Below are 57,671 nucleotides of genomic sequence, written 5' to 3'. Positions count from 1 at the left end.
TGCATCTTTACGGATGTTGTATGGGTTTTCACACGGGCCCGATAGCATTTCAAAGCTCATAGCCCCAATTTTCATCAGTGGGCGAAGCGCGAGTGGTAATTTACCTGAGTTGTAAAACTCTAAAACAATATTACCGCTCCAGCCTGGATCTATTCGGTGCGCAGTTACATGCACCATTAAACCTAAACGCGCAAGCGATGAGCGTCCATCTAACCAGCCTACTATGTCTGCTGGCAGAGTTACTTTTTCGTGTGTTATAGCAAGTGCAAGTTCACCTGGGTGTAAAAAGAATGCTTCACCTTCATCAAGCACTATTTCTTCACTCATGATTGATTCCATGGCTTTATTTAGCTGATCTTTTGGACCACTTAAATCGACGTATGCCGCGTTGTGTGCATTAAAAGTTCTGAATTTATTACCTAATCGCAAATCGGCAGTTACGCCTGAAATCATGTCACTTGTTGGCGCAGGCTCAATAACAATGCGACCATCGCTTAGGTATTCATTAATATGTGTGTCTGAAAGTCTCATTATTTACTAATCTTCTGTAATCACAATTTCAATCGCATTGTGATGCTGTTGATAATAAAGCGTGCTGGCTATAAGCCTCGCTGCTGCGCTGTATGTTTTGCTTATTGCCGCGTCGTTATCGTTGGCAATAAGTTTTCCTTGCTCAGAATACTCGCGTATATCTATTGCAAGAGGAATATGACTAAGTACGGGTACGCCGTGCTTGTGCGCAAGTTTTTGTGCGCCGTCTTTACCAAATACGTGGTTAGCTTCGCCGCAATGGCTGCAAATGTAATAACTCATGTTTTCAATTAAGCCCAGCACTGGCACGTTTACTTTATTAAACATGGCAATGCCTTTTTGCGCATCGGCAAGGGCTAAGTCTTGCGGCGTAGTGACAATAACAGTGCCGCTCGCTGGTACTTTTTGGCTCATTGTAAGTTGAATATCACCAGTGCCCGGTGGCATATCTACAATTAAGTAATCAAGCTCGCCCCAATCAGTCTCGTTAAGCAATTGGCTAAGCGCGCCTGAAGCCATTGGCCCGCGCCATACGGTGGCATCATCGCTTGGGACTAAAAAGCCAATTGACTGCGCTTTAATGCCATTGGCATCAAAAGGCTGTAGCTGTTTGTTATCTTTAGTGACGGGCTCTGCGCCCACCAAGCCCAAAAGCATTGGAATCGACGGCCCATAAATATCAGCATCTAAAATACCGACCTTTACGCCTTCATTTTTAAGGGCGCCCGCCAAGTTAACGGCAGTAGTCGACTTACCTACTCCTCCTTTGCCTGAGGCAATAAGTACAATATGTTTAATCGCTTTAAATTTAGCCGCCTCTTTAATGATAACCTTGGCGCTAATTGTTACAGCCACATTTAAGCTTTCACTTACGTGTTGCTCAACTAAAGGCATTTCTGATTGCCCAGCAAATGGTAAGGTTAATTTAATGTGTAGTGATTTATCGTCATTTTGAGTAATAGTATCAATGAAGCTTTCGTCAATACCGACGGCAAAAGCCGCACTACGATATGCCGCTAAGGCAGTAATAATCGGTTGTTTTTGCACCGATTTAGAAGAGAATAGTTTCGACAGTCCAAACATAGCAATTAAATAGCGTTTCTTTGATGAAAAGTGCCACGGAATTATGTAACATTCAGGGCATTAACACCAGTCAATTAATAAAAATCCATAAGCTGTGCGCACTCTAAGCAGATAGCTTGTAGATAAATTAATGATAATTGCCGTTTGTATAATAAAAACGGCGTTTTATCCTCAATTCGGAATGATTATGACGCAGCGAAAGATCCTGATTACCAGCGCATTACCTTATGCAAATGGCCCTACTCACCTAGGTCATTTATTGGAATATATTCAAACTGATATTTGGTCACGTTTTCAAAAACTACAGGGCCACGAAGCTTATTATGTTTGCGCAGACGATGCCCACGGCACGCCAATTATGCTTAATGCGCAAAAGCAAGGGATCACGCCTGAAGAAATGGTAAAACAAGTGAGCATAGAGCGCCAACGCGACTTCGCTGACTTTAATATCAAATTTGATAACTACCACAGCACGCATAGCCAAGAAAACAAAGAATTAAGCGAACTTATTTATAACCGCCTAAACGATGCCGGTCATATTAAAAAGCACACTATTTCGCAATTATTCGATCCAGAAAAAGGTATTTTCTTACCCGATCGTTTTGTAACTGGTACTTGCCCAACGTGTAAATCTGAAAACCAAAACGGCGACAGTTGTGATTCGTGTGGTGCTACATACAGCCCTACCGAACTCATTAATCCGCGTTCTGTAATGTCAGGTGCAGAGCCTGTACTTAAAGATTCTGAACATTACTTTTTTGACCTGCCAGCATTTGAAGGCATGCTAAAAGAGTGGTTACACTCGGGCACTATTCAACAAGAAATGGCTAACAAGCTAGACGAATGGTTTACCGATGGCCTGCAGCAGTGGGATATTAGCCGTGATGCGCCTTACTTTGGTTTTGAAATTCCAAATGCACCGGGCAAATATTTTTACGTTTGGTTAGATGCACCTATTGGTTACATGGCGAGCTTTAAAAACCTATGTGATAAAAAAGGCATCAACTTTGATGAGTTTTGGGCTGAAGGTTCAGACGCTGAGCTTTATCACTTTATTGGTAAAGACATCATTTATTTCCACAGCTTATTTTGGCCAGCAATGTTAGAAGGCGCTAATTTTAGAAAGCCAACTAACGTATTCGCTCATGGTTTTGTTACTGTAAATGGCGAAAAAATGTCTAAATCAAAGGGTACGTTTATTAAAGCGCGTACTTATTTAGATAACTTAAACCCAGAGTACTTACGTTACTACTACGCAGCAAAATTAAGCAGCGGTATTGTTGATCTTGATTTAAACCTAGAAGACTTTGCACAACGCGTAAATTCAGACCTAGTAGGTAAAGTAGTAAACATAGCGAGCCGTTGTGCTGGCTTTATTACTAAAAAGTTTGATGGCAAGCTAAGCAGCACTATTATGCAACCAGAGCTGTTAGCAGAGTTTCAAGCGGCTGCACCTAGCATTACAACACACTATGAGAACCGCGATTACAGCCGCGCAATTCGCGAAATAATGGCGCTTGCCGACAAAGCAAACCAATTTATTGATGGCGCAGCACCTTGGGTATTAATTAAAGACGAAACTAAGCAACAAGAAGCACACGAAGTGTGTTCTCTTGGTCTTAACTTGTTCCGCGTTTTAATTACTTATTTAAAACCAGTGCTACCAGAAATGGCCGACAACGTACAAGCATTTTTAAATGACGACCTTGCATGGGACGACGTTCAAAATGCTCTCGTAAGCCACCCTATCAATAAATTTAAACCGTTAATGCAGCGTGTTGAAATGGATAAAGTAAATAAAATGGTTGAAGAATCTAAAGAAAGCTTAGCGCCAAAAGTAACTATTGACCCTAACAGCCCACTTGCAAAAGAGCCGATTAGCGACGAAATAGAATTTGATGACTTTGCAAAAGTAGACTTACGCGTAGCTAAAATTGCTAAAGCAGAGCACGTAGAAGGCGCTGATAAACTACTTAAGCTAACACTTGATTTAGGCGGCGAAACTCGCCAAGTGTTTGCAGGTATTAAATCAGCTTACGCACCAGAGGATCTCGAAGGTAAGTTAACCGTTATGGTCGCTAACCTTAAGCCTCGTAAAATGCGCTTTGGTATGTCTGAGGGCATGGTATTAGCAGCAGGTCCTGGCGGAAAAGAAATTTATATTCTTAACCCAGATGACGGCTCAGAGCCTGGTATGCGCGTAATGTAATATTACTCATACAATAAAAACCGCTGATACATCAGCGGTTTTTTTATGGGCTTCCCTATTTGCTTTATAAGCATTATTTAAATAATATCAGTGTATTAAAATATTTTTTAGATCAACAACCATGACCAGCAACCTTGATACCCAAAGACTAAATACCAGTGCGCTAATCAAGCAATATAAGTTACTCGCAATCTTACGCTTAAAACAACAAAGCGACGTAGCTCCATTAATTGATTGCTTAGTTAATGCAGGCATAAACGCACTCGAAATCACTTCAAACACGCCTGGCTTTGAGCAAGAAATAACAAAAGCACGCGCAGCTCATAAAAACGCACTTATTGGTGCAGGCACAATAATTAACACCACCCTTGCTCAGCAAGCAATTGATGCAGGCGCGCAGTTTATTGTAACGCCAAATACCAACAAATCGGTTGTCGAACTTGCCCACCAGCACGGGTTGCCGGTATTAATGGGCGCGCTAACACCTACCGATGTAGCAAATGCAATTGAATATAAGGCAGATATTATTAAGGTATTTCCTGCGGGCAGTATGGGCGTTGGTTACTTTAAAGCATTAACAGGTCCATTTTCAGAAGCACAATTAATACCTGTTGGTGGTGTGAATTTAGATAATTTATCACAATGGTTTGAAGCAGGTGCTTGTGGCGCGGCAGTAAGTGGCGATTTTTGTAAGGTATTAAATACCGAACAAGAGCGTAGCCACCTTACCAAGCTTGTAAAAAACTATATAAGTAAACTGCCTAAATAGGCAGTTTATTTTATTTATAAAATAGCCAAATGTGTGCTCATAAAATTTGATTGGGCGCTATACAAAATTAACTATTACTAATTAATTCAGCTTTTTCAATACACGTTCTTTTCTTGGTAGGTAATAATTATCGTAATCAAGTGACACTATAACGCGCTCTGCTTTTCCTAATAACTCATCACGCGGAATTAAACCAATTACACGCGAGTCAGCGCTATTATCGCGGTTGTCGCCCATTGCTAAATAATAATCATCCGGAATGGTGATTGCATCAAACCCCGATAAACGTGAAGGAATATTTGCCACTCTTATCGAATGCTCTAGCCCGTTTAAATTTTCAATTTTATCAAGCGAGTCTATGTTGCTTCGCTGATCTGCATAATTAAGCTTTTTACCATTAATAATGAGCTCGTTGTTTTCTAGCGCAACGGTATCTCCTGGTACACCTATTACACGTTTAATTAAGCGGTTATCGGCAGCTTGTGAGTCAAAAACAATAATATCACCGGTTTGTGGGTCCGCTAGTTTAAGTAATTTTATATGCGTAAATGGTAGACGGATATCGTAAGCCATTTTATCCGTTAAAATTCTGTCGCCTTCTTGAATGGTTGGCTTCATTGAGCCTGTTGGCACTTCGTACCAGTCAGCTACAGCGCTTCTAAATACGCTCATCAGTGCTATAAATACGATAAGAGCGCGGTTGTTTTTCCAAAACCTATAAAGCGGTTTCATATTATTTCCCAGCGTTAATTAAGTATTATTATGACTAACTAAATACAGAGCAGTTCAATGTAGAGTGTAACAAAAAGTGTGAGGTTTACGGCGGGTATAGCAAGGTAGTTGCTTACCTTGCTATATGATCAATCTGAAAATTAGATTATAAATTATTGTTGATTTAGTTTTTCTTTTGCTTCTTTTACTTTTTCAAAATCCAAACCAAGTTCGTCAGTCGCTTCTTTGATCAGATGCGGTTGCGTCATCACGACTGCCATAAGTTGCTGTAGTTTCTCTGGCGGAATACCAAGCTCTTGAACAAGCGCCATTGCCATCATTGGGTTTTGAGTAAACGCTTCAAACAATGCTTTTACTTTTTCATCGCTTACATTGTGCTCTTTAAGTATTGCTAGTATTGGGTTCATTTTTAACCTTGTGTGTTTTGTACGTATTTTATATTACTAAATTATATTAGCTGAGCCATGCATTAACAACGTCAATACACGTCCCAGTGTTACATCTCATGGTTATTCTACAAGTAAAACCACTTTTCCTGCGTTTTCATTACGCTCTAAAATAGCGTGAGCTTCGCTTGCTTCGCCCCATGGTAGTGTTTTATACAGGTTAAAGTCGTACTTTTTAGTAGCAATATCATTGTAAAAACGCGCTACAAAGTCGTCGCGCACCTGGCGTTTAAACTCAATACTACGATTTCTAAGCGTTGATGCATGAAACGAAATACGTTTGCGTAAAAGCGCGGCAAAATCCACTTCTGCAAAACGTCCATCTAAAAATGCAAGCATAACAATTTGGCAATCCATCGCTGCAATAGCGGCATTTTTATTTAAATAACTACCCGAAACAGGATCTACAATTGCATTTGCTGTTAACTCATGTTCTTTCATGTATTCTACAAAGTCGGTAGTTTTGTAGTTAATTGCATGATCGGCACCGAGTTCTTTTGCATGTTGGCATTTATCATCCGTACCGGCAGTAACAACAACGGTAGCACCTGCGCTTTTAGCCATTTGAATTGCAGCACCGCCTACGCCACTCGCACCTGCATGAATAAGTGCTGTTTGTCCTTTTTGCAATTTACCAAGCTCAAATAACGCGCCAAATGCTGTTAGGTACACTTCGCTTATTGCAGCGCCTTCAGCCATTGTTACATCATCGGGTAATTCCATAAGCTGCTTTGCATCAACGGCTACATATTCACTATAAGCGCCGCCTGAGCACAAGGTAAAAACACGTTTATTAAGCCAAACTCTATCAACTTTACCGCCAATATCACTAACTACACCAGCGCATTCTAAACCTAAAATTGGGCTATCTCCCGCAGGAGCCGGGTATTTTCCTTGACGCTGCATGCTATCTGCACGGTTCACACCTATAGCTTCTACTTTTACGAGTACTTCATGGCTCTTTAAAACCGGTTTTTCGGTTTCACTAAATGCAAGATTGCCATCTTCATGAGAAATATATTTCATTGTCGCTCCAAGTTTAAAAACTGTAATTACATATAGATGGGGATGAACACAGATTCAAACAACCTCAAAATCGCCAACTTTGTTTATAAGGATAAACATCGGGTAGATAGCCATTATATATTTGTTGCTGGCAGCCTTCCCAAAATGTCGCTAAAAACAAATGACTGTGCTCGTTATTAAAATAGTTAAACGCAAGTTCGTTAGCACTAAAAAACACCTTAAATTGGCTCGGAAATATATCATTTTCGGCTATATCAAAATACGAGTGGCTACTTAGCTCTTCAAGTGCATTTTGGGTTTGTGGCACCTCTCTAAAGTTGCAATCGGTCAGTGGGCAAATTTCGTCAAAGTCGTAAAATACCACTCGTCCCCATCGCGTTACGCCAAAATTTTTCATTAGCATGTCGCCCGGAAATATATTAGCGCCGGCAAGCTCCTTTATTGCTTTACCGTAATCATGCATCACTCTTTCTAAGGTTTTGTTATCGCATTGGTTAATATACAAATTAAGCGGGGTCATTTTACGCTCAACATAAACGTGCTTTAAAATAAGTGCCTTGCCCGATATAACCATACTGCTACCAATTTGGTTTTTCATCTGCTCGAGCAGTTCGTCGCTAAAACGACTTAAATCAAACGCTAAATATCTAAATTCGTGTGTGTCTACCAAACGACCAACCCTATCTGCTTGTTTTACAAAGTTATATTTTTCTTTCACCTGTGCTTTAGTAGCTGTTTTTGGCGCGCTAAATTTGTCTTTTATTACTTTATATACGTAATCTAGCCCTTCAATAGTAAAGACCAGCATTACCATGCCCGGAGTACCTGGCGCTGTAACATATTTAAAGTTGGCTGGACTATTTTTAGTGGTATCAACTTTGTGCCGATAAAACTCAGTTTTGGCGTGCTTTATAAAACCAATCGCGTTAAATAATTCAAAGCGTTGTTTGTGCGGCATTAACACGCTTAAGTAATCTACATAACGAGCAGGCTGGTCGGTATCAACCATAAAATACGTGCGCGCAAAACCAAATAATAAACTTAATTGATCGGCGCCCATCATTACAGCATCAAGCTTTAGTCCCTCATCGGTATTTAAAATAGCGATAGCAAAAGGCATGTTGTCGCCATTTTTAGCAATGCAGCGCCCAATTAAATAACAGGCTTTGTTTCTAAAAAATAATGAGTTGGCGTATTCAATATAACCGTCGTTTAAATTTATAAGTTCGTACACCTGTTTGCATTGCTGCTTAGCGCCTTGCATTAATGTACTTTGTAACGTGGCTACATCGCTCGCTAACTGACTAAATGGCAATCTAAACACTTGATTAGTAATAAGCGTTTTAACGGCGTTATTAAACCCGTTTTGTAGCGATATCCTGCTCACTAAGCTTTCATAAGAGCGCGGCTCACTACGATACTTTGCTTTTAATACAAACAAATGCACAGTACGAATTTTTTTATCGTCCCAAATTGCGCCAAACGTTGAGTTAAAAAAGGTATGCGCAATAGGTTTATTTTCGTGATTTTGTACCATATCGCCATAAATATTTTTAGCTAGCTGCCACGTTTGCGGGCAAGTAAGTTCAGCGTAAGCAATAACTCGCACTGCTTCACTCACATTTTTTACTTCGCGCTCATACACTTGTAAACGCTCACGCATAGCGCTTTGTACATCATGGTATTTTTGTTGTTCAAAACGGCTTTGTGCACCCAGTGTAATATTTAAAAATTGCGAAAACATAGCCTCAAAACCAGCAAAAATAGATCGTGCAAGCTTACTGGCTACAACGCGTTGTAGCGCATTATTAGATTGATTTGTTAGCCTATTTTGCATAAATACAGCACTTATATTGATGCCAGTTATGGCGGTTATTTTTTATTAATTGTTTACACCTTAGCAAGCAGGCTTTAATTTAGATAATTAATAAAGCATATAATTTAAATTGATCATATGAATATAAGAAACGTCGATCTCAACCTTCTCGTTTATTTAAATGTGTTAATAGATGAAAAAAGTGTGTCTAAAGCTGCAAATAAACTCGCGCTTACGCAACCTGCTATGAGTAACGCATTAAAGCGTCTGCGCGATTTATTTGACGACCCGCTACTTGTGCGTGCCGCTGGCTCAATGACGCCAACAGCTAAAGCACTTGCATTAAAGCCCGAAGTTGAGGCGCTATTAAAAATGGCCGAAGCTATTACGCAGCCTAGTGAGCAATTTAACCCTGCAACGGCTGAAGTTACGTTTAGAATAATGGCAAACGACTACATAGAGTCGACCTTAATAGCCCCTTTTATAACCGCGCAGCTTAGTAAAAACCCCGGTATTAATTTCGATATATTAAGCCCAAGCGACGTAAACCTACAAGACATGGAAAAAGGCACTATCGATTTAGCCATAAACCGCTTTAATGGCCTACCACGCTCGTTTCATCAAGCCAGTGTTTGGCGCGATAACTACTGTTGTTTAACGCATCCTAAAAATACATTTTTACAACGTTCAGGGTTAGACGACTACTTAAAAAAAGAACATATTTGGGTAAACCGTGCAGGTTGGGGGCCAGAGGCTGCTGTTACTAATAAATCGGGAAAGCAAAAATTAGGCTGGGTAGACGAAGCGCTTTGGCAACTCGAACAAACCCGTAAAATACGTGTTTTTACTCGCCACTACATGGTTGCAAGCCTGCTTTGCCAATCAGAGGAACTTATTGCCACCCTACCGCGCAGGCAAGCTAAGTTATTAACTTCTCATACTGATTTAGTAATCAGCCCGGTGCCGTTTCAAATAGTGCCTATTGAGGTAAAAATGATATGGAGCCCACTGCTGCACCATGCCCCTGCGCACCAATGGTTAAGGCGTGAGCTATTAGTGTTTGCTAAAACAATTGCGGACAGATAATTAAGAGTAAGCATTTAATTAGTACTCAAGAGCCTAACGCGAAAGCCAGTGCTATGTACTGAATCATCAGATTTTGAGCTGATAGCTTGGTTAGCATTTTAAATACATTGTGTTAGAAACTACCTAATAAAAGCTGGAAGTCCAGCTCAAATACAATGTTCGCTAAAGAATTGAATCAAAATAGGTACTGCGTTATTCTTAATGAGTAATATAATGCCAATAACTTTAGATACTCGTTATCAAGAACCTACGACATATTAAAAAATGGAATTTTATGTACCAATACTTATATTTAAAATGTTCACTTATAATGAGCAAGGCCACCAAAATTAGCTTTATTCCTTTCTCTAAAGTTGAAACTGATAATTTAAAAACTCTCTTATTTACTGCACGACTTTTTGTTTATATAGCTCTTGCATACTTTTTGAATGGGTTAGGTACTTTTGTATATGATGTTCATGAAGTTGTTAATTTATACAACTTTGAACAAACTTGGAGCGTAATATTTACAAACATTCATCAGACTCTACTATTGAAAAAATTATTATGGGAGATGTTATTTAGCGCTACTATATTAGCGACTGGTGGTGTATTGGCCGCAATAGTTTCGTTCGGGTTTAAGTATGAAAGTAAAAGTGACTAACCTCAAGCCTTTGCTGTACTTTAAAACCTTATGCTATTGAAGCTGAAATGATTAAGGCACTTAACTTTCCTCCTTTGACACATAGCGCTAATAATATAAAAATTCAGACAAAGTATTTTTAATAGGTAATTTATAAATGGATAGTGCATCAATAATTGCGTGGAGTGTTTTGTTTGGCGGCATAGGTATTGGCTACCTTACTTACGGGCGAAGAAAAAAAGCCGTAGTTCCACTTTGTATTGGTTTATCGTTATTGGTGTTTCCGTACTTTATGACCAGTGTTAGCATGCTACTGATTGTAGGCGCTATTTTAGTGGCCATTCCCTACTTTGTTAAAATTTAACATTGTTATTGCTATTGTGACGGCTAAATAAAATACACGCGAAAATAAAAAGCACCATGGTATTCAACTTTGGGAAAATACCGTGGCGCTTTTGGAAATCGTCGATATAGGAATCTACCTACAGTGTATTATTAGCAAGCTTAGTACCAACTTCATAAAATAATTAAAATTCAATAAAAACAATTAACTAAGATTCCTTCTTTATTCCTCAACTCCTCCCTCTGTTCCAGTTTTGTGCACACTTTCACGACTTTGCACCAAATTAATTGGCATTATTTAAGGTTGTTTCCTGCGTTCTATTAACCATTAAATTTTACTATTGATAAAATCAATATCAGTTATTGAAAACAACAATTTCATTAATAATACACTTAGCGCTAGAGTGAAGTTAAGCCAACAAACTAAGAGTAATTATTATGACAACAGCTTCTTTCACACGCCAAGACGGATTATTCATCGATGCTAACTTGCATCAATTCATTGAAGAGCAGTTATGCACTAAAGCTAACACCACTGAAACTTACCAAGCATTAGCTACTTTAGTGGATGAGTTTGGTTGTAAATGCCGTAAAACAAAACATCAACCAGATGACGTATTAGAAGTTGATACATTATTAAACGCATACCAACTTAAAAACCACCCGCTTTGCCATGTTGATGCGCAAACTACGGAAGCCGTTTTAGACGAATATTGCTGCCAGGTTCCTGCAATTATTGTTGTTGCGTTAATGGATACGCTTAGTGGTACGCAGTGCGATGAACCTGAAGCACATGAGATTTACCATCGTGCAGCGCAGTTAACCAACCGCCCTTGTATGCACAGAGTAAAAACTGCCTCAGCAGCTTAATAATGGATGTATTTAAAAGTGCTCGATAACCTTCTTTGCAAAACTAGTACAAGTTAAGGTTGTCGAGTTATGAATACTTGAGTTATCGCTCTGCTCTTGCGCTAAATCAAAGGTTACTTCACCGCTTTTAAATGTTTGCTCTAAGGCATTTTCGATGAGTAATGCAGCCTCTTCCCACCCCATAAATTTAAGCATTAATACTGCACTTAAAATACTGCTACTTGGGTTTGCTTTGTTTTGCCCTGCTATACGCTCAAACGTGCCATGTGTGGGCTCAAAAAATGCGACATCGTTATTTAAATTTGCAGCAGGCATTATGCCAACACCACCAACCTGCGCGCTGAGCATATCCGCTAAAAAGTCGCCGTTTTGGTTAGTAGTTACCACTACATCAAATTGCTCTGGATGCATTAAACATTGCTGCAGCATATTATCGGCTATAACTTCTTTAATAATTAAGGGCGCTTGATGTGCTCGCTCTATTTGCAGCCAACGGCCATTTTCGTGTGCAGTGGCATTAAACTCATTTTGTGCAAGTGCAAAGCCCCAACGTTTAAATGCCCCATCGGTAAATTTAAGTACATTGCCTTTGTGCACTAGCGTTAATGATTCACTATCGTTTTTAAGTGCATAGTTAATGGCATAGCGCATTAGTCGCTCAGAGCCTTCTTTAGATATATTTTTAATACCAATTCCGCACTCTTGTGTAAAACGAAGCCGAGTTACCCCCATTTCCTCACATAAAAAGTCGAGCATTTTTTCACTTTCTACACTGCCCGCTTGCCACTCAATACCTGAGTACACGTCTTCGCTGCTATCACGAAGTACTGTTATATTTGTTAAAAATGGATTTTTTAAAGGAGAAGGGAGCGCACTAAAACCTTTTATAGTGCGCATATTTACAAACAAATCCATTTCTTGCCTGAGTGCGACATTAAGCGATCTAAAACCACCACCCAGTGGTGTGGTTAACGGCCCTTTTATGGCGATTTTACAGGCACGTACCGCGTTAATTGTTTCTTGTGGAAACCAGTCACCGTCATACAGCTTTGCGGCCTGCTCGCCATTATAAACCTGCATCCAATGAATTTTCCGTGCACTTTTATAACAATGATCAATTGCACTATCAACAACATGGCGCATTACCGGCATAACATCTAGGCCCACGCCATCGCCATCAATAAAGGCAATGATAGGTTCTAACGGTATTTGCCAGTGTCCTTGTGCATCAATAGTGATATTTTGGCCGTGCTCAGGAACTTGAATATGCTGATACGTCATGGCTAAAACCTAACTTAAAATAACGATTAATTGATTAAACCATGCTTAGCTAGGAGTGTCTGTATTTGTACTTTTATAGTTGCTATCATTTTAAAAAATAAAGAATTAGGCGTGATTATTTATCCATTTAGTTGGTCTTGTATATTAGAATTTTCGTACCAGTTATTAATTACAGCGGAGCACTTTAATGAAATTATTTTTTGTACTGCTACTATCAATCAGCTCTTTTAACGTATTAGCCGTTGAGGTAGTCATACATAACCTTAGCTCGCTCTCAAGTAATGCTAAAAACACAGTGTCTACATGGGTTAATCAAAGTGTTGAAAAAACACAAAATACTCTGGGGCCTTTAAAACAAACCACATTGCCTATTTACTTAAAACCACAATACGTTGCTTTTGAGCCTGTACCTTGGGCTACAGTTAAGCGCAATAACCCCGATGGGCTTGAGCTACATATAGATCGCTACGCTAGTTTAAATGCATTCACTAAAGATTGGACGCTATACCATGAACTTTCGCATTTATATTTACCGCTGCTTCCTTACTCTGGCTTTTGGCTAAGTGAAGGTTTTGCCAGTTATATGCAAAACGTAATAATGCGTGACAGCGGTATAATTACCCAGCCGCAGTTTGTACAACGTTTAAATGCAGGATTTGACCGTGCCCGCCTGCAAACCAAAACAAAAACACAACCTCTTAATAAGCTCTCTGCCGATATGTGGAAACAACGAGCCCAACAACGTGTTTATTGGACTGGTGCAGCTTTTTTTGCTCAGGCCGATTTGGAGCTACAAAAACAAGGGTTATCGGTCGCGGGTATAATAAAACAGTATCAAATATGCTGTAGAGCCGCTCGCTCAAATGCTAAAACATTTATAAAAGAGTTAGATAAACTATCCGGTAGTAGCGTTTTTACAACACTCTATACAAAATATAATACCCGTACTGACTTTCCTGATATTAGTAAAGAGCAGTTAAACACGCTTTAACGGCTGCCCTGTTTTATATAGTTACTATATTCAACCAGCCCTTGCGCATTAAAATTAGTTGAGTACTCATTCATAAAACCATGCAAAAAATTGGTTTTATAACACTTAACATCCGCTTTGGTGCTTAAAGCTTTAATAACTTCATCAACATTAAAGTGACTCTCACTTGCTGGGAATATGAACTCACAGGGTACTTTTGCGCTTAAATTTAAATTATGCCTAATTTGCGATGGATAAAAGCCAATTAACTTTTTAAGGTGTGTATTGCCTGTTAATAACTGTGCTCGCCATGCCGCACTTGCTCCCGCGCTAAACGCAATACAGATAGTTGGTACGGTTAGGCTCTCAAAGCATTTTTGAACTTTAGCAGTGTATTCATCATGACCACACTTCTGCATAAAGTTATCGTAACTATTTTGTTCATTTTCAATAGGTTGGTAGTTTCCACTGTAGGGGTCTACAATAGTTATATTCGCGCTAATTACTTCTAACAACCTCATTAAAGCAGGGGTTAAACCATAAATATCACTCGCTATTAGGTAATTCATACTTATCCTTTGGTAACTAAAAATGGGCTTTGTAAGCAGTTGATAAGATTTATTATAAATATTTTTACAAAAATAGCTTGCACACAATTTATATATAAGTTACCTTCCCTCTCTGGTTTAAAGAAACCGCCGCGGTTAACCATTTACCCTGATCCAGTAAGCCCCGCAAAACGTATATTTGAAAGCTAAGTTATTGTACGGCGAGAACCCCTTGAATAATACCGAGATGATTTTTTACTATCATCGCAAAAGTGTCATAAAGATCGTCAACACTGTAATGAAGCTAAACACAACATCGTTAATTTATTAACTGCAATTTGCTATAAAAATATAGCGCAGAATAAATAACAAGAATAAAGTGAGTTTTATTATGTCTTATAAATATAATGGGTCTATGATCCAAATTGCACATCCAGTGCAATCAATTTCAGTAAACAAACATCGTGTAATCTTTAGTGATACACAAGGTTTAAAAAATGCATTGTTTCAAAAAGCGAGTGATGCACGCCAGTTTGTTAAGTGGCTAAAAGCTAACTAAGCAACACATAACTTTAATTGCCCTTTTATTATTGCAATTATTGATAAGATATTATGCCAGCCTCGTTGCTGGCATTTTACTTTTTAGCTCTTTATTGGTTACAATAGTTTTACAATAATAATTACTGGCAGCTGTTGTAATGCTCCGTATATTTTTAACTTTCTTACTTTTTTTCTGTTTGAGCTCAATCAGTAATGCAAGAACCATTACTTGGTTAGCGCACGACTTTGCACCCTACTATATTTTAAATGGTCAATACCAATATCAAGGCCGTGACGAAAGCATAATTGCACTTCTTGAAAAACAACTCCCCACTATTACATTTAAACGCATGATCATTCCCTCGGGTAAAGTAATTCAAGAGCTTTCGAATAATTCGCATAATGCGTGTGCATTATCGCTTTACAAAAACGATGACAGAAAAGAGCACATTTATTTTACAGACGAAAGCTCAACAACAGGCCTTTCGCCTTCTATTGCCCTGCATAAACGATTGGCTGATGCGCTAAATATTGAGGATTCAAGTGAAGTATCGTTACTTGATTTATTACAAGATAAAAAACTAACGCTTGGAGTCTCTATGAGCCGCTCTTATGGGCAAGAGATAGACTCCTTAATAAACAGTACACCCAATATTAATTTGGTAATAAGACCCACCCGCGATAGCTTAGCGAGCCTTACGTATATGCTTAACTTAAAACGGATTGATATTTTACTGGGTTACCCAAGTGAGCATTACTATTTAGCTAAATCAATGCACTTTGAGGGAAACTTAACGCAGCGTCCATTAACCGAATCTCCCGCGTTAAGTTATGGCTTTATTGGCTGTACTAAAAACGAGCAAGGTGAAAAAGACATCGCGATTTTAAATGAGCAGCTAAAAATAATTAAAAAAACGCAGGCTTATAACGATTTACTTATGCGCTGGTTACCTGAACATTTAAGGCCTTTATTAAAGTCGCGTATAAATAGCACAAAATAAATAGACTAAAAATCGTTTAATTCGAGTTTCTGCTAAGCAAAAAAAAACGCCACAGTAAGTGGCGTTTTTATATTTAAAAACAAAATTACTGACGAACACCTTCTATTGATAAAATAATATCAACATGAGTAGATGCAGGTCCTAAGTTGTAATCAATACCGTAATCGGTAAGTTTAAGGCTGGTTTCGCCTTCAAAACCTACGCGGTAACCGCCCCATGGATCTTTACCTTCACCCACTTTATCAATTTCAAAAGTAATAGTGTTGGTTACGCCGTGCAGCGTAAACTCACCGGTTACGTCAGCCTCTTCACCGTCTTCATCAAACTTAATGCTTGTGCTTTTAAATGTCGCTTTTGGGTATTTATCTACATTTAAAAAATCTTTACCATGTAAATGCTTATCGCGCTCTGCATGGTTAGAGTCAAGGCTAGTGGTATCAATATTTACCATAATTTTTGACGCATCAGGGTTTTTAGCATCGTAACTAAATGTGCCGTCAAAAGTATTAAAACGACCATATAACCAGCTGTAACCTAAGTGTTTAATTTTAAAATTAACAGATGCGTGCCCGCCTTTTGTATCAATTACATAATCAGCTGCATTGGCGGCTGTTGCCGATAACATCATTGCAGCCGAAACGGCTGTGCTTACTAATAATTTTTTCATTTTAATCATCCTTTAATGGTTTGATCATTCTAATTAAGGTTTTATCTTTATCGATAAAGTGATGTTTTAACGCCCCTAGTGCATGCAATACTGCAAACCCGATTAATGTGCACGCGCCGTAATAATGTACTTTTCCTGCAATATCGGCTTGGTCATCAAAGGCAAAATCAAGCGCTGATACGTTAAATAAACTAAACACTTCTATTGGACGTCCGTCTGCGGTTGATATTAAATACCCTGCAACAACAATAACGGCCAAAATAATATACATAGCAATATGCGCAGTATGCGCTAATTGGTTCATGCCTTTACTTTCACCTAATGGTTTAGGTTGTGTAGATAAAGCACGCCATAAAATTCTAAATAAAAATACGGCCACAAGCGTAATACCGATGCTTTTATGTAAATCGAGCGAGCCTTTATACCAGCTATCGTAATAAGTAAGCTCAACCATATATAAACCTAAACCAAACAGGCCAAAAATAGTTAGCGCCATGAGCCAATGTAAAATAATGGCGACAAGTCCGTAAGATGAAGGTGTATTTTTAAACATGTGTAACGTCCTATAATGCAATGACGTTACAATATAGTGCAAAGAGGTAAATGCAAATAACATTTACAAACACTTTACGTGCGTATACGCACAGAACTTCATTGTATAAAGTCAGTTTTGCAAATAATACCAATCTGCTTGTATATGGGGTCTATTTAACGTTAAGAAAATTACGCTAGAACTAGGCAGAATTTTTTGTATCTAGTTGTTCTCGGCAATTGCTCCCTGCATTGCTCTACCTCCTGCATCCATGCAGTCGTAAATAAAAAATTTTTAACGACGTAATAGTGCAATTTAATTCGTTAAATTGCTCAAATATTCATGCAGGTTGGTATGAGATTAAACAGATACGTTTATAGGGTGGATTGCTCGCTTAAGCTGACATAAATTAAGCTCTCAGGGCTTACTTGCAAACAGGTAACAAGCCCTTCTTTAATAAGCTCTAGCATAGCGATAAAGCTCACGACTACACCACTTCGTCCCTCGCTTGGCGTAAACAGTTTATTAAATACTACTGCGGTTTTTGCCTGCGATAATTGCTGTAATATTTGGCTCATACGCTCTCGGGTAGAGAGTACTTCTGCAGTAATTTGATGATGCTCAAATGTTTTTGCGCGCGCCATTACATCACTCAGCGCCAGCATTAAGTCTTTAAGTTCAAGTTCGGGGAGGTTTTGACTTGTATCTTCACTTATTGGCATAGCGGCATGCGCTATAAAAATATCACGACCAACACGAGGGATATCGTCGAGGTTTTCGGCGGCTTGTTTAAACAGCTCATACTCTTGCAGGCGTTTAATAAGCTCAGCACGAGGATCTTCTTCCTCTTCAAGCTCTTCGTGTACTGGCAATAATAAGCGCGACTTAATTTGCGCAAGTAACGCAGCCATTACTAAATATTCACCCGCAAGTTCGAGTTGAAACTCGGTCATCATTTCAACGTAACTTACGTACTGCTCTGTAATACTAAAAATAGAAAGCTCGAGCACATTAAGCTTATGCTTTTTAATTAAATACAGCAGTAAATCGAGTGGACCTTCAAACGTTTCTAATATTATTTCGAGCGCATCAGGCGGAATGTATAAATCTTCTGGTTTGTCTACAACCGCTTTACCATGCAAAAAAGCCAGTGGCAGCTTTTGCTGCACTGGCTTTTCACTGTTTTTTGTATCTGCAGTGCTTTCGCTCACTACTTATTACTCAAACGGGCTTGTATCACCACAACCAACACGTAAAATTTTAATTTCATCTTCTGATAAATCAATTACTGTGGTTGCTTGCTCGGCTAAATAGCCACCGTGAATAATTAAATCAACGTGTTTGTCTAATCGCTCTAATATTTCATCAGGATCTGATTCTGTAAATTGCTGACCCGGTAAAATTAACGAACACGACATGAGCGGCTCACCAAGTTCAGCAAGTAACGCGCACGCTATTGGATGTTCAATTACACGCATACCAATCGTTTTTTTCTTGTCATTTAATAAACGTTTAGGAACCTCTTTTGTGCCTTTAAAAATAAAGGTATAAGGCCCTGGCGTATTATTTTTAATAAGTCTAAATAGCTGATTATCTACACGTGCATAAGTAGCAAGCTCCGATAAGTCACGACAAACTAGCGTAAAATTATCATTTTTTTCAATACCGCGAATGCGCTCTATGCGCTCTTTGGCTTGCTTATTACCAATGTTACAGCCAATCGCATAGCCCGAGTCGGTTGGGTAAACAACAACGCCGCCCTGCTTAATAATATCAACAGCTTGACTGATCAGTCTTGGTTGCGGGTTATCTGGATGAATGTGAAATAATTGACTCATAATAATGCCCCTTCTTGTCCTTCCCAAGCTTGCCAAACACCTTGGCAGTCTTTAGGTAGGTATAAGTTTTTGCCAAGCTCTAAATAGCTTGTCGGAAAATGAAAATCAGACCCTTGCGAGCAAAGTAATTCGTACTCACGGCTGAGTTCACCTAAAAATTGACGTTCGCTTGGCGCCTGTTGAGGTTGTGCAACTTCCATTGCGTCACCCCCTACACTTTTAAATTCTACTAATAACTTACGTAGCCACTTGTTTGACATTTGATAGCTACTTGGGTGCGCAAGGACCGCAACACCACCAGCGGCATGAATAGCCTCAATGGCAGTTTGCATAGTGCACCAGCAGCTTGGTACGTAGCCTGTTTTACCACGCCCTAAGTACTTTTTAAATACACCTGGAAAATTTTTGGCTACGCCACGCTCTATTAGTGCGCGTGCAAAATGTGCACGTGTAATTTGCGCGTCTTTTGCTAACTCTTTAGCTTGCTCGTATATGCCATCAAAACCATTTTTTGCAAGGCGAACACCAATTTCTAGTGCGCGCTCTTCTCGCTTTTGCTGCTGAGCCGATAATAAAGAGATGAGGTCAATATTATCAATATCAATATTTAAACCCACAATATGAATTTCAAAGCTCTCCCATTTGGTAGACACTTCGGTACCCGTTATTAATGAAAGCGGTAAGTTTTCAGCTTCAATAAATTGCTGCGCAGGCTTAATTGCCGCCACAGTGTCATGATCGGTAATAGCAAACACATCAATATTTTTATCAACAGCGCGATGCAATAATTCTTCAACCGTTAAACGCCCGTCTGAATGTGTGGTATGGCTATGTAAATCATATTTTTTCAAAAGAAAACTGCTTAAAATTAAGGGTTAGTGGTGTTTATGTAAGTATAACAACTTTTTTGACTAAATTGTTTTAAATAAACACTTGACACAAAAGCATAATATACGTTTTACTGTAGCCACTTTCAGACACATTAAGAATTAACAATAATGATCAATTCAAACTTAAACACTATTTGGTGGTGGCACTCGTAATTTTCGGGTGATGAATTGTCGTGTCTAACAAAAATTCAAAACCCGCAACTATGCGGGTTTTTTTATAACTAAATTTTACGAAACGTATACGTTAAAAATATTTAATAAATTTTGAGGCAGAAAAACATGAATAACGGTCTTACTCTTACACATCGTTGGTGGTGGCGCCTGATATAGCGGGACGGTAATGATCTGTTTGTAATTTAGATATCGTTATTCAAACCCCGCATTGCAAAAGCATTGCGGGGTTTAATTTTTTGAGGGAATGAGGTTTGATTTTTAGTCATATAACTACCACACCAGGCGAAGTAACAAGTATTACGCAAGTACGCGACTATATTAGTAGCCCTCTTGCATTATACGCGGCACTTGATAAGCCTAACTCACTACTGCTTGAATCGGCTGAGATTGATTCTAAAGACAGTGTGAAAAGTTTAATTTTAGTCGATTGTGCCCTGCGCATTGTATGCCAAGGTAAAACGGTAATCGTTACTGCAAAGTCAAATAACGGGCAGCAACTGCTTAGCTACTTACACGCTAATGTTAAAAGCTGTACAGCCACGCTAAACGATACAACATTAACGCTTGAGTACTTAAGCGCTAATAATGATATTGACGAGGCGAGCAAGCTGGTTGCTGACAATGCATTTAGCGCCCTTCGTACTTGTATTAACAGTATTAAAAGTACTACTAACAATCCATTTTCGGTATTTTTAGGCGGTGTATTTGCCTACGATATGGTGGCAAACTTTGAGCAGTTAAGTGACGTGCCAGACGGCGAAAACACCTGCCCAGATTACGTATTTTATTTAGCCGAAACCTTAGTGGTTATTGATCATCAAAAACAAACAACTGAGCTTATTGGTAATGTATTTAACGGGCCAGACGTACACGCAAATTGCTTTGAAGTAGGTAAAGAGCTTGAGCGCTTAAATACACTATGTGATAACGCTGCTGAATTTAGCGCGCCTATGCAAAGCGGCGAGTGCGACGTAAGCGTTGATATAAGCGACGAAACGTACTGTGAGCAAGTAGTAAAGCTTAAAAAGAACATTGTAGATGGCGATATTTTTCAGGTAGTGCCGTCGCGTACGTTCTCTCTACCTTGCCCTGATGCTTTACATGCGTATAGCCAACTTAAAAAGCAAAACCCAAGTCCGTATATGTTTTATATGCGCGATGAAGACTTTGCATTATTTGGCGCATCTCCCGAATCAGCACTTAAATACACTGTGCAATCTCAGCAAGTAGAGGTATATCCAATAGCGGGTACTCGTCCGCGTGGTAAATTTGCTAATGGGCAAATAAACCCAGATCTAGATAGCCGTATTGAGCTTGAACTCAGAAACGATCAAAAAGAGCGCGCCGAGCATTTAATGCTTGTCGATTTAGCCCGTAACGACGTAGCCCGTATTAGTGTTGCAGGTACTCGTTTTGCTAAAGAGCTATTAAAAGTAGACCGCTACTCTCAAGTAATGCATTTAGTGTCGCGCGTTGTAGGTACTTTAAAACCAGAGCTTGACGCACTGCATGCTTACCAAGCGTGTATGAACATGGGCACACTTGTTGGTGCACCAAAAGTGCGTGCTGCTGAACTGGTACGTCAAACAGAAGGCAAGCGCCGTGGCAGCTACGGTGGTGCTGTAGGTTATTTAACAGGCGATGGTACGATGGATAGCTGTATTGTTATTCGCTCCGCTTTTGTTAAAAATAATATAGCCTATGTGCAAGCAGGTGCCGGTGTAGTGTTTGACTCAGACCCTATTTCAGAAGCAAACGAAACACGCGCTAAAGCACAAGCGGTTATTACCGCCATTAAATCTACGTACAAGGCGGTATAAAATGAGTGAAGCTAATCCTATCAAAATCTACTTTTTAGATAATTTTGACTCATTTACTTATAACCTTGTTGATGAGTTAACTATGCTTGGCGGTGAGCTCGTTGTTTACAGAAACAACATTAGCGCTGAGGTTATATTTAATAAAATGCGCCAAGAGCAAGGTCAAGTACTATTAGTCCTTTCGCCAGGCCCTGGCACACCAAGCGATGCGGGCTGTTTAATGGAGCTTATTGAGCTCTCTAAAGGGCACTTCCCTATGCTGGGTATTTGTTTGGGTCAACAAGCGTTAACCCAAAGCTACGGTGGAGTAATCGGTCACGCCGGTGAAACCGTACATGGTAAGTCTTCAATTATTAATTTAGGCGAGCACCCTGTATTTGATGGTATGGGTAATACAATGCCTGTGGCGCGTTATCATTCATTAATGGCAACAAAAGTGCCTGACAATATTGAGGTAATTGCCCAATATGAAGATATCCCTATGGCTATTTATCATCCTGATGACAACGCGTTGGGTTACCAGTTTCATCCAGAATCAATACTAACGCCAAACGGCGCTAAGCTACTTCAGCAAAGCGTCGCTTACCTAACACGCGCTAAATAAAAGAGGACATTATGAGTACACAACCAGAACAACCCATCAATGTTCAACACGCTATTGAGCAACTAATTACTGGGCAATCATTAAGCTATGCCGACTCTAAAGCACTGTTTGATGAAATAATGCAAGGCAACATGAGTGAAATTGAGCTAACTGCCCTACTTATAAGCCTTAAAATTAAAGGCGAAGTAAGCGACGAAATTGCAGGCGCTGCGGCCTCTATGCGTGAAAACGCCGTTGCCTTTAATACAACTAGCGCGCAACTTGCCGATAGCTGTGGTACCGGTGGCGATGGTTCAAACACCATTAATATAAGCACAACAGCCGCTATTGTTGCCGCAGCTGCTGGTATTAACATGGTAAAACATGGCAATCGCAGTGTATCGAGTAATTCAGGCTCTGCCGATTTACTAAAAGCCCTGGGCATTAATATAGATATGAGCCCAGAGCAAGCAGCAAAGTGCCTAGAGCAAACTAACTTTACTTTTTTGTTTGCACCGCATTATCACAGCGGTGTACGCCATGCGATGGGCGTACGTACAGCGCTTAAAACACGTACTATTTTTAATATTTTAGGCCCGCTTGCTAATCCAGCTGCACCTGACGTGCAATTGTTAGGCGTGTATAACGAGGCGTTATGTATGCCAATGGCGCAAACACTTAAAACATTGGGCACAAAGCGCGCTATGGTAGTTCACGGCTCGGGGACTGACGAAATTGCCCTACACGGCCCAACAACGGTAGTTGAGCTTAACAATGGTGAAATTACACAGTACACACTTAACCCTAGCGACTTTGACCTTGCAAACTATTCACTTGAACAGCTCGCTGGTGAAGGTCCACAATACAACGCAAATGCAAGCCTCGCTATTTTACAGGGTAAAGGCACAGAAGCTCACAATGCCGCCATTGTGGTTAACGTAGCTGCATTGTTATACCTAACAGGTAAAGCGCAATCTTTAAAAGAAGGTGCGCAGCAAGTAAATACATTATTAAGTTCAGGCAAGGCCATGAACACATTAAATGCAATTATTGAGGTAAGTAATGGCTAACGTATTAGACAAAATTGTTGCTGATAAAAAATTAGAACTGATTGAGCGTAAAGCCGCGCGTCCGCTTGAAAGCTTTAAGCACCTTGCAGTGCCTACCAGTCGTAGCTTTTATAAAGCGCTTGCAGCGCCTGGCACACAGTTTATTTTAGAGTGTAAAAAAGCATCTCCATCAAAAGGGCTTATTCGTGAGCCATTTGATTTAACCGAAATCACCTCGGTTTATAAAAAATACGCCACCTGCATGAGCGTACTAACTGATGCTAAGTATTTTCAAGGCAGCTTTGACTACCTCGAATTTGTACGTAGCCAAGTAGAACAACCGCTTATCTGTAAAGACTTTTTTATAGACGAATACCAAGTGTACATGGCACGAATTTATGGCGGCGATGCTATATTACTGATGCTTTCGGTACTTGATGACGAAAGCTATAAAGCTCTACATGCAGTTGCCGATTCTCTGAATATGTCGGTATTAACCGAAGTAAGCAACGAAGAAGAAGTACACCGCGCACTTGCGCTTAATGCACAAATTATTGGTATTAATAACCGCGATTTACGCGATTTAAGCACCGATTTAGCCACTACCGAAAAGCTACGCAAACTTATCCCAGCAGATAAAGTGGTTATTTCGGAATCGGGTATTTACACCCATCAAGACGTAAAACGTTTAGCTCCATTATGTGATGGCTTTTTAATTGGCAGCTCACTTATGGGCGAGCGTGATTTAGAGCAAGCATGTCGCCGTGTTATTTTAGGCGACAATAAAGTATGTGGTTTAACACGTAGCCAAGATGCACAAGCGGCATATCAAAACGGTGCTGTTTATGGTGGTTTAATTTTTCATCCTAAATCGCCTCGCTATGTCGATTTAGATTGTGCAAGAGAGCTGAGCCAAAGCGCACCACTTAACTTTGTTGGTGTATTTGTAGATGCTCCCATTGAGCAAGTTGCTCAATACGCAAGTGTGCTAAAATTAGCGGCAGTTCAATTACATGGCCAAGAAAGTGACGATTACATTGCTGACTTGCGTACACAGTTACCAACTAATTGCGAAATTTGGAAAGCCCAAGCAATAAAAGATGCATTGCCAACGCCTGTAAATGGGGTTGATCGACACCTTTACGATACGCACAGCGACACGCAAGCTGGCGGTACAGGTAAAGCATTTGATTGGTCGGTGCTTAGCGGCGCAACTACACCATTTATGCTCGCTGGAGGCTTAACTCCAGACAATATTAAAGATGCGCTTTTTAAAGGTGCCTTAGGCCTTGATTTAAACTCAGGCGTTGAAGAATCTGCGGGTAAAAAGTGCCCTAACAAATTACATAATGCTTTTACAAGCATCAGAAATTATTGAGGTTAAAATGCAAAATCCAGCTTATTTTGGCGAGTTTGGCGGTATGTTTGTACCTGAGTTACTTGTCCCTGCACTTAAGCAGTTAGAAAACGAATTTAACAAAGCACAAAAAGATCCTGAGTTTCAGGCAGAGCTAAGTAAATTATTAAACGAGTATGCGGGTCGTCCTACCCCACTTACTTTAACGCGCAATTTAGTTAAAAACCCAAAAGTAAAACTGTATCTAAAGCGTGAAGACTTACTACACGGCGGCGCACACAAAACGAACCAAGTACTTGGCCAAGCGTTACTTACTAAGCGTATGGGTAAAAAACAAGTCATTGCTGAAACCGGTGCTGGTCAACACGGCGTTGCAACCGCGCTTGCATGTGCACTACTGGGTTTAAAATGTCGTATTTATATGGGCGCAAAAGACGTTGAACGTCAGCAACCTAACGTATTTAGAATGAAGTTAATGGGTGCAGAGGTTATTCCGGTAACAGCGGGTTCTGGCACATTAAAAGATGCAGTGAATGAAGCGCTGCGTGACTGGTCAGCAAATTACCAAGACGCGCACTACCTACTAGGTACAGCTGCGGGTCCTCACCCATTCCCAACAATTGTACGCGAGTATCAAAAAATTATTGGTGAAGAAGCTAAGCAACAAGTACTTAAAGCAGAAGGTCGTTTACCTGACGCCGTTATTGCCTGTGTTGGTGGTGGTTCAAACGCAATTGGTATGTTTACTGACTTTATTGACGAGCCAGGCGTTAAATTAATTGGTGTTGAGCCTGCTGGTAAAGGTCTTGATACAAATGAGCACGGTGCAACAATTTGTAAAGGCACTAAAGGCATATTACACGGTACTTATACGTATATTATGCAAAATGACGATGGCCAAATTGAAGAGTCTTACTCTGTATCAGCGGGCCTTGATTACCCAGCTGTTGGTCCTCAACATGCATTTTTACACGAAACTGGTCGCGCTCAATATGTAGCTATTACCGATACAGAAGCGCTTGATGCGTTTCAGTCGCTTGCTAAAAATGAAGGGATTATTCCGGCACTTGAATCAAGCCATGCGTTAGCTTATGCGCTTAAGTACGCAGAGGAGCTAACCGAGGAAAGTGTTATAGTGATTAATTTAAGTGGTCGTGGCGATAAAGATTTAGCACACGTTCACAATGTACTAACTGAAAGAGGTCAGCTATGAGCCAAGTAAAAACGGATCGTTACGGCAAAATGTTTGCAGCGCTTAACGAGCAAAAACAAGGTGCGTTTGTACCATTTGTAACGATTGGCGACCCAGGTAAAGAGCAAAGTATTGCGATTATAAAAAGTCTGATTAACGGCGGCGCTGATGCGCTTGAGCTTGGTATTCCGTTTTCTGACCCAATTGCAGATGGTCCAGTAATTCAAAAAGCTAATATTCGCGCACTCAATGTGCACATTAACACACAAGATTGCTTTGATATTATTAAAGAAATACGTGAGTATAATGCCGATATTCCAATTGGCTTATTATTGTATTCAAACCTTGTGTTTAAACGCGGTATAGAAGCATTTTATAAAGATGCAAAAGCGGTAGGTGTAGACTCTATTTTAGTGGCTGATGTGCCTCTGCATGAATCTAAAATGTTTAGAAAATCGGCAATGGATAACGGTGTAGACCCAATTTTTATTGCAACACCTAATGCAGATGATGACACACTTCGCCAATGCGCCTCTTACGGTCGTGGTTATACGTATTTACTATCGCGCGCAGGTGTTACCGGTACCGATACTAAAGCACAAATGCCAGCGGGTAATATTGTTACTAAATTAAAAGAATACCATGCAGCCCCTGCTCTTTTAGGATTTGGCATTTCAACGCCAGATGATGTAAAAGCGGCTCTTAATGCAGGTGCAGCCGGTGCTATTTCAGGCTCTGCTGTGGTTAAAATTATTGAAGCTAACCTTAATGATTTACCAACAATGACCGCGCAACTAAAAGCATTTGTAGCCGATATGAAAGCAGCTACATCGCTTTAAGCCATCGCTATAAGCTAACTAGGGCGTGTTTTATACGCATTAAAAAAGGGCATTTAAAATGCCCTTTTTTGTTTTTTAAAATCAAACGCTGTATCAATATCCAAACGTTTTAAAAAAATTAGTGAGCTTGGTGTTTACCCTCTAAAATCTCTTCAATAAATTTAGCATTAAATGCTTCTAAATCGGCGGGACTTCGGCTTGTTACTAAGCCTTTATCTACACATACTTCTTGGTCAACCCAATTAGCGCCTGCATTAATTAAATCGCTTTTAATACTTGGAAAAGAGGTAATGGTACGGTCGCGCAATTTATTAATTTCAGCTAACAACCACGGCGCATGGCAAATAGCAGCAACGGGTTTGTTTTTTTCTGCCCCAAAAAAGCCATCAATAAAGGCTTTAGCATCTTTATCTTGGCGTAAACTGTCTGGGTTAAATAAACCACCAGGAAGCATAAGCGCGTCGTAATCAGCAGGGTCTGCGTTTGTAACTAGTTTATCTACTGTTACTTTATCGCCCCACTTGTCTTCATCCCAGCCCGTAATTTGGCCTTCTTTAATTGATACTATTTCGATGTTTGCACCGGCATCAAGTAATGCGCTGCGTGGAGATAAAAGCTCACTTTGCTCAAACCCATCAGTGGCTAAAATTGCAATTTTTTTGCCTTGTAAACGTGTGCTTGTTTGTAATGTACTCATTGAGATCTCCTTATTTGATACCAACCTGCATAAATCTTTGAGCAATTTAACGAATTAAATCGCACTATAACGTCGTTAAAAATCTTTCATTTAGAACAACTAGATACAAAAATTATTGCCTAATTCTAGCGTGATTTTCTTAACGTTAAATAGACCCCATATATATGCAGATTGGTATTATTAAAAATATATTCGAAACACACAGTTAAAAAGCACGATGCATGCCGAAATCAAACCATTGAAAATAAAGGAGTTAATTCAAGTTGTGCCACAGTGCTATGTAAATCATTTAGACAATATGAATAATCTACATAAAGCAGATACAACACAGCTTTGGCACTCGATGATTAAATACTGAAGCTGACTTCTCGCGCGAGAAAGTTCGGCGCCTACAACTCATGCTCGGCATTATGTTTATTTTTGTAGACGCACAACTTGTTGGCGTTTAAAAGCGCAGTTTTTATGTTCAGTGATTAAGTAATTAGAAGCTGCGCTTCTCGCGTGAGCAAGCTCAACGCCTACAACTCAAGCACAGCATTATGTTTATCCTTGTAGACGCACAACTTGTTGGCGTTTAAAAACGCAGTTTTTATGATGGGTAGTTAAGTAATTAGAAACTGCGCTCCTCGCGTGAACAACCTCAGCGCCTACAACCAAGGTGTAGATATAGGTTTAACTTGTAGACGCGCAACTTGTTGGCGTGATGGGCAAAGCCCATAATTTGTATGTTGAATAATATATTTAATAACTTCAACCAAGCTCAGCAAACGCCCAAGCTAAGTAATGCCATTTAAAGCAGATCTTTTAACGCTTTAGCCGGTTTAAAAACCGCTTTATTTGCGCCCTCGATTTCAATTACAGCGCCTGTTTGCGGGTTACGCCCTGTACGCGCTGGATAGTAACTTAGTACAAACGTACCAAAGCCATTAATTTGAACCTGATCACCCTCAGAAAGTGATTTAGTAATTACTTTTTGCAAGCTTGAAAGTGCCGCTTGAGAATCTTTTTTTGTTAATTCACTTTTGTGTGCAATGGCAGCAACGAGTTCTGCTTTATTCATTTTAGGCTCCTAAATACACGCCAAATCAGTGTTGGTTAAGCGTGGGAATATGATGATATAAAAAATACCAAACCAAATTGGCAATAAAGCCACGCAGGCTAAGGGTTACAGGGCAACAAGTCAACCTTGTAGTTGCTAAGCTTTATGTGGTAAAAAGCCTTTGACTCTTTTTTGTATAATTTAGGTAAGCTATGCACGCATTAATTGAATACATCCCACTCATACTGTTTTTTGCAGTTTTTAAGCTAGTCGATATTTACTGGGCTACCGGTTTATTAATGGCAACTACGCTCATTCAAGTTGCTTATAGCTACTTTAAACATGGCTCTGTGCCTACTCGTCAGTGGATATTTTTTGGCATTGCTGCCGTGTTTGGTACGTTAACGCTAGTACTTCACGATGAGCAATACATTAAATGGAAAGCAACGCTGATATACGCAGGTTTAAGTTTAACGTTACTTATTAGCCGTTATGCACTTAAAAAAAATCTCGTTAAAAAAGCGCTTAGCTCAATACTCGATAATGCTAATGATACAAAACAAGCCATTGTTGTACCTGAGCCTTTATGGAATAAGCTCAACCTAATGTGGGTTGTAATTACTGCTGGCATCGCAGCACTAAACATTTATATTGCATATAATTTTTCACTCGACTTTTGGGTTAACTTTAAAGTATTTGGTTTAATGGGTATTACTTTTGTGAGTATTTTTGTAACCATTATTGCACTTTATAAATACCTCCCTAGTGAAGAAGAACCTGCAAAGTAAGCCCCCTCGTCATAAAAGTGTCGTCTTAGCTTGATAGCTTATTAAAAAAAGTAAGTTGAGACGACCTTGAACGCCAATCAATATCGCTGGTTTGAATTTACCCTCATTCTTGTATTGCTACCCTTATTGGGCTTTGGATTGCGCGAGCATTTAGCTAATTGGCTTATTCCTGCGCTTATTATTTTAATGAGCGTGTGTTGTATGTTGCTACTGGGCGATCCACATTTTAAACGTTTTAGGCTTACAAGCCTTGGGCAATTTTCTGCGGTTAAAAAGCGTGTGTTTAGCTTCTTTTTTTTAGGTGCACTGTTCTCAGGTATGTTTTACGGGATTATTCATCAGGGAAACTGGTTTACCCTTCCCCGCAATTCGTTTAATGATTGGCTTTTACTGTTGTTGCTCTACCCAATACTGTCGGTTATTCCTCAAGAGTTAATATTCAGAACGTACTTTTTTCATCGTTATAAACGAATTATGCCAAAAAAAGCCGTGCGTATAATAATTAGTGCAACTGTATTTGCGTTGCCGCATATTGTGTATGCAAATTGGATTGCAGTAGGTTTAGCATTTTTAGGTGGCTTACTGTTTGCTTATACCTACGCACAAAGCCGCTCAACCTTTGTGTGCGTTATTGAGCACAGTTTATGGGGGCTTTGGATGTTTACCCTTGGAATTGGCAGTTACCTCGATTCAGGCGCTATGAATTAGTGCTGTTTTATTATTAGTTTTAACAATAAAGAAAGCGCATAAGCATTTTGATGCTGCAAATTAATCATAATACTTATGCGATGGCTGTAAGATAGTTATTAATGAGGAGTTACTGAGGAACTCTTACAACTCCTTCCATTAGTACACGTGCACTGCGGCTCATGCTTGCTTTAGTAACTTGCCAATCACCTGTATTATTTTTAGCTTCAGCACCTACTTTTAGCGTACCTGATGGGTGACCAAAGTTAACTTCACTTAATGCGCCGCCACCAGCGGCTATATTTACAAGTGTGCCTTCAATAGCGGCAGCAGTGCCAATAGCAACCGCAGCTGTCCCCATCATGGCATGGTGCAGTTTACCCATCGACATAGCGCGCACGAGTAAGTTAATGTTTGCAGCCTCAATAAGCTTACCGCTAGACGCTGTATAATCTAAAGGCGCTGCAACAAACGCAACCTTTGGCGTATGTTGGCGAGCTTGCGCTTCATTAATGTTAGTGATTAAGCCCATTTTAACAGCACCATAAGCACGAATGGTTTCGAGCTTTTCAAGTGCAGCAACATCGTTATTTATATCGTCTTGCAGCTCTGTGCCGGTATAGCCAATATCAGCGGCGTTAATAAATACAGTAGGAATACCTGCATTTATCATTGTTGCTTTTAAAGTACCCACACCCGGCACCTCTAAGTCATCAACTACATTACCTGTTGGAAATAACGCGCCATCGCCATCAGCGGGGTCTATGAACTCAAGTTTTACTTCAGCTGCTGGAAAGGTAACGCCATCGAGCTCAAAGTCACCGGTTTCTTGCACTTCGCCATTGTTCATCGGAACATGCACTAATATGCTTTTTTTAATATTAGCCTGCCACACGCGCACAATAGCAACACCGTTATCGGGTACTCGGTTTTTATCGACCAAACCATTACTAATAGCAAAAGCACCGACTGCTGACGTTAAATTGCCGCAGTTACCGCTCCAATCCACAAAGGGCCTATCTATAGCCACTTGACCAAATAAGTAATCAACATCGTGCTCGGCTTGCTCACTTTTACTTAGGATTACGGTTTTACTGGTACTTGATGTAGCGCCGCCCATGCCATCCGTTTGCTTAGCATACGGATCGGGGCTACCAATAACACGCAGTAATAAGTTATCCCGCGCCTCACCTGCTACTTGAGCAGGCTTTGGTAAATCAGTTAAATTAAAAAACACACCTTTACTGGTGCCGCCACGCATATAGGTTGCAGGCACTTTAATTTGCGGTTTAAACATAGTATTTGCCCTTATGCAGATTGCGTTGCTTCTAAAAAGTCTTGTGCAAAGCGTTGTAACACGCCACCAGCAGCATAAATAGAAAGCTCTTCTTGGGTATCTATTCGGCACTTCATAGGCACAGTAAGCACTTCACCATCCTTACGGGTAATACTTAAATTAACTGATGCACCTGGTTTTAAATCACCTGCAACGTCGTACGTTTCGCTGCCATCAAGCTTTAGCGTTTTACGGGTTGTACCCGCTTTAAATTCAAGTGGTAAAACGCCCATACCAATTAAGTTAGTACGGTGAATACGCTCAAAACCTTCAGCTGCTATTACTTCAACGCCTGCAAGCCTTACGCCTTTTGCAGCCCAATCGCGCGACGAACCTTGCCCGTAATCGGCACCCGCTACAATAATAAGTGGTTGTTTACGCTCCATGTAGGCTTCGATTGCTTCCCACATACGTGTATTAGTACCTTGTGGCTCTAGCCGTGCGTACGAGCCTTGCTTAACCTCGCCGTTTTCATCAAGTACCATTTCATTTAGCAGCTTTGGATTGGCAAAGGTTGCGCGCTGCGCTGTTAAATGATCGCCTCGGTGCGTTGCATACGAGTTGTAGTCTTCCTCTGGCACGTTCATTTTGGTCAGGTATTCGCCAGCGGCACTGCTTGCCATAATCGCGTTTGATGGCGATAGGTGATCGGTTGTAATGTTATCGCCAAGAACTGCAAGCGCGCGCATACCGGTCATTGTGCGCTCACCCGCAAGTGCACCTTCCCAATAAGGAGGGCGACGAATATACGTACTTTCTGGGCGCCAGTCGTAAAGTGGGTCGTTATCTTCACCGTAATCTACGGTTAAATTAAACATCGGCTCGTATACTTTTCTAAATTGCTCAGGCTTAACGCTTTGCTTAATTACTGCATCAATCTCTTCATCTGATGGCCATAAATCTTTAAGCGTAATATCGTTGCCTTGTTGATCTTGCCCTAGTATCCCTTTTTCAATATCAAAGCGAATAGTACCCGCAATCGCGTAGGCTACAACTAAAGGAGGTGACGCTAAAAATGCTTGCTTAGCATAAGGATGAATTCGCCCATCAAAGTTACGATTGCCCGAAAGCACCGCTGTAGTGTATAAGTCGCGATCGATGACTTCTTTTTGAATAACAGGGTCAAGCGCACCGCTCATGCCATTACAGGTAGTACACGCAAAGCCCACAATACCAAAGCCAAGTTGCTCAAGCTCTGTAAGTAGGTTTGCATCTTCAAGGTATGATTGCACCGCTTTTGAACCCGGTGCTAATGAGGTTTTAACCCAAGGTTTACGCATTAATCCCTTAGCATTTGCGTTACGCGCAAGTAGTGCAGCGGCAATTACATTGCGTGGGTTACTGGTATTAGTACAGCTAGTAATAGCGGCAATAATACACGCGCCGTCAGGCATTAAGCCTTCTTCATTTTCAACAACGCCCGAAATGCCTTCTTTAGCTAAATCACTGGTTGATACACGGCGGTGCGGATTAGATGGACCCGCAATATTACGCCCCACGCTTGATAAATCAAACGTAAGCACACGCTCGTATTTTGCGGTTTTTAAGCTATCGCTCCAAAGGCCAGCTGTTTTTGCGTAATTTTCTACAAGGGCAATTTGTTCTTCTTCGCGGCCTGTTAAACGCAAGTAATCTATTGTTTTATCATCGATATAAAACATAGCTGCAGTTGCGCCAAATTCTGGCGTCATATTCGAAATGGTTGCTCTGTCGCCAAGAGTAAGCGCGTCAGCACCTTCACCGTAAAACTCTAAATAAGCAGATACAACACGTTGCTCGCGTAAAAATTCAGTAATAGCGAGCACAATATCGGTTGCGGTAATACCAGGTTGGCGCTTACCTGTTAACTCAACACCTACAATATCGGGTAAGCGAATATAAGAAGCACGGCCTAACATTACGCTTTCAGCTTCAAGCCCACCTACACCCACTGCAATAACGCCCAGCGCATCAACATGTGGCGTGTGGCTGTCGGTACCTACTAAAGTATCTGGGAACGCAATGCCATCTCGGTTTTGAATAACCGGCGACATTTTTTCAAGATTAATCTGATGCATAATGCCGTTACCTGGCGGGATCACGTCAATATTTTTAAAGGCAGTTTTAGTCCAGTTTATAAAGTGAAAACGGTCGTCATTTCGTCTGTCTTCAATGGCGCGGTTCTTTTCAAATGCATCAGGATCAAAACCGGCATGCTCTACCGCTAACGAATGGTCAACAATTAATTGCGTAGGCACTACTGGATTCACTTTTGCCGGATCGCCGCCTTTAGCTGCAATCGCATCACGAAGTCCTGCTAAATCAACAAGTGCCGTTTGGCCTAAAATATCGTGACACACCACGCGCGCCGGATACCACGGAAAATCTAAATCTTGCTTGCGTTCAATTAGCTGGTTAAGTGCATCGGTTAACATGGCAGGATCGCATCGGCGTACTAGGTTTTCGGCAAATACACGTGATGAATAAGGTAGCGTGGCGTATGCACCTGGCTTAATTGCGTCTACAGCTTCTTGCGTATCGTAGTAGTCGACATTTGAGCCCGGTAAAGGTTTACGGTATTGGGTGTTATTAATTATGGTCATAATAAGGGTTCGCTAATTTGGTGACGGATGTAATACCAATTTTTATGGAGAGTGCAATTGGTATTTTTCAAGAAAGGCTTTAGGTTTGCAGTTGTTTTTATTATATAAAGCATTAAAGCCGTAAAAGGTGAGCCACTGGCTCACCTTAGTTAAAAATAATTAACTTCTTGATTCGATTGGTGTGTAACTACGTGCATCAGGCCCTGTGTAATCGGCACTTGGGCGAATAATACGGTTGTTAGCACGTTGCTCTTTTACATGCGCAGTCCAACCAGTAACACGGCTCATTACAAATATTGGCGTAAATAACTTAGTCGGAATATCCATAAAATGATAAGCAGATGCATGGAAAAAATCGGCATTACAAAACAATTTTTTCTCGCGCCACATAATCTCTTCACAACGAACTGACACAGGGTAAAGCACAGTATCGCCTACTTCATCAGCTAGCTTTTCAGACCACTTTTTAATAATTACATTACGTGGGTCCGATTCGCGATAAATCGCATGGCCAAAGCCCATAATTTTGTCTTTACGTTCAAGCATGCCCATTACTTCTTGTTCGGCATGTTCTGGGCTTGTAAAACCTTGAATCATATCCATAGCTGCCTCGTTAGCGCCGCCATGAAGTGGACCACGCAACGTACCAATCGCGCCTGTTACACAAGAATGAATATCAGAGAGCGTTGACGCACACACACGACCCGTAAAGGTAGACGCATTAAACTCATGCTCTGCGTATAAAATTAGTGATACGTTCATCACTTGTGCAAACAACTCGCTAGGTGCTTTATCGTGTAATAGCGTTAAAAAGTGTGCACCTACAGAATCGTCATCTGTTTGCGTTTCAATACGTACACCATCGTGTGTAAAGCGGTACCAGTAACAAATAATACTTGGGAACACAGCAACCATACGGTCAATTGCATCATCGGCTTGGCTAAAATCAAGTTCTGTTTCAAGGTTACCCAACATTGAGCAGCCAGTACGCATTACATCCATTGGATGCGCGTCTTTAGGAATATTTTCAAGCACGGTTTTAAGTGCATCTGGTAAGCCGCGTAAGCTTTTTAACTTTGCTTTATATTCAGCCAATTCGCTAGTGGTTGGTAACTCACCGCGTGAAAGTAAAAAAGACACTTCTTCAAACTGCGCTTTTTCGGCCAGTTCGCTAATGTCATAACCACAATACGTTAAACCAGAACCACTTTGCCCAACAGTACACAATGCTGTTTGACCAGCCACTTGTCCGCGTAAACCCGCGCCGCTTAATGCTTTATCTACCATGATTTTCTCCTATCTTAAATTTGTGTGTGATATCTGTTCTAATAATTATTATTTGTCAGATTTTGATGAAAAAAGTGTATCGAGTGTGTTCTCGTACGTGTGGTAATCTAAAAAGTCGTAAAGCTCTGAACGCGTTTGCATATTTTCAATTTGGCTTTGTTGCGAGCCTTCATTTAAAATTGCTGAATACACGTTGAGTGCTGCTTTGTTCATGGCTCTAAATGCGCTGAGTGGGTAAAGGACCATTTCAACGCCTACATCACTTAACTGCTCTTTAGTGTAAATAGGTGTTTGGCCAAATTCAGTAATGTTTGCCAAAATGGGAGCATTAATCGCTTTTGCAAATGCTTGGTAATCAGCAAGGTCGTGCACGGCTTCTGCAAAAATAGCGTCAGCACCGGCTTCAACACACGCAGCTGCACGGTCTATCGCGGCGTTTAAACCTTCTTTTTGAAATGCATCGGTACGCGCCATAATATAAAAATCGCTATCGGTTCTTGCATCAACCGCCGCTTTAATGCGGTCAACCATTTCACCTTGGCTTACAATCTCTTTGTTAGGACGATGACCACAGCGCTTTTGCGCTACTTGGTCTTCTATATGAAAACCCGCCGCACCGGCTTTAGTCATTTCTTTTACTGTGCGTGCAATGTTAAACGCACCGCCCCAACCGGTATCGGCATCAACTAACAGCGGTAAATCGCTCGCGCCTGTAATACGGCGAATATCTTCAAGCACGTTATCAAGGCTTGTCATACCTAAATCAGGCATACCAAAAGAGGCATTTGCAACACCGGCACCTGAGAGATAAATAGCTTGGTGGCCCATCTTTTCTGCCATCATCGCTGTGTATGCGTTAATAGTGCCTACAACTTGTAACGGGCGGTTATTGGCAATAGCCTGTTTAAATTTCAATCCTGCTGACATTACTTTCTCCTCACTTTGAACGGTTGCTACGTGGAGTAACTTATATTTAATCTGTAATTGTGACTGTTTAACTGTTCTGCTTAACTTTTAGAAGCTCATACCAATCTGTATGGGTATGAGGTCTATTTAACGATAAGAAAATCGTTCTGTAACTAGGCAATAATTTTTATGTTTAGTGGTTCTAAATAAAAAATTCTTAACGACGTTATAGAGCTATTTAATCCGTTAAATTGTTCGAATACTTATACTGATTGGTATACATCAAATTTGGTTTGAATATTTGCTTGCGATGCGCTTATATGGCGCTTCATTAGCATTTCGGCCAGTTCGCCGTCATGGTTTTCTATCGCGTTAATAATAGCTAAGTGCTCATCAAACGCTTTAGATACACGCGGCCCCACCATACCCATTTGCACACGGTACATGCGTATTAGTTGATAGAGCTCATTACACAACAAATGAATTAAATGCGCGTTTTTACTGCCTTGAATAATACGGTAATGAAAATCTAAATCGCCAGCCTCTTGATAATAAGACTCGCCCTCTTTAACACGCTGTGTTTGTAGGTGCTGATTAAGTAATTGCTTTAAGCCTTTTACTTCTTCTGGTTCCATATTGTCGGCAGCCAACCTACATGCCAAGCCTTCAAGTGAGCTGCGAACTTGATAAACTTCAATCAAACGCTCAGCGGTAAGGGCAACTACGCGGCAACCTACGTTAGCTTTACGCTCAACAAGGTAGCAACTCTCTAAGCGATTTAACGCTTCTCTAAGCGTTGCACGGCTTACGCCATAACGTTTTGCAAGTTCTGGCTCTGATATTTTACTACCTTGAACTATAGTGCCTTCAACAATCTCACGGCGCATATCTACAAATACTTGATCTGATGCGGTAGTTATAGGCGCTTCGTTTAAAAATGTGTGTGTCATAAGTTATTTTTTAGATTGTCGACAATTCATATGGTCACTATGTGCTTATTAAAAAAACATGTCAACCCTAAAACCCAATAAAAAGACTAAAAAACACCCCAATTGTCGACACTATTAATCTAAAGTCGTATATAACTGGTTTTAAAATAAGCTGGCGCAGTAAAGTGTCGACATAAATTCAAAGTAGTTAATATGGTTTTAGCACTGAAAACACCTTATATAAATGCTATTATCGCGCTTTATTTTTATAGTATGAGCTAACGCGTGAACGCCAACACTTTTATTCCTGAGCACTTTATTGATGACGTAAAAACCTATTTACCAGCGCATCTAAACTTAGATGACTTTTTAAATGCGTGTCGCAGGCCGCTCAGAAAATCTATTCGCGTTAATACATTAAAAATTAGCATTGAAGAATTTGTAAAACGTGCAGCTAAAAAAAATTGGCTACTAACCCCAATCCCATGGTGCAATGAAGGCTTTTGGCTAGAGCGCCCAAGCAATGAAGAGCAAAATCTAGCTCTAGGTAATACCGACTTACACCTAAGCGGTGCTATGTACGTACAAGAAGCAAGTTCAATGTTGCCACCTATCGCATTAAAGCAAAGTATTGAACTAGCAGACCCTCAAAATAACACCGTGCTTGATATGGCATCTGCGCCGGGTTCTAAAACATCACAACTTGCAGCACTTATGAATAACCAAGGTGTATTAGTTGCTAACGAGCTTTCGTCTTCACGTTTAAAAGTACTTAGCGCCACGCTTAAACGCATGGGCGTTGGTAACTGTGCGCTCTCGCACTTTGATGGCGTTATATTTGGCAGCTACATGTTTGAATGCTTTGACAGCATACTGCTGGACGCGCCCTGCTCTGGCGAAGGCACAGTACGTAAAGACGCCGACGCACTAAAAAACTGGTCAATAGAATCAAACATACAAATTGCTCAAGTACAAAAAGACTTAATTAAAAGCGCATTTTACGCATTAAAGCCAGGTGGCACGTTAGTGTATTCAACCTGCACACTTACCCCGCTCGAAAATCATCAAGTATGCGATTATTTACTCAATGAATTTGGTGACTACATAGCACCGCAATCCCTAAGCGACTTATTTGAAGGTGCAAGCAGTGCTACTACCGCTGAAGGTTATTTACATGTATGGCCGCAAACATTCGATAGCGAAGGCTTTTTTATTGCTAAATTTAAAAAGCACGCAAGTTGCAATAACCCAAATCAAACTGTTAAAAAAGGCGCATTCCCGTTTAACGAGTTTGATAAAAAGCAAAGTGCCGCGTTTATGCAATCGCTTAAAAAACACTTTGGGTTAACTACCTTGCCAGGTAGTTTAATGCAGCGCGATAAAGAACTGTGGTTGTTCCCTGAAGGGTTTGAAGCCGTACAAAATAAAATTAAATACGCACGTTTAGGCATTCAAATTGGAATTATTCATAAAAACGGCGTAAGGCTAACGCACGAGTTTGCTACTGTGTTTGGCAATGAGTGTAAAACTAATATTTACGCGTTAAATAACGAGCAAGCAAATGATTATTTTCAAGGTAAAGATATACGCTTAGCTGAGGCAACTCAAACAATAGGTGAAGTAGTATTAACGCTGTGTGGTTGCCCTATTGGGCTGGGCAAATGGCAAAAAAATAAGATTAAAAACTCATTACCACGCGATCTAGTGCAAAATACGCAGTTAATAAGCTGGGGTTAAACTAAAGTACAAATTACACATAATTAATCTAATCCTTTGTTATCAAATGTAACCAGGTGGCAAAATTAGTTATGCTTTATTGAGTACCTTTACTATAGTTTTTAGTACTTTCTTCTTCTCCCTAACGAACCAGAAAGTTTTTAGTTAACGCTAGGCTCAATTTAGAGTCACTTTATAGCCCAGAGGTTTTTATAAGCCTTTGGGCGTTTTTATTTGCAGTTTCTTCTATAAACAGTACTACTTCTTACTTTCTCAAACGCTTTACCAAGCGTGCAAATTTACGGTTAACTTGTAGATGAGCAACTTACTGTTCTTCTAAATCAAACTCAGTTAAATGCCCTTCGCCATGAATCAGTTGGTAGCGGGCTAAGTTTCCTTGCTCTAGTGTTATTAAACTAATAGCTGAGTCGCTTACTAAGTATTTTTGCCCTTCACCTATGGTTTGGTGTTTATCTACTTCCATATGCCAACGTTTGGTAAAAAAGTTTAAGGGGCTTTTGGGGCCGTATAGAATTGAATCTAGTTTATCGAGTATGTTTATGAGTTTACGCGGGAACTCGTTTTTAATACCACTAGCGGTAAGTTGCCAAATTCGATTGGGGTGATCGCCAAAACGCTTTTGCACTGAAAAGCAAAATGAGTAATGTACATCACCCGATAAAATTAGCGTTTCGTTTGGGGTGTCGGTTCGTCTAAACGTATCGAGTAGCTTTTTGGCCGAGCCTTCGTGCGCCATCCAGTTTTCTACATCGACCATGAGCGGTTGGCCACATATATTAAAAGCAGCCTGTATGGCTTCTATTGATTTAACTCCAAATACAGGAGCTGGCGATACAATAATAACTTGGTCGTGGCTTAATAGGCTTTCTTCAAGTTCTGTGAGACGTTCCCAATCAAGTAGACCTGAGGGCTCGTTAAAGTTTTGCTCATTTCGCCAGCGGTGCGTACGCGTATCTAGTACCACTACTTTAGGTATGGTGGTAAGTTCGTAATGCCAAAAACTAAAATCGTTTAGTGGTTTATCAAATGCTTTAAACTGCCAAATATTATTGTTGTTTTTACTTTGCTTAAACGCAGTTAAGAGCTCACCCGTTTTATTTAGTGCATCGTTCCCCATACCTTGGAACAACCAATAGCTAATTAAGCCGTTATTAATGATTCGTTTACTACTTGGGTTTTCGTTTATAGCTTGCTCCCACCCAGCGGTGAGGTTCCAATCATCGGTTACATCGTGATCGTCAAACATCATTAGTGTAGATACATTGGCAAACAACCGCTCTACTTCACCTAAGCCTTTTGCATAGTCAATTAAAGCTGTTTTTTCAGCGTTAAAAATAGTTTTATTTTGCTCGCTTTGACCTATATACGTCGTGTTTTGTATATCGACACATTGCCAAGCAGCAGCACTAAAATTTAATAAATAAAGTGCTATGTATTCTTCAAAATGGATAAGGTGATTATACGCTTTTACACTTGAAAAATGCGGTTCGTCTTTTTTTAGCCAGTAACCCACACCTAACTTTGAGCGTTTTTGCCAAGGCGTTTTTGGTAAGAACAAATGGCGATTATAAAGTTGCTCATTTATATCGTCTGGTAGCTCAATTGCCAGTGGTTGCTCTTTATAGATACCTAAGGCTTTAATTAACTGATGAATAGCTAACAACATGGGCCCTGCTACGTCATCGGCATAAACCTGATCACCGCTCAGTAATAATAACTGTGCGCCTTGATTATTATTAACGCGCTGAGTATTTTGCCAGTGACTTGCAGACACTAAACTGTCTTTTGCTGGATGATGTGCATTACGACACGAGCCATGCAAAATATCACTGAGTTTATTGGGGATTACAAATGCAGGCGTTGTTTGATTGCTATAGCACCAAGGCGATAAATCAATTATTGCATCGTCAATGATTAGCTCATAGCTTAATAATTTATCTACAGGAAACAGATTTTCTACTGGTTTTATAACAATAAAATGCAGGTATAAGTGCTGGCCTAAAGCGATAGTTTGTTGTTCGCTATAACACTCTACATTTAATAAGTTTATTTGGCAGCTAGCCGATTTGGAGGTAGCAAACTGAATGCAGACTCCAGTTTGCTCTGCACGGCGCACCATTGGCCCCATTAGTAAAATAGGAAGGTTTGCCGTGTGAGTTTTCATGTATTTAGCCTTTAGCTGCTAATTTAAATAAAGAATAAAAGTTTTCTGTAGTGGCTTTAGCAAGCTCGTTAAAGCTAATGCCTTTAAGCTCACTAATATAATAAGCAACATCTTCTACGTACGCTGGCTGATTTGTTTGCCCACGATACGGTACCGGTGCTAAATAAGGAGAGTCTGTTTCTATTAGTAATCTATCCAGCGGTATTTGTTTTACTACTTCTTTTAGTTCAATAGCATTTTTAAAGGTAACTATGCCCGAAATAGAAATATAAAAGCCCATGTCTATGGCTTTTTTAGCCATATCCCAGTCTTCGGTAAAACAATGTAGTACACCACCGCAGTTTTCGGCTTTGTGCTCACGCATTAAATTAATGGTATCGCTGCGGGCATCACGAGTATGAATAATTAACGGTTTTTGTAATTCGTTAGCCACTTCAATATGCCCAACAAAGCTAGCTTGCTGCACTGCATGAGTATCTTTTGAATAGTAGTAATCAAGACCCGTTTCGCCAATAGCAACGACTTTTTCGTGTGAGGCTAAGTCGATTAGTTGCTGTTTATTAAGGGCGTCTTTTTGATCAAGTGGATGTACACCGCATGAGGCTGAAACATCGTCATAATGCTTAATTTTATCAAGCATGCTTGGAAACTGATCAAGCGTTACGCTTACACATAAAAAGTGCTCTATTTGCTTTGCACGTGCTTTATCAAGAACTTGGTCAAGGTTTAAGTCTAGCTTATCAAAATCAAGACGGTCTAAATGGCAATGAGAATCTACAATCACTATAAGGCCTGTATTATGTTCAGGGTTTAAATTTGTTCTTTTAATTTATTATGTTAGTAATTAAAAGAACCCAATATAGGGTGGCGTTAATCTCAATGAAAAACTGACCCTATAACTACATGGTATATGTTTGATCGCCTGAGTTTAACATAGTCCCAAGGAGCTTTTCGATTTTAGCGTTTAGGTTTGTTTTATCGTCTAAAAAGCTAATACCAATACCTGGAGGGTTAGAGCTTTGTGCCCCTTGTGGTGTTATCCACGATACTTTACCTGTTACTACATCATCTTCTAGTGCATCGGGCAAAGTAACTCTAAGCGCTAATGAATGCCCTGCTTCGTAACGCATATTAGTACGTACAAATAAGCCACCTTTTTTTAAGTAAGGCATATAGCAACGGTATAACTCGTCTAAATCGTCTATGTCTACTAGTAGTTCTTGCATGATTAATCCTTTTAAGAATTTCGCAATGTGTATGCTAATCGTGATACAGCAAGCGGTAAATTAAGGCCAAGTACTTGTGTGTTATTTTGTAAGAACTCGCCTAATGCATTTTGCGCACTTTGATAAGCGTCAAAACTCATGCCTTGCAGTAATTGCTGCTTTAGTTGCACGCTTAAAAATAAAGTAAATATGCGAACAAGTTCAGGCTGTTTATTTATTATATCGACTAACGCTTTGAAATTATGGCTTTGTTTAAACTCAGTTGCAAACTTATACAGTGTATCAATATTTTTTAGCTGGTCTTGCTGTTGCCAATGCTTTACTTGCAGCGGTTGGTTATAAAAAAGTGCTAGCCAACTATAGTTAGGTATATCTAATGTCTCTAGCCATTGCTGAGCAAGTGCTGTATTAGTTATTTTTACGTCACTTTTAGCACATCGACTTAAAATAGTTGCAGGGAGCTGTGCTGGTTGGCTTGTAGTTAATATTAAAAAGCGGCTATTGGTTGGCTCTTCAAGTGTTTTTAATAATGCGTTAGCAGCTGCAGTGGTCATTTTTTCGCAATTTTCGATTATCGCAACTTTATTGCCATTTTGCGCAGCTGAGTGATTCATAAAATCACTAATGCCGCGTATATCATCTACGCCTATGCTTTGCCCATCAACTTGCGTTAAACGCTTATCGGGGTGAGTACCCGCAAGAGTAAGTAAACAGCTTTTACACTGCCCGCAAGGTTTTAGCATACTATTTGGCGCTGCTACCTGCTTAGCAATATTTTGGCATAGCAAAGCATTACCAAGCTCATCACTTAATTCAAATTTACCTACGCCAACAGGCCCACAAAATAATTGCGCATGATGAAAACGCTCTGCGCGATAACTTTGTGCTAAACGTGCTTGAGTATCATGTAGCCAAGGCAATGGCATATTATTTTAAGCCTTCAAAAAATGAATGCAGTACATTGGTTATATCACGATGTACTTTATCAATACTTTGGTTTGCATCGACCGTTTTAATTGTGTTGTCGTCATTAGCAAGCTCTAAATAACGCATACGTGTACGCTGAAAGAACTCAATAGCTTCTTGTTCAATACGATCAAGCTCACCACGCCCTTTTGCACGTTCAAGGCCTATCACTGGGTCAATATCGAGGTAAATAGTTAAATCGGGTTTTAAGCCCTTTAATACCATTGAAGAAAGTGAAGCTAATGTATTTGAGCTAATACCACGCCCACCGCCCTGATAAGCCTGAGACGATAAATCATGACGATCGGCAAGTACCCATTGGCCTTTATCAAGCGCTGGGGTAATAACATTGTGCATTAACTGCGAACGAGCTGCGTACATAATAAGCAGCTCGGTTTCAAAGGCGATTTCTTCTTCATGTTCTGCTTTTACAAGCGTACGAAGCGATTCAGCCAATGGTGTGCCGCCAGGTTCGCGCACGTTAATGAAGTCTATTTTTTGTTTGTTTAAAAAGTCTTGGCATAGCGAAATAGCGGTTGATTTACCCGCGCCTTCTAGCCCTTCTATTACTATAAATTTTGATTTCATAAAACTTAATTCTTTTTATTTAATATATACGTTTTAACTGCCGCATTATGCTGCTTTAACGTGGTTGAAAATTGGTGGCTACCGGTACCATCGCCTTTTGCTACAAAGTAAACGTATTCACTTTGAGGCGGATTAACTGCTGCTAAAATAGCGGCTTTTGAAGGCATTGCAATTGGTGTTGGCGGCAAGCCATTAATGCGATATGTATTGTAAGGCGTATAATCGCGCAAATCTTTGTATTTAATATCGCCATCAAAATCGGCGCCTAGTCCGTATATTACGGTTGGGTCTGTCTGTAGGCGCATATTAGTGTTTAATCTATTAACAAACGCTGATGCAATTAGCGGACGTTCGCTGGCAAGACCTGTTTCTTTTTCAATAATTGAGGCCATTATAAGTGCTTCGTATGCTGTTTTGTAAGGGAGATCAGCTGCGCGCTGCTGCCAAGAATCGTCTAACGTTTGCTGCATTTTTTGTGCGGCACGTTTTAATACACTGCTTGCGGTATCGTTATTATGATAATGGTAAGTGTCGGGAAATAACCAACCTTCTAGATGCGTATTTGTACCCAGTATTTGTGTACTTAGTTCATCACTTTTTAAATCGTTTTGTAAATTATTGGCCTTTTTAATAGCACTTAGCACTTCACGTAAGTTTTGCCCTTCAATTATGGTAAAACTAAAGTTGATTTGCTGGCCTTGATTAATTTTTTTTACGTTGTTGATAACGCTATCGGCTGTTAGCTCGTAAAGCCCCGCTTTTAAATCGGTAAGTGTTGGGTCTAATTTGGCAATTACCTGATAACGCCAGCAACTCTCTACCCAGTTATTAGCTTGCCATTGCTGACATAACTTATTAAAGCCAGTGCCATGCTTAACTTCAAATTGTGTGTTTTTAGCTACCTTTAGCGGGCTATTTATTGTTGCTTGTAATTGCTGATAACCAATAGCAGTGGTTATAACAGCTAAAAAAAGTACCGATAAAATAACTTTTAACACTCAGCCTCCTTGGCTAATAATTTAGTTAATAATGCGTGGCTGTCGTCTGTATTAAATACTTGTTGCTCAATACGTTTAACAGGCACTGCTCCCATTAAGCTATTACACACAAATACGGCGTCTGCTTGGGTTAAGTCTTCTACTTTCACGCGTTTAAATTCAACAGGCAATTTATCACATAACGATTGTAGATAAACGCCCTTTATTCCGCACTCATCAAGCAATGGCGTAAACACACACTTATTTTTAATCGCAAAAATATTAGCGGCTGAAGCTTCTATTACATTATTGTTGTAATCGAGCACTAACACATCGTCGCAGTTTTGTGTTTGCATTGCTTTTTTAATTAATACTTGTTCTAGCCTGTTTAATGTTTTGAGGCCTGCTAAATAAGGCTGAGCAGCTAATTTAATCGGGCTTACTTCTAGGCTCACACCCTTTTTAGCAATCGCACTATAATTACTAGGGTAATCTAATACACTCAATAAAATAGTGACATTACACTCACTGGGTAGCCCATAACCACGTCCGCCTTCGCCGCGCGTTACCAGGATTTTAAGCACATTTAGCTTTGCGTTTTTTATGTAGTGAGTAATTTGGTTTTCAAGGCTAATAAAGTCTAACTCAGGAAAACCCAAGCGCTGTGCGCATTCAATCAAACGCGCTTTATGATAAGGCCAATACTGTACTTGCCCTTCAATAACCTTAGCCGTTGTAAAAAAGCCATCACCGTAATTTAAGCCCCTGTCACGCGTGCTTAAAGTGCTGTTTTGATCTGCTGCTATTATTGTTTGCATTTTGTTTGGCATATAAAAAAAGCCCAGTTAAACAACTGAGCTCTTATAATTTGATTCGTTGTTAAAAAAGATTATACCTTTTTAAATAGCAACGAGCCATTAGTACCACCAAAACCGAACGAGTTACACAGTGCAAAGTCTAACTTTGCATCACGTGCAGTGTGAGCGATATAATCTAAGTCACACCCTTCGTCTGGGTTATCAAGATTGATAGTTGGCGACACTTTTTGATCTGTCAGCGATAAAATCGAAATAATCGATTCAACCGAACCTGCAGCACCTAACAAGTGACCCATCATCGATTTAGACGAGCCTACCATTACATCTTTAGCTGCATTACCAAAAATAGACTTAACAGCCGCAGTTTCTGCTTTATCGCCTGCATTTGTAGATGTGCCGTGTGCGTTAATGTAACCAATTTGCTCTGCATTTACTTGCGCATCATTTAGTGCGTTTTGCATTGCAAGTGCCGCGCCCGCACCATCTTCTGGTGGTGACGTCATGTGGTACGCATCACCACTCATACCAAAGCCTACAAGCTCAGCATAAATTTTAGCGCCACGTGCTTTAGCATGTTCGTACTCTTCAACTACAACAACACCAGCACCGTCAGAAAGCACAAAGCCATCGCGGTCTTTATCCCAAGGGCGAGAAGCCGCTTGTGGATCGTCGTTACGTGTTGAAAGTGCACGTGCAGCATTAAAGCCACCCATACCAATTGGGGTACAGGCTTTTTCTGCACCGCCAGCAACCATTGCATCTGCATCGCCGTAGGCAATCATGCGCGCTGCATGGCCAATATTATGCAAACCAGTTGTACAAGCAGTTACAATTGAAATATTAGGACCACGAAGTCCATGCATTATTGATAAATGACCTGAGATCATATTAATAATGGTAGACGGCACATAAAATGGTGATAACTTGCGCGGACCACTGTTTAATAGCTTAATGTGATTTTCTTCGATAAGTGTTAAGCCACCAATACCAGAGCCCACGGCTACACCAATGCGTGCTGCGTTTTGCTCAGTAATTTCAAGGCCTGAATCTTTAAAGGCTTGAACACCCGCTGCAATACCGTACTGAATAAACAAGTCCATTTTTTTAGTATCTTTCGCTGACATGTATGCAGTTGCATCAAAGTCATTTATTAAACCAGCGAATTTAGTACCAAATTTTGATGTATCAAAGTGCGTTATTGTTTGAATGCCACTTTTACCATCTAATAAGCCTTGCCAGGTTGATTGAACATCATTACCTAGCGGCGTCAACATTCCTAAGCCAGTTACGACAACTCGACGTTTAGCCACGGTTTGCCTCCAATAAGGGGAATTTTACAAGGGGATGTCATACCCAAGCTACCTCAAAGTGCTAGTCCCAAAATAGATTAAAAACGCATAACACAATCAAAATTAATTTTTAGCTAAAATTGAGCATTGAGTCTTAAGTCTTAAGTCTTGAATCACGAACTTTGAGGTGGTTTGGATATAAAAAATTAAAGGCAGCGGATGCTGCCTTTAACGTGCGATTAATTACTCAGCGTGTGCTGTAACGTAATCGATAGCAGTTTGTACTGTAGTGATCTTCTCAGCTTCTTCATCTGGGATCTCAGTATCAAACTCTTCTTCAAGAGCCATTACTAGTTCAACAGTATCAAGAGAATCTGCACCTAGGTCATCTACGAAAGAAGATTCATTTTTAACTTCTTCTTCTTTAACACCTAGTTGTTCAATGATAATTTTCTTTACGCGTTCTTGGATATCGCTCATTCTTCTTTCCTTTATTAAAAACGCCAATGCGTTATTTTCAGATTGCGGCGTAGTTTACGCCGCATAATTCTCTGATTCAATGATTTGACCATAAATAATTGTCTGGTCAAACCTCTGAGTGTGTGTTTTGTCTTTTATCGCTTATTTTCGCAGCGATTTCAAGTATGTTTAAAGCAAGTTCACAAATAATTCAATGTTTTTGAGGTAACTTACTTAACTTTATCAAGTAGCAATGTGGGTACAATGGCTATTAAACCATGTACATCGCGCCATTTACATGCAAAGTTTCGCCTGATACGTACGCAGCCGCGTCAGATGCTAAATAACATACTGCAGCCGCAATTTCGTCAGGTTGACCTAAACGCCCTGCTGGAACATTTGCAAGCGTAGCTGCTTTTTGCTCATCAGTTAAGTTATCAGTCATGTCTGTTTGAATAAAACCAGGTGCGATAACGTTAACGGTAATACCACGTGATGCAACTTCGCGCGCTAGTGACTTAGAAAAACCAATTACACCCGCTTTAGCCGCTGCATAATTAGCCTGACCTGCATTGCCCATAGTACCCACTACAGAGCCAATGTTAATAATACGGCCTTTCTTTTTCTTCATCATTGGACGAAGTACCGCTTTAGATAAACGGAAAACTGAGCTTAAGTTGGTGTCGATTATATCGTCCCACTCAGTCTCTTTCATACGCATTAATAAGTTATCGCGTGTAATACCAGCATTATTTACAAGTACGTCAATATCGCCTAAATCTGCTTTTATTGCAGCAAGTGTTGCTTCTATTGATGCAGGATCGGTCACGTTTAATGCATAACCTTTACCGTTTTCACCTAGGTACTCACTAATTTTAGCAGCGCCTGACTCACTTGTTGCAGTACCTGCAACTTTAGCGCCTTGTGCAACTAATGTGTTTGCAATTGCTTTACCAATACCACGGCTGGCGCCAGTAATTAGGACAACTTTGCCCTCTAATGAAAATAAATTAGACATTTTATATACTCTTATTTAGCTGCAGCGATTGAAGCGGCGTCGTTTACCGAACCACAAACCATTGCTTTATCAATTCGTTTAGCTAGTCCTGTTAATACTTTACCAGGACCAAATTCGTAGCTTTGTGTTACATCTTGTGCAACCAAGGCTTGTACTGTTTCTGTCCAGCGAACTGGGCTGTAAAGCTGGCGTACTAGTGCATCTTTAATTGCATCAGCCGACGCTTGTGCTTTTACATCAACATTATTAATTACATCACACTTAGGTGTATTAAATGTTAAAGCGGCTAAGTCTGCTGCTAGCTTGTCAGCTGCTGGCTTCATTAACTCACAATGTGACGGTACACTAACAGAAAGTGGTAATGCGCGTTTAGCACCTGCATCTTTACATGCTTGCGATGCTCTCTCTACTGCCGCTTTATGCCCTGCAATAACAACTTGACCAGGAGAATTGTAGTTAACTGGAGATACAACTTCACCTTGTGCTGATTGCTCACACGCTGTTTTAATTTCTTCATCGCCTAAGCCAATGATAGCAGCCATTGAGCCTACGCCTGCTGGTACAGCTTCTTGCATGTACAAACCACGGTTTTCTACAAGCTTTACAGCTTCGCTCAAGCTTAATACGTCGCTACATACTAACGCTGAGTATTCACCTAAGCTGTGACCCGCCATAACAACGTCTGTATCAGGGTTAGCTGCTAACCAATCACGGTAAATAGCAACACTTGCGGTTAGTAATGCAGGTTGTGTGCGGTGGGTTTGATTTAATTTTTCTTCTGGGCCATTAAGAACTAGCTCTGCTAAGTCGTAACCCAGTGCATTTGACGCTTCTGCGAATGTTGCTTTAACAATGTCAGAACTCTCTAGTAGCTCTTGTAACATACCAACGCTTTGTGAGCCTTGACCTGGGAATAGAAGTGCAATTTTTTGTGCCATACTTTGCTCTTTTTAATTAAACAAATAAATAATGAAATACACGGCACATCAATTATTGATTAACCGCCGTGTCTTTAGAATGTGTTTTTTCGAAAATAGCGGCTATTTTATCAGGAAGTTGACGTTCAACCTCTTTTACCGCTTCATCAATTGCTGCTTGAAATGCTTTAGCTGACGCATTTCCATGACTTTTAACGACAATACCGCGCAATCCTACCAGAGAAGCACCGTTATACTGGTCGGGGTTCACCCTTTTATAGAGTTTTTTTATTATTGGGCGCAATATAAACGCCATACATTTATATAAAAGGTGCTTTTCGAGTGCGGTTGTAAACTTATTCATAATAAGTTTGGCAATGCCTTCACATGTTTTAAGTGCCACGTTACCCACAAATCCTTCGCATACAATTACATCAGCCTTACCCGAAAAAATATCACTTCCTTCGCTGTAACCAATATAATTAATATGTGGGCTTTGCTGCATTAATTGTGCAGCTTGTTTAATGTCGTCGTGGCCTTTAATGTCCTCAGCGCCAATATTTAATAGACTAACGCGAGGATTATCTAAACCAAGTGCTTGCCCAGCAACAATAGAGCCCATAATGCCAAACTGATAGAGCATTTGCGCATCACAATGCACATTAGCACCTAAGTCGAGTAAGTATACTGGGTTTTGGCTTTCTGTAGGAACAGATGAAATGAGTGCGGCACGTTTAACACCTGGCAGCATTTTTAATACATAGTGAGCCATAAAAAATAGTGCGCCGGTATTACCGGAGCTGACACATGCTTGAGCCTCGCCCGATTTAACTAAATCAAGGGCAACACGCATAGATGAATCTTTTTTTGAACGCACAGCAATTGCAGGTTCGCAGGCATTAGTGACTATTTCACTACAGTGACGAATTATGAGTCTAGGATGAGGTAGAGAATCGAGGGATTCGAGTTCTTTAGATATAACGTGTTCATTGCCACATAAAATGAGAGTTAAATTGGCATGAGCATTTACCGCACAAACGGCAGCAGGAATAGATGAACGGGGGCCGTAATCGCCCCCCATCATATCTAACGCTATGGTTAGATCTTTCAGCATATAAGTAATCTCTTATTTAGAAATTACTTGAACGCCTTTGTAGTAACCATCTGCAGTCACATGGTGACGACGATGAGTCTCACCAGATGTTTGATCTACAGTTAAAGTTGGACCACTGATCGCATCGTGTGAACGGCGCATGCCGCGTCTTGCACGAGACTTTTTGCTTTTTTGTACAGCCATAGTCTTCTCCTAAGAATCTTTCTTAAGTTGTTTCAAAATATCAAATGGATTAGGTTTATCATCTTCCGCCTTTAATACACCAAAGCTGGCAGGCTTTGCTGAATAACTGCATGAAGCTTCGTTGTGGGTAGCCACTAATGGAACTGCTAAAATTAGCTCGTCTTCAATTAAATCAAAAACGTTAATTTCACCATTTTCATCAAGCGTTACTTCATCGTAGTCTTCTGGAAAAATATCCAACTCTGTATCTTCACCTACTGGTGAATATGCAAAGTCTTGAACCAAATCCAACCCTAAATCACCATTACAACGTTGACAAATGACAGTAACGTGTGTGGACAAATTGCCTCTAATCACAGCGAAACCTTGATCATCGTTTTTGCAATGTATTTTTACCGCTATTTCACCTACTTCTTCCTGCACAACTTTCTCTAAACGAGTAAGTTTTTCAAGCGGTACAATTCCGTCATACTTTAAACGGTGCTGCGCTGCTTTGCCTGGATGAAGAGTGATGGGAATTTTCACCTTTTGCATAGGGGCTGCATCATATAGATAGTTAGTTTGTTAGTCAAAGTAAAAAACCATTTTTACTTGGTTTTTAACGTGTTTTACTCTCGGATCTGATTTATCCTAACTCAATCTGAATTATTGAAGGAAAACAGTCCGTGAAGCACCCACTCATTTTAGCGTCAAGCTCGCCTTTTAGGCAGTCTTTATTACAAAAATTTAATTTACCATTTGATACGTTTTCACCGGATGTTGACGAATCAGCACTTGAAGCCGAAACACCTACTGAACTGGTTAAGCGTTTAAGTGAATTAAAAGCCTCAGCGGCTAATAAACACTTTAACAAAGGGTTAGCTATTGGATCAGACCAAGTAGCTGTGTTTAATAATCAAATTTTAGGTAAACCGCATAATAAACAAAATGCCGTAAAACAACTAAATTTATTTAGCGGTAATACTGTAACATTTTTAACAGGGCTTTGTGTTTACGATATTGTAACTGGCACTAAAAAAACGTGTGTTGAACCCTTTGATGTTACTTTTAAAATACTTAGTGATACACAAATTAGTGCTTATTGCGACGCAGAGCAGCCTTATAACTGTGCTGGTAGTTTTAAAAGCGAAGGGTTGGGTATTTGTTTATTTGAAAAACTAACGGGTGACGATCCTAATAGTTTAATTGGATTGCCATTAATTAAACTCAGCCAATTACTGGCTGAGTTTGGTATTGATGTGCTTACTGCTCAGGACAAGTTCTAGTTAAATAAATTAACCAAGCAGAACCTGCTGCAGCTGCAGATAGTTATCTACCGTTGCAATAGGGCTAAGCTCATTTAGTTGCTGAGCGTTGTGTACGCCCATAGTTACACCAATTCTATCCATGCCAGCGGCTTTTGCCATGTTCATGTCTATTTGAGTGTCACCAATCATTACAGCGTCATTAGCGCTTATGCCAAGTTCTTCTAGTAATTGATACAACATATCTGGAGAGGGCTTAGATTGCGCTTCGTCGCTAGTACGCGTTGCACTAAAAAAGTGGCGCAATTTACTTTGTTCAAGTAAACGATCTAATCCATCCCTACCTTTACCTGTAGCAACGGCTAAAACAATGCCCTGCTCTTTTAAGGTACCTAAAACGCTGGCAACATTGTCAAATACAGGAGTAGGTGTGGTATCCACACTATATTGATGCTTATAACCAGAAATTAACGCTTGATGCTGCGCTGCATTATTGGGAAATAAAACGTCAATTGCTTTTTCAAGCGACATACCAATAATGTTTTTAATGGCTTCGTCACTAGGTGGCACTAAATTAAGTAACTCGGCGCTACTACGAATACAGTTAACTATTTTAGTGACTGAATCCATAACAGTGCCGTCCCAATCAAAAATAACGAGCTTATATTTTTTAATTGGAGTCACTGCAATCACAGTTTTGCATCACGTAATTTTAGTAATGTACTTTTAAGCGTTTTATCCAGCGGTGCTTCTACTCGCATCGTTGTTTCGTTTTTAGGATGATAAAAAGTTAAATCGTGTGCGTGTAAAAACAATCGGTTTAAACCAACTTTACGCATAGAATCGTCAAAACCCTGATCGCCGTATTTATCGTCGCACGCTATTGGGTGGCCTTTACATTGCGTGTGCACACGAATTTGGTGCGTACGTCCTGTTACAGGCGATGCTTGTACCAATGAGCAATCGTTAAAGCGCTCTAATACTTTAAAACGAGTATGTGAAGGTTTACCCTCAGTGTTATCTACGCGTACTACGCGCTCACCCGATTTAAGAGTGTTTTTACGCAGCCCTTCGGTAACGTTTTTAGTTTTAGAATCCCACTGCCCTTCTACAAGTGCCCAGTAGTTTTTTTCCATTGTTTTTTCACGAAGTTGTTCATGCAATGCGGTTAACACCGAACGACGCTTCGCGATAAGTAAACAACCCGATGTATCACGGTCAAGCCTATGAACTAGTTCAAGGCTGCGCTCTTCTGGGCGAAGTGCTCGTAGTGCTTCAATTAAACCATAACTTAAGCCACTGCCACCATGAACAGCCATACCTGATGGCTTATTGATAACGATGAGGTATTTATCTTCAAATAAAATATCGTTTTCAAGGCGCGTTACTTTGTCTAACTTTGATGGAACAAATTCTTCACGCTCAGCAACTCTGATAGGTGCAATACGCAGTACATCTTCAAGCTGTAGTTTATATACAGGCTTAATACGCTTTTTATTAACACGTACCTCACCTTTGCGCAAAAGTTTATAAATAGCGCTTTTAGGCACCCCTTTTAAATGGGTAATAAGAAAGTTATCAATACGCTGACCTAAATGGTCTTCGTTGATCGTGACATAAGTTACTTGTAAGTCGTTTTTTTCTGACATTGCCTAATCACTAATTTAAGTAAAATAATTTAGTTGCTAACACTGTAATAATAGTGGGATAATCAGCAGCGCAAATATTTAGTATTTGCAAATAACAACGGTGCTTTTTAACACATTAAAACATTCGTGATGCACATTCTGGGTAGCCGATCATACAGATCCGAGTTAAGTTTTCCAAAGCTTTTATGCCTCCTCAGTTAACACGTGCGATCAATTAACGGCAATGCGCGTAATATATTGCTGGTTAAGTTTGAACATGAAACGATTTTTAACGTGCTAGAGAAAGCAATGAACAGATAATTTGTCTGATAGTGACGACGTAAAAAACGTCGTTCAGCACTAGCTCAATTATTGTAGTACCGTACAGCAGCTTATTTAGAACTAAAAAAATCTAATAAATAAGCGTTCATTAACATCGGCAGCGATTTTTGCTCTTAAAACGGATATTAGCGATACATCAGTATGTATTGCTCACCAACTTAATGAGCCCTACGCGCCTAATATGAATGATATTTAGTAAGATTAATATGACAGGCCGACTTCTGGGTAAAACTTGTAAACGTAGCTGAAAAGCCGACAGTTTTAGCACCATTAAGAATTTAATAGCGATAATAATTGCTATTGTTTGCCAGCATTTAAAATACTGCATACGAGAAACAGAGCCGTTCCGTTAAAGACCCAGTCGTGAGGCTGCACATTCTAAAAATAGGGACAACTGAACAGGCGAGAAAAACATCGTCATGTCAGCGACATAAATAAGTAGAGTAACAATATGAAACGTATGCTAATCAATGCAACGCAGCAAGAAGAAATGCGCGTAGCACTGGTTGATGGCCAGCGCCTTTATGATTTAGATATCGAAAGCCCAGGTCACGAACAGAAAAAAGCCAATATTTATAAAGGCAAAATCACTCGCATTGAACCATCTCTTGAAGCAGCATTTGTTGATTACGGTGCTGACCGCCATGGTTTCCTTCCTTTAAAAGAAATTGCCCGTACTTACTTCCCTGCAGGTTACACTTTTCATGGTCGCCCTAATATTCGCGACGTGATCAAAGAAGGTCAAGAAGTTATAGTACAAGTTGATAAAGAAGAGCGTGGCCAAAAAGGCGCTGCGTTAACTACTTTTATCAGTGTTGCTGGTAGCTACTTAGTGCTTATGCCTAACAACCCACGTGCTGGCGGTATTTCTCGTCGCATTGAAGGTGATGAACGTACTGAACTTAAAGAAGCATTGGGTCGTTTAGAACTTCCTAAAGGTATGGGCTTAATTGTGCGTACTGCCGGTGTTGGTAAATCGTTTGAAGAATTAAACTACGATTTAAAAGCATTATTAGTACATTGGGAAGCAATTAGACAAGCAGCCGATAGTGCTAAAGCGCCATTTTTAATACACCAAGAAAGCAATGTAATATTCCGTGCGATACGCGATTATTTACGTCGTGATATTGGCGAAATTTTAATTGATAAACCACGTGTTTTTGAAGAAGCTAAAGCGCACATTGAGCGTTTTCGTCCTGACTTTATGAGCCGTGTTAAGCTTTATCAAGGCGATACTCCTTTATTTACGCATTACCAAATTGAAAGCCAAATTGAGTCTGCGTTCCAGCGTGAAGTACGTCTGCCTTCTGGTGGTTCAATTGTAATTGACCCAACTGAAGCACTAACGTCTATCGATATCAACTCGTCTAAAGCAACTAAAGGCGGCGATATTGAAGAAACAGCACTTAATACTAACTTAGAAGCAGCTGATGAGATTGCACGTCAATTACGTCTTCGTGACTTAGGTGGTTTAATTGTTATCGACTTTATCGATATGACGCCTCCACGTCATCAACGTGAAGTAGAAAATCGTTTAAAAGATGCTGCTCGTCCAGATCGTGCGCGTGTTCAAATTGGTAAAATTTCACGCTTTGGTTTACTTGAAATGTCGCGTCAGCGTTTGCGTCCTTCATTAGGTGAAGCAAGCCAAGGACCATGCCCACGTTGTAGTGGACAAGGTACTATTCGTTCAAATGAATCTATCGCACTTTCTATTCTTCGTTTAATTGAAGAAGAAGCAATTAAAGACAATACAGCACAAGTAAATGCACAAGTGCCTGTTGCCGTTGCTGCTTATTTATTAAATGAGCAACGTCGTAGTGTTCATCGCATTGAAAAGCATCACAAATGTGACGTAGTGATTATTCCTAATCAACATATGGAAACACCACATTACGAAGTTATGCGTTTACGTAAAGACGAAACACTTGAAACGGTAAGTTACGGACAAGTTGTTGCGCCAGAACCTGAAGCATTTGAGATGTCAAAATCACCAAGTGCACCAGTACGTGAAGAGCCAATGCTAAAAGGTGTTGTAATGCCTTCTACACCAGCTCCACAAGCAACGCCTACTCCAGTAGCTCAGCCTGTAGTGACAGAGACTAAAACTGAAGGTGGCTTGTTTGAAGCAATCACTAAATGGTTTAAATCGTTATTTGCAAGCGAAACAGTAGAAGAGAAAAAAGAAGCTGTAGAAAAAGAGCAGCAAGAAGCGCGTAATAACGCTCGCCGTGGTAACGATAATCGTCGTCGTAATAACAACCAACGTCGTCGTAATAATAACCCGCGCACTAATAAACCACGCAATGAGCGCCCTGCAGCTGAAGAGGAAGTTAAAACAGACTCACCAGCAGCAACTAGTACTGAGACTCAAGAGAGAAGCGAGAACCGTAATAAGCGTCGTCGTAACCCTAACTCTCGTAAGCGCCCAGAGCATAAAAGTGAAGAAAAAGATCAAGTTAAAACTGAAACTCCTGTAAAAGCAGAAGTAGAAGTAGAAACTGATTCTAAGCCAGCTCAGGCTGTAGAGCCTAAAGAGCAAAAGCCTAAAGTTCGCCGTCAACGTCGTAACATACGTAAAAAAGTACGTCTGCAAGATGAAAACGCTGAGCAAGCTAACTCAACAGAGCAAACACCTGAACAAGCGGTAGTGACTGACACTCCACAAGTTCAAGAGCAAGCACCAGTTGTAGAAAAGCAAACACAAGCTCCGGCAGAAAAAACAGCGCATATTAAAGAAGAGAAAGTTGATATTGAAACTGTTGATTCTAACGATGAAACAGCAACTACAGAAGATGAGCAAGAGCAAACACGTACACGCTCACGCCGTTCTCCTCGTCATCTTCGTGCATCTGGTCAACGTCGTCGTCGTCCTGAAGGTGAAGCAGAAGTTAAATCTGATGAAGCCCCTGCATTTGTTCCAGTTGCTGATCAAGCAGCTGCAGAATATGAAGCAGAACTTAAAGCTAAATCTGAAGAAACACCTGTAGATGCAGCGCAGCAAATTGAACAAGCCGTTGCCGTTGAAGACTTAGCAAAAGTTGAAGCTGTAGAAGAGCCAGCTAAAGTTGAAGCGCCTGTAGTAACTGAAGAGCCAGCTAAAGTTGAAACTCCAGTAGCAACTGAAGAGCCAACTAAAGTTGAAACTCCAGTCGTAACAGAAGAGCCAGCTAAAGTTGAAGCGCCGGTGGTAACTGAAGAACCTGCTAAAGTTGAAGCGCCAGTAGTAGCTGAAGAGCCTGCTAAAGTTGAAACTCCAGTAGTAACTGAAGAGCCAACTGAAGTTGAAACTCCAGTAGTAACTGAAGAGCCAGCTAAAGTTAAAACGCCAGTCGTAACTGAAGAGCCAGCTAATGTTGAAGCGCCAGTCGTAACTGAAGCTCCAGCAAAAGCTGAAACTCCTGTTGTGACTAAAGCACCCCATGTGAAAACAGCGGTAACTCAAGGGTCTGCAAGTGCACCAATGGCACAGCCTACTCCTGTAGCTGATAGCGAAGTAAAACATACATCTGTAGCAATGGCTCACGATAAGCGTGAACTAGTGCCAGACAGTGGTTTACGTGCAGGTTCTATCAAACCTGCTGGTCGTGCAAGCTCTGCAACGACTAAAACAATGAGTGTTGATTAATAACTAACACTCATTAAAAAAGCCCCGCTATTTAATAAATAGCGGGGCTTTTTTGTTTAAACGCCTAAAAGCCTGACCTATCAAAAGATTAAACACATAAAAGCGATGCTTTTCGCGCAAGCAAGCTTTGCGCCTTGTATCTCTCATTGATAAATGATTAGCTATCATTTATCACATCGAAGTCAGTGAGCTTGCCTTTGCGTCTAGTATTTAATACTGCTCCGTAGATAAAGCCCTGACTTTCTATTCTCAGAAACTGAATGGTATCCAAGCACACTTTTTTTAAGTAGATGCTGTATGTACAAGGGG

Annotated in this window: 55 protein-coding genes (1 of these 55 running past the window's edge); 19 read left to right on the top strand and 36 right to left on the bottom strand. The window is 40.3% G+C overall.

Features of this window, described 5'->3' with window-relative positions:
* Both dcd and apbC read right to left on the bottom strand, forming a co-directional pair.
* Positions 1-531, bottom strand: the 5' portion of a protein-coding gene (gene dcd, locus I6F53_RS08495) for a dCTP deaminase (RefSeq protein WP_007582539.1). 54 nt of this gene lie to the left of the window's left edge; the window shows 531 of its 585 coding nt (coding positions 1-531); its start codon is at positions 529-531; its stop codon lies beyond the left edge, outside the window.
* Between the two features lie 6 nt (positions 532-537).
* The gene (apbC, locus tag I6F53_RS08490; protein WP_197239165.1) at positions 538-1,614 is read right to left on the bottom strand and encodes an iron-sulfur cluster carrier protein ApbC; all 1,077 of its coding nucleotides are present in this window, start codon (positions 1,612-1,614) and stop codon (positions 538-540) included.
* A gap of 187 nt (positions 1,615-1,801) precedes the next feature.
* On the opposite strand from apbC, the gene metG reads away from it, so the two are divergent.
* Together metG and I6F53_RS08480 are read left to right on the top strand one after the other, a co-directional pair.
* Positions 1,802-3,823, top strand: coding sequence for a methionine--tRNA ligase (gene metG, locus I6F53_RS08485; RefSeq protein WP_197239164.1), 2,022 nt, complete (start codon positions 1,802-1,804; stop codon positions 3,821-3,823).
* A gap of 121 nt (positions 3,824-3,944) precedes the next feature.
* Complete coding sequence (locus I6F53_RS08480) at positions 3,945-4,592, top strand: bifunctional 4-hydroxy-2-oxoglutarate aldolase/2-dehydro-3-deoxy-phosphogluconate aldolase (protein WP_165727382.1); 648 nt, start codon at positions 3,945-3,947, stop codon at positions 4,590-4,592.
* An 81-nt stretch (positions 4,593-4,673) separates the two neighbouring features.
* On the opposite strand, the gene lepB is transcribed toward I6F53_RS08480, so the two are convergent.
* The 4 genes from lepB to aceK form a co-directional block, all read right to left on the bottom strand.
* A complete protein-coding gene (lepB, locus tag I6F53_RS08475) occupies positions 4,674-5,324 on the bottom strand; it encodes a signal peptidase I (RefSeq protein ID WP_197179528.1) in 651 nt (216 codons plus the stop codon).
* Between the two features lie 152 nt (positions 5,325-5,476).
* On the bottom strand, positions 5,477-5,731 hold the full coding sequence (locus I6F53_RS08470) for a DUF2999 family protein (RefSeq protein ID WP_002963210.1): 255 nt from the start codon (positions 5,729-5,731) through the stop codon (positions 5,477-5,479).
* A 102-nt stretch (positions 5,732-5,833) separates the two neighbouring features.
* Positions 5,834-6,796: a zinc-binding dehydrogenase gene (locus tag I6F53_RS08465; RefSeq protein WP_197179530.1), complete on the bottom strand. Its 963-nt coding sequence runs from the start codon at positions 6,794-6,796 to the stop codon at positions 5,834-5,836.
* A gap of 64 nt (positions 6,797-6,860) precedes the next feature.
* Positions 6,861-8,633, bottom strand: a complete 1,773-nt coding sequence (aceK, locus tag I6F53_RS08460; RefSeq protein ID WP_197209397.1) for a bifunctional isocitrate dehydrogenase kinase/phosphatase — start codon at positions 8,631-8,633, stop codon at positions 6,861-6,863.
* Between the two features lie 117 nt (positions 8,634-8,750).
* Between aceK and I6F53_RS08455 the strand changes: the two genes are divergently transcribed.
* The 3 genes from I6F53_RS08455 (at position 8,751) to I6F53_RS08445 (ending at position 11,532) form a co-directional block, all read left to right on the top strand.
* Positions 8,751-9,698 carry a LysR family transcriptional regulator gene (locus tag I6F53_RS08455; protein WP_197209398.1) on the top strand — a complete coding sequence of 316 codons (948 nt, stop codon included), beginning with the start codon at positions 8,751-8,753 and terminating at the stop codon, positions 9,696-9,698.
* 779 nt (positions 9,699-10,477) lie between these two features.
* The gene (locus tag I6F53_RS08450) at positions 10,478-10,684 is read left to right on the top strand and encodes a hypothetical protein (RefSeq protein WP_007582523.1); all 207 of its coding nucleotides are present in this window, start codon (positions 10,478-10,480) and stop codon (positions 10,682-10,684) included.
* Between the two features lie 416 nt (positions 10,685-11,100).
* Positions 11,101-11,532: a hypothetical protein gene (locus I6F53_RS08445; RefSeq protein ID WP_197209400.1), complete on the top strand. Its 432-nt coding sequence runs from the start codon at positions 11,101-11,103 to the stop codon at positions 11,530-11,532.
* Between the two features lie 12 nt (positions 11,533-11,544).
* Here the strand turns inward: I6F53_RS08445 and icd are convergent, their stop codons facing one another.
* Complete coding sequence (gene icd, locus I6F53_RS08440) at positions 11,545-12,813, bottom strand: NADP-dependent isocitrate dehydrogenase (RefSeq protein ID WP_197239162.1); 1,269 nt, start codon at positions 12,811-12,813, stop codon at positions 11,545-11,547.
* Positions 12,814-13,000: 187 nt separating this feature from the next.
* Here icd and I6F53_RS08435 point away from each other — a divergent pair, with 187 nt between their 5' ends.
* Positions 13,001-13,804 carry a M61 family metallopeptidase gene (locus tag I6F53_RS08435; protein ID WP_197239161.1) on the top strand — a complete coding sequence of 268 codons (804 nt, stop codon included), beginning with the start codon at positions 13,001-13,003 and terminating at the stop codon, positions 13,802-13,804.
* Here the strand turns inward: I6F53_RS08435 and I6F53_RS08430 are convergent.
* Positions 13,801-14,352, bottom strand: coding sequence for a hypothetical protein (locus I6F53_RS08430; protein ID WP_197239160.1), 552 nt, complete (start codon positions 14,350-14,352; stop codon positions 13,801-13,803). The genes I6F53_RS08435 and I6F53_RS08430 overlap by 4 nt on opposite strands.
* Positions 14,353-14,722: 370 nt before the next feature.
* Here I6F53_RS08430 and I6F53_RS08425 point away from each other — a divergent pair, with 370 nt between their 5' ends.
* Together I6F53_RS08425 and I6F53_RS08420 are read left to right on the top strand one after the other, a co-directional pair.
* Positions 14,723-14,890, top strand: a complete 168-nt coding sequence (locus I6F53_RS08425; protein ID WP_002961566.1) for a hypothetical protein — start codon at positions 14,723-14,725, stop codon at positions 14,888-14,890.
* Positions 14,891-15,029: 139 nt separating this feature from the next.
* Positions 15,030-15,872, top strand: coding sequence for a transporter substrate-binding domain-containing protein (locus I6F53_RS08420; RefSeq protein ID WP_197239159.1), 843 nt, complete (start codon positions 15,030-15,032; stop codon positions 15,870-15,872).
* 85 nt (positions 15,873-15,957) lie between these two features.
* Here the strand turns inward: I6F53_RS08420 and I6F53_RS08415 are convergent, their stop codons facing one another.
* The 5 genes from I6F53_RS08415 to rnm form a co-directional block, all read right to left on the bottom strand.
* Entirely contained in the window at positions 15,958-16,539 is a 582-nt protein-coding gene (locus tag I6F53_RS08415) for a YceI family protein (protein ID WP_007582505.1), read from the bottom strand.
* Position 16,540: 1 nt separating this feature from the next.
* Positions 16,541-17,092 carry a cytochrome b gene (locus I6F53_RS08410; RefSeq protein ID WP_197239158.1) on the bottom strand — a complete coding sequence of 184 codons (552 nt, stop codon included), beginning with the start codon at positions 17,090-17,092 and terminating at the stop codon, positions 16,541-16,543.
* A 353-nt stretch (positions 17,093-17,445) separates the two neighbouring features.
* A complete protein-coding gene (locus I6F53_RS08405) occupies positions 17,446-18,282 on the bottom strand; it encodes a segregation and condensation protein A (RefSeq protein ID WP_197239157.1) in 837 nt (278 codons plus the stop codon).
* Positions 18,283-18,288: 6 nt separating this feature from the next.
* A complete protein-coding gene (locus I6F53_RS08400) occupies positions 18,289-18,909 on the bottom strand; it encodes an L-threonylcarbamoyladenylate synthase (protein ID WP_166421539.1) in 621 nt (206 codons plus the stop codon).
* A complete protein-coding gene (gene rnm / locus I6F53_RS08395) occupies positions 18,906-19,760 on the bottom strand; it encodes an RNase RNM (RefSeq protein ID WP_197239156.1) in 855 nt (284 codons plus the stop codon). Before rnm ends, I6F53_RS08400 begins: the two co-directional genes overlap by 4 nt.
* Before the next feature lie 464 nt (positions 19,761-20,224).
* On the opposite strand from rnm, the gene I6F53_RS08390 reads away from it, so the two are divergent.
* The 6 genes from I6F53_RS08390 to trpA are packed head-to-tail and all read left to right on the top strand — an operon-like array spanning position 20,225 to position 26,813.
* Positions 20,225-21,793, top strand: coding sequence for an anthranilate synthase component 1 (locus I6F53_RS08390; protein ID WP_197239155.1), 1,569 nt, complete (start codon positions 20,225-20,227; stop codon positions 21,791-21,793).
* A gap of 1 nt (position 21,794) precedes the next feature.
* The gene (locus tag I6F53_RS08385; RefSeq protein WP_197239154.1) at positions 21,795-22,397 is read left to right on the top strand and encodes an aminodeoxychorismate/anthranilate synthase component II; all 603 of its coding nucleotides are present in this window, start codon (positions 21,795-21,797) and stop codon (positions 22,395-22,397) included.
* Positions 22,398-22,408: 11 nt separating this feature from the next.
* Positions 22,409-23,446: an anthranilate phosphoribosyltransferase gene (gene trpD / locus I6F53_RS08380; protein ID WP_197239152.1), complete on the top strand. Its 1,038-nt coding sequence runs from the start codon at positions 22,409-22,411 to the stop codon at positions 23,444-23,446.
* Positions 23,439-24,803: a bifunctional indole-3-glycerol-phosphate synthase TrpC/phosphoribosylanthranilate isomerase TrpF gene (gene trpCF, locus I6F53_RS08375; protein WP_197239151.1), complete on the top strand. Its 1,365-nt coding sequence runs from the start codon at positions 23,439-23,441 to the stop codon at positions 24,801-24,803. Before trpD ends, trpCF begins: the two co-directional genes overlap by 8 nt.
* A 7-nt stretch (positions 24,804-24,810) precedes the next feature.
* Positions 24,811-25,995 (top strand): tryptophan synthase subunit beta, encoded by a 1,185-nt coding sequence (trpB, locus tag I6F53_RS08370; RefSeq protein WP_166376206.1) that lies wholly within the window; start codon positions 24,811-24,813, stop codon positions 25,993-25,995.
* A complete protein-coding gene (gene trpA, locus I6F53_RS08365) occupies positions 25,992-26,813 on the top strand; it encodes a tryptophan synthase subunit alpha (protein ID WP_197239149.1) in 822 nt (273 codons plus the stop codon). Before trpB ends, trpA begins: the two co-directional genes overlap by 4 nt.
* 118 nt (positions 26,814-26,931) lie before the next feature.
* On the opposite strand, the gene I6F53_RS08360 is transcribed toward trpA, so the two are convergent.
* Both I6F53_RS08360 and I6F53_RS08355 read right to left on the bottom strand, forming a co-directional pair.
* On the bottom strand, positions 26,932-27,510 hold the full coding sequence (locus I6F53_RS08360; RefSeq protein ID WP_007582489.1) for a type 1 glutamine amidotransferase domain-containing protein: 579 nt from the start codon (positions 27,508-27,510) through the stop codon (positions 26,932-26,934).
* Positions 27,511-28,300: 790 nt separating this feature from the next.
* Positions 28,301-28,570, bottom strand: coding sequence for an HU family DNA-binding protein (locus tag I6F53_RS08355; protein ID WP_197239147.1), 270 nt, complete (start codon positions 28,568-28,570; stop codon positions 28,301-28,303).
* Between the two features lie 191 nt (positions 28,571-28,761).
* On the opposite strand from I6F53_RS08355, the gene I6F53_RS08350 reads away from it, so the two are divergent.
* Positions 28,762-29,337 carry an inner membrane-spanning protein YciB gene (locus tag I6F53_RS08350; protein ID WP_197239146.1) on the top strand — a complete coding sequence of 192 codons (576 nt, stop codon included), beginning with the start codon at positions 28,762-28,764 and terminating at the stop codon, positions 29,335-29,337.
* A 66-nt stretch (positions 29,338-29,403) separates the two neighbouring features.
* Positions 29,404-30,045 carry a CPBP family intramembrane glutamic endopeptidase gene (locus I6F53_RS08345; protein WP_197239144.1) on the top strand — a complete coding sequence of 214 codons (642 nt, stop codon included), beginning with the start codon at positions 29,404-29,406 and terminating at the stop codon, positions 30,043-30,045.
* 109 nt (positions 30,046-30,154) lie between these two features.
* Here the strand turns inward: I6F53_RS08345 and prpF are convergent, their stop codons facing one another.
* The 5 genes from prpF to I6F53_RS08320 form a co-directional block, all read right to left on the bottom strand.
* On the bottom strand, positions 30,155-31,321 hold the full coding sequence (gene prpF / locus I6F53_RS08340; protein ID WP_197239143.1) for a 2-methylaconitate cis-trans isomerase PrpF: 1,167 nt from the start codon (positions 31,319-31,321) through the stop codon (positions 30,155-30,157).
* Positions 31,322-31,332: 11 nt separating this feature from the next.
* A complete protein-coding gene (gene acnD / locus I6F53_RS08335; protein ID WP_197239142.1) occupies positions 31,333-33,942 on the bottom strand; it encodes a Fe/S-dependent 2-methylisocitrate dehydratase AcnD in 2,610 nt (869 codons plus the stop codon).
* 159 nt (positions 33,943-34,101) lie between these two features.
* On the bottom strand, positions 34,102-35,229 hold the full coding sequence (prpC, locus tag I6F53_RS08330; protein ID WP_197239141.1) for a bifunctional 2-methylcitrate synthase/citrate synthase: 1,128 nt from the start codon (positions 35,227-35,229) through the stop codon (positions 34,102-34,104).
* Positions 35,230-35,277: 48 nt separating this feature from the next.
* Entirely contained in the window at positions 35,278-36,156 is an 879-nt protein-coding gene (gene prpB, locus I6F53_RS08325) for a methylisocitrate lyase (protein WP_197239139.1), read from the bottom strand.
* Between the two features lie 242 nt (positions 36,157-36,398).
* A complete protein-coding gene (locus I6F53_RS08320) occupies positions 36,399-37,085 on the bottom strand; it encodes a GntR family transcriptional regulator (RefSeq protein ID WP_197239138.1) in 687 nt (228 codons plus the stop codon).
* A gap of 264 nt (positions 37,086-37,349) precedes the next feature.
* On the opposite strand from I6F53_RS08320, the gene rsmF reads away from it, so the two are divergent.
* Positions 37,350-38,801 (top strand): 16S rRNA (cytosine(1407)-C(5))-methyltransferase RsmF, encoded by a 1,452-nt coding sequence (gene rsmF, locus I6F53_RS08315; RefSeq protein WP_166421427.1) that lies wholly within the window; start codon positions 37,350-37,352, stop codon positions 38,799-38,801.
* Between the two features lie 304 nt (positions 38,802-39,105).
* Here rsmF and I6F53_RS08310 read toward each other — a convergent pair whose 3' ends face one another.
* The 14 genes from I6F53_RS08310 to yceD form a co-directional block, all read right to left on the bottom strand.
* Positions 39,106-40,965, bottom strand: coding sequence for an alkaline phosphatase D family protein (locus I6F53_RS08310; protein ID WP_166421426.1), 1,860 nt, complete (start codon positions 40,963-40,965; stop codon positions 39,106-39,108).
* 4 nt (positions 40,966-40,969) lie between these two features.
* Positions 40,970-41,749, bottom strand: coding sequence for a TatD family hydrolase (locus I6F53_RS08305; RefSeq protein ID WP_024600474.1), 780 nt, complete (start codon positions 41,747-41,749; stop codon positions 40,970-40,972).
* A gap of 115 nt (positions 41,750-41,864) precedes the next feature.
* Complete coding sequence (locus I6F53_RS08300; RefSeq protein ID WP_002962367.1) at positions 41,865-42,191, bottom strand: PilZ domain-containing protein; 327 nt, start codon at positions 42,189-42,191, stop codon at positions 41,865-41,867.
* Positions 42,192-42,202: 11 nt separating this feature from the next.
* Entirely contained in the window at positions 42,203-43,117 is a 915-nt protein-coding gene (locus tag I6F53_RS08295; RefSeq protein ID WP_197179583.1) for a DNA polymerase III subunit, read from the bottom strand.
* Position 43,118: 1 nt separating this feature from the next.
* A complete protein-coding gene (gene tmk / locus I6F53_RS08290) occupies positions 43,119-43,745 on the bottom strand; it encodes a dTMP kinase (RefSeq protein ID WP_197179585.1) in 627 nt (208 codons plus the stop codon).
* Positions 43,746-43,750: 5 nt separating this feature from the next.
* A complete protein-coding gene (mltG, locus tag I6F53_RS08285; protein WP_197179587.1) occupies positions 43,751-44,743 on the bottom strand; it encodes an endolytic transglycosylase MltG in 993 nt (330 codons plus the stop codon).
* A complete protein-coding gene (gene pabC, locus I6F53_RS08280; RefSeq protein ID WP_197179589.1) occupies positions 44,737-45,552 on the bottom strand; it encodes an aminodeoxychorismate lyase in 816 nt (271 codons plus the stop codon). Before pabC ends, mltG begins: the two co-directional genes overlap by 7 nt.
* A gap of 59 nt (positions 45,553-45,611) precedes the next feature.
* On the bottom strand, positions 45,612-46,850 hold the full coding sequence (gene fabF, locus I6F53_RS08275) for a beta-ketoacyl-ACP synthase II (RefSeq protein WP_165727327.1): 1,239 nt from the start codon (positions 46,848-46,850) through the stop codon (positions 45,612-45,614).
* Positions 46,851-47,072: 222 nt separating this feature from the next.
* The gene (acpP, locus tag I6F53_RS08270) at positions 47,073-47,309 is read right to left on the bottom strand and encodes an acyl carrier protein (protein WP_002962377.1); all 237 of its coding nucleotides are present in this window, start codon (positions 47,307-47,309) and stop codon (positions 47,073-47,075) included.
* A 250-nt stretch (positions 47,310-47,559) separates the two neighbouring features.
* Positions 47,560-48,306, bottom strand: coding sequence for a 3-oxoacyl-ACP reductase FabG (gene fabG, locus I6F53_RS08265; RefSeq protein ID WP_165740127.1), 747 nt, complete (start codon positions 48,304-48,306; stop codon positions 47,560-47,562).
* 11 nt (positions 48,307-48,317) lie between these two features.
* Complete coding sequence (gene fabD, locus I6F53_RS08260) at positions 48,318-49,244, bottom strand: ACP S-malonyltransferase (RefSeq protein WP_197179591.1); 927 nt, start codon at positions 49,242-49,244, stop codon at positions 48,318-48,320.
* 52 nt (positions 49,245-49,296) lie between these two features.
* Complete coding sequence (gene plsX, locus I6F53_RS08255; RefSeq protein ID WP_197120176.1) at positions 49,297-50,337, bottom strand: phosphate acyltransferase PlsX; 1,041 nt, start codon at positions 50,335-50,337, stop codon at positions 49,297-49,299.
* Positions 50,338-50,349: 12 nt separating this feature from the next.
* Positions 50,350-50,520, bottom strand: a complete 171-nt coding sequence (gene rpmF / locus I6F53_RS08250) for a 50S ribosomal protein L32 (RefSeq protein ID WP_002962381.1) — start codon at positions 50,518-50,520, stop codon at positions 50,350-50,352.
* A 9-nt stretch (positions 50,521-50,529) separates the two neighbouring features.
* A complete protein-coding gene (yceD, locus tag I6F53_RS08245; protein ID WP_197179593.1) occupies positions 50,530-51,054 on the bottom strand; it encodes a 23S rRNA accumulation protein YceD in 525 nt (174 codons plus the stop codon).
* A gap of 131 nt (positions 51,055-51,185) precedes the next feature.
* Here yceD and I6F53_RS08240 point away from each other — a divergent pair, with 131 nt between their 5' ends.
* Positions 51,186-51,785: a Maf family protein gene (locus tag I6F53_RS08240; protein WP_197179595.1), complete on the top strand. Its 600-nt coding sequence runs from the start codon at positions 51,186-51,188 to the stop codon at positions 51,783-51,785.
* A gap of 9 nt (positions 51,786-51,794) precedes the next feature.
* On the opposite strand, the gene I6F53_RS08235 is transcribed toward I6F53_RS08240, so the two are convergent.
* Together I6F53_RS08235 and rluC are read right to left on the bottom strand one after the other, a co-directional pair.
* A complete protein-coding gene (locus I6F53_RS08235) occupies positions 51,795-52,457 on the bottom strand; it encodes an HAD-IA family hydrolase (RefSeq protein ID WP_197239137.1) in 663 nt (220 codons plus the stop codon).
* Positions 52,454-53,413: a 23S rRNA pseudouridine(955/2504/2580) synthase RluC gene (rluC, locus tag I6F53_RS08230; RefSeq protein ID WP_166421417.1), complete on the bottom strand. Its 960-nt coding sequence runs from the start codon at positions 53,411-53,413 to the stop codon at positions 52,454-52,456. The genes I6F53_RS08235 and rluC overlap by 4 nt, the downstream gene beginning before the upstream one ends.
* A gap of 772 nt (positions 53,414-54,185) precedes the next feature.
* On the opposite strand from rluC, the gene rne reads away from it, so the two are divergent.
* On the top strand, positions 54,186-57,362 hold the full coding sequence (gene rne, locus I6F53_RS08225) for a ribonuclease E (RefSeq protein WP_197239136.1): 3,177 nt from the start codon (positions 54,186-54,188) through the stop codon (positions 57,360-57,362).
* Positions 57,363-57,671 lie beyond the last annotated feature (309 nt).

This window comes from Pseudoalteromonas sp. SWN29, from assembly GCF_015864465.1.
GTDB lineage: Bacteria > Pseudomonadota > Gammaproteobacteria > Enterobacterales > Alteromonadaceae > Pseudoalteromonas.
This window is presented reverse-complemented; position numbering and strand designations above follow the sequence as displayed.

Bases quoted from the DNA above. Each gene is read 5' to 3' on its own strand.
- I6F53_RS08360 (WP_007582489.1), bottom strand. From the start codon at position 27,510: ATGAGTACATTACAAACAAGCACACGTTTACAAGGCAAAAAAATTGCA.
- I6F53_RS08480 (WP_165727382.1), top strand. From the start codon at position 3,945: ATGACCAGCAACCTTGATACCCAAAGACTAAATACCAGTGCGCTAATC.
- lepB (WP_197179528.1), bottom strand. From the start codon at position 5,324: ATGAAACCGCTTTATAGGTTTTGGAAAAACAACCGCGCTCTTATCGTA.
- I6F53_RS08445 (WP_197209400.1), top strand. From the start codon at position 11,101: ATGACAACAGCTTCTTTCACACGCCAAGACGGATTATTCATCGATGCT.
- prpF (WP_197239143.1), bottom strand. From the start codon at position 31,321: ATGTTTAAACCGCAAATTAAAGTGCCTGCAACCTATATGCGTGGCGGC.
- I6F53_RS08295 (WP_197179583.1), bottom strand. From the start codon at position 43,117: ATGCCATTGCCTTGGCTACATGATACTCAAGCACGTTTAGCACAAAGT.
- I6F53_RS08385 (WP_197239154.1), top strand. From the start codon at position 21,795: ATGAGTGAAGCTAATCCTATCAAAATCTACTTTTTAGATAATTTTGAC.
- I6F53_RS08320 (WP_197239138.1), bottom strand. From the start codon at position 37,085: ATGACACACACATTTTTAAACGAAGCGCCTATAACTACCGCATCAGAT.
- acnD (WP_197239142.1), bottom strand. From the start codon at position 33,942: ATGACCATAATTAATAACACCCAATACCGTAAACCTTTACCGGGCTCA.
- rpmF (WP_002962381.1), bottom strand. From the start codon at position 50,520: ATGGCTGTACAAAAAAGCAAAAAGTCTCGTGCAAGACGCGGCATGCGC.
- I6F53_RS08350 (WP_197239146.1), top strand. From the start codon at position 28,762: ATGCACGCATTAATTGAATACATCCCACTCATACTGTTTTTTGCAGTT.
- I6F53_RS08310 (WP_166421426.1), bottom strand. From the start codon at position 40,965: ATGAAAACTCACACGGCAAACCTTCCTATTTTACTAATGGGGCCAATG.
- I6F53_RS08355 (WP_197239147.1), bottom strand. From the start codon at position 28,570: ATGAATAAAGCAGAACTCGTTGCTGCCATTGCACACAAAAGTGAATTA.
- I6F53_RS08450 (WP_007582523.1), top strand. From the start codon at position 10,478: ATGGATAGTGCATCAATAATTGCGTGGAGTGTTTTGTTTGGCGGCATA.
- trpA (WP_197239149.1), top strand. From the start codon at position 25,992: ATGAGCCAAGTAAAAACGGATCGTTACGGCAAAATGTTTGCAGCGCTT.
- pabC (WP_197179589.1), bottom strand. From the start codon at position 45,552: ATGCCAAACAAAATGCAAACAATAATAGCAGCAGATCAAAACAGCACT.
- I6F53_RS08300 (WP_002962367.1), bottom strand. From the start codon at position 42,191: ATGCAAGAACTACTAGTAGACATAGACGATTTAGACGAGTTATACCGT.
- I6F53_RS08420 (WP_197239159.1), top strand. From the start codon at position 15,030: ATGCTCCGTATATTTTTAACTTTCTTACTTTTTTTCTGTTTGAGCTCA.
- metG (WP_197239164.1), top strand. From the start codon at position 1,802: ATGACGCAGCGAAAGATCCTGATTACCAGCGCATTACCTTATGCAAAT.
- trpD (WP_197239152.1), top strand. From the start codon at position 22,409: ATGAGTACACAACCAGAACAACCCATCAATGTTCAACACGCTATTGAG.
- I6F53_RS08430 (WP_197239160.1), bottom strand. From the start codon at position 14,352: ATGAATTACCTAATAGCGAGTGATATTTATGGTTTAACCCCTGCTTTA.
- acpP (WP_002962377.1), bottom strand. From the start codon at position 47,309: ATGAGCGATATCCAAGAACGCGTAAAGAAAATTATCATTGAACAACTA.
- I6F53_RS08425 (WP_002961566.1), top strand. From the start codon at position 14,723: ATGTCTTATAAATATAATGGGTCTATGATCCAAATTGCACATCCAGTG.
- prpB (WP_197239139.1), bottom strand. From the start codon at position 36,156: ATGTCAGCAGGATTGAAATTTAAACAGGCTATTGCCAATAACCGCCCG.
- I6F53_RS08455 (WP_197209398.1), top strand. From the start codon at position 8,751: ATGAATATAAGAAACGTCGATCTCAACCTTCTCGTTTATTTAAATGTG.
- apbC (WP_197239165.1), bottom strand. From the start codon at position 1,614: ATGTTTGGACTGTCGAAACTATTCTCTTCTAAATCGGTGCAAAAACAA.
- I6F53_RS08410 (WP_197239158.1), bottom strand. From the start codon at position 17,092: ATGTTTAAAAATACACCTTCATCTTACGGACTTGTCGCCATTATTTTA.
- fabD (WP_197179591.1), bottom strand. From the start codon at position 49,244: ATGGCACAAAAAATTGCACTTCTATTCCCAGGTCAAGGCTCACAAAGC.
- trpB (WP_166376206.1), top strand. From the start codon at position 24,811: ATGCAAAATCCAGCTTATTTTGGCGAGTTTGGCGGTATGTTTGTACCT.
- prpC (WP_197239141.1), bottom strand. From the start codon at position 35,229: ATGGTAGATAAAGCATTAAGCGGCGCGGGTTTACGCGGACAAGTGGCT.
- icd (WP_197239162.1), bottom strand. From the start codon at position 12,813: ATGACGTATCAGCATATTCAAGTTCCTGAGCACGGCCAAAATATCACT.
- trpCF (WP_197239151.1), top strand. From the start codon at position 23,439: ATGGCTAACGTATTAGACAAAATTGTTGCTGATAAAAAATTAGAACTG.
- plsX (WP_197120176.1), bottom strand. From the start codon at position 50,337: ATGCTGAAAGATCTAACCATAGCGTTAGATATGATGGGGGGCGATTAC.
- I6F53_RS08435 (WP_197239161.1), top strand. From the start codon at position 13,001: ATGAAATTATTTTTTGTACTGCTACTATCAATCAGCTCTTTTAACGTA.
- I6F53_RS08465 (WP_197179530.1), bottom strand. From the start codon at position 6,796: ATGAAATATATTTCTCATGAAGATGGCAATCTTGCATTTAGTGAAACC.
- I6F53_RS08470 (WP_002963210.1), bottom strand. From the start codon at position 5,731: ATGAACCCAATACTAGCAATACTTAAAGAGCACAATGTAAGCGATGAA.
- fabG (WP_165740127.1), bottom strand. From the start codon at position 48,306: ATGTCTAATTTATTTTCATTAGAGGGCAAAGTTGTCCTAATTACTGGC.
- yceD (WP_197179593.1), bottom strand. From the start codon at position 51,054: ATGCAAAAGGTGAAAATTCCCATCACTCTTCATCCAGGCAAAGCAGCG.
- tmk (WP_197179585.1), bottom strand. From the start codon at position 43,745: ATGAAATCAAAATTTATAGTAATAGAAGGGCTAGAAGGCGCGGGTAAA.
- I6F53_RS08400 (WP_166421539.1), bottom strand. From the start codon at position 18,909: ATGAGTCAATTATTTCACATTCATCCAGATAACCCGCAACCAAGACTG.
- aceK (WP_197209397.1), bottom strand. From the start codon at position 8,633: ATGCAAAATAGGCTAACAAATCAATCTAATAATGCGCTACAACGCGTT.
- rluC (WP_166421417.1), bottom strand. From the start codon at position 53,413: ATGTCAGAAAAAAACGACTTACAAGTAACTTATGTCACGATCAACGAA.
- I6F53_RS08415 (WP_007582505.1), bottom strand. From the start codon at position 16,539: ATGAAAAAATTATTAGTAAGCACAGCCGTTTCGGCTGCAATGATGTTA.
- rne (WP_197239136.1), top strand. From the start codon at position 54,186: ATGAAACGTATGCTAATCAATGCAACGCAGCAAGAAGAAATGCGCGTA.